Genomic DNA, 57,671 nt, shown 5'->3' with positions numbered 1-57,671 from the left:
GCTACCCGTGTCTAAAGAAATGAAGGAAATCGAAAACCAGTACTCGCCTGATTTTGATAAGTTGATGGAAAAAATGGCTCGTAAACACGGCGTTAATTACCTCAACTATTTTCACGATTCCGGCGAATACCTGACAGTAGATGGCAACCACTTGTACAAAGAGTCGGGCAAAGCTATTTCTCTAAAGCTAGCTTCGGATATTAAGCAGTTAAATAAATTTACTCAGGCTAAAAAACTTAAAAACCCTTCTAGCATTGCAGCTTCAAACTAATTGTAGAATACAATAAAACGCATGCAGTTTCTTTAGAATTGCCCTGTAGTAATTTTAACTAAAATGGGGTAGCGCTTTTTAAAAAGAATGCTACCCCATTTTAGTTTATCGCTTTGGTAAGTTTAAAAAATCAACCCGTCAGAATTTTAAATTTTTAAAATTTAGGGTTCTGTTGGAGGCGTGGTGGGCTAGTGGTTATTGGTGCTATGTTAACTTGTATGCTTTACTTTGTTTTTGTTCTTAAAAGAGAGGAATAGCCTGAATTTAAATTCCCGGAAATTTTCAGCGTTAAAATCAAAAACTGCTATCTGGTGCGGATTTTTTTGTAGATCCGGATGGCGAGCATCAGTATAACGGCAAATAAAATTAAGCCTACCAAGCCCCATAAAAAATCTACGCTGTTTTTTAAAACTACCAAAAACACAATACTTACCAGAAACAAAGTTGCTACCTCGTTCCAGATGCGGAGTTGGGTAGGGGTTTGTTTTACTTCGCCGCGTTGGTGTTGTTTAAAAATGCGGTGGCAACTCAGGTGGTACAAAAATAAGCCCGCTACAAAACTTAATTTAACCAGCAGCCAACCCGGTAAACTGCCGTACAAATAAGCCATCCAGGAACCAAAAACTAAGGTAAGTACCGCCGATGGCCAGGTTATGCCGTACCACAAGCGCTTTTCCATTATGGCTAGCTGGTTCTGTAAAATGGTTTTGTCGGGCTCCGGTTTTTCGCCGGCTTCGGTAAAGTAAATAAACAACCGGACGATGTAGAACAAACCGGCAAACCAGGTAACTACAAAAATAATGTGCAGCGATTTAACGTAGAAGTAAGTCACGATTGGGATGGGCGCTTAAAAACTAAAGTCTATTTACTTTCCGGCCGAAACCGCATTTACCCGCAAAATTAAAAAATAAGCCGGTTTGCCCCTACATAACTACATTTACTTTTAAGGTACTATTGTTTAAAACTGGATTTTTAAAAATCGGCCTTATTGCAACCATTTGCCTTGTTGCGGAATCTCTTACCAAAACAGAAACCTATATCCAAAACAATGAATCACCCATTTTTTAAATTAAGCGGGTTAACTTTAATCTTTGTACTTTTTCTGGCGGCTTGTACTTCCGATGACGACCCGTCGGTACCGCCCGGCAATGAAACAGCAAGCTTCTTTTTAGCTAAAGTAATTTTTGCTGGCCACGACACCACGATCTATGAATATGATAATCAAAAAAGAATAGCAAAAGCTTGGCTGCCGGCTAATGCCAACACAAATAGTAAGTATTACAAAGAGTTTGCTTACGACGCCCAAGGCAGACTGGTAAAAAGTACTTTTAAACTGTTAAACGGCACCACTATCGGCTATAATACCCTCGAATACACAAACAACAGGTTAACCTTAGTTTCTTCCTATAGTCGGCCGCAGGGCACCGGCGATTTTACCCACGATTTTGATAATATTTTGGAATACAATGGTGCGAATCAGGTTATAAAACTAATAACCCGGAAGCCGGGTAAACCAGCCACTGCGTACCGCTATACCAACTACCAGTATAATCCGGCCGGTAACGTCATTAAAATAATGGATTATGTAAATGAAGAATCCGGGCCGGTAAACGACTACATAGCCGAGTATACCTACGACGATAAGAATAATCCGTACTTTGGGGTTAACCTAAACGGCTTGGGGCCATCCGCTTTTTCGCCAAACAACATTTTAAATGAAAAAGAAACCTATCCTTTATCGGGCCAGGTAAAAAATACTACGCGCACTTACACGTATAACGAAGCAGGTTTTCCGGTAAAAGAAACCCGGACCAGCAATGCCCATACCTTCGAAATCCAGAATAGCTACACCGTGTTAAAATAAAAAGATCAAATTAAAATTAATTTCTGCTGAAGATAAACAAAGCCTTTCTGTTGCCGGGGAGGCTTTGTTTGTTTACTATTAGTCTGAAAAACAGAATTTTTAAAAAATTTTAAATTCTTTAGTTACAGCTAATCTTTTTAACGGAGTAACCTTAATTTTAGCTGATTATTTCAAAATTTATCCAGCTGGTTACCTTTATCAAAAAGACTCTTATATTTGCCGATTATAGTAGTGCATAGCTGCGCCAAAATTTAAAAATTATCAATATCTGTTTTCGTTAATCGCATTAAAGCCCGTATTCCTTTTACACCAAGGCATATAATTTTTAAGTATAAAAAAACAAAATGACACAAACAGCTAAAATTGTTTATACCATAACGGACGAAGCCCCGGCTTTAGCCACGTATTCCTTATTGCCCATTATTAAAACTTTTACGCAAGCTGCCGATATCGCCGTTGAAACCAGAGATATTTCGCTGGCCGGCCGGATTCTGGCTGCTTTTCCGGAGAACTTAACCGACGAGCAAAAGCAAAACGACGATTTAGCTTACCTCGGCGAATTAGCCAAAACCCCGGAAGCCAATATAATTAAATTGCCAAATATCAGTGCTTCTATTCCGCAGTTAACGGCGGCTATTAAAGAACTGCAAAGCCAGGGTTACAACATCCCGGATTATCCGGCCGAGGCGCAAAGCCCTGCCGACAACGAAATCAAAGCCCGGTATGCCAAAATTTTAGGTAGTGCCGTAAACCCAGTTCTCCGCGAAGGTAACTCCGACCGCCGCGTGGCCGATCCGGTGAAACAATATGCCAAAAAAAATCCGCATTCCATGGGTGCCTGGACCTCAAATTCTAAGTCGCACGTAGCCCACATGGAAAGCGGCGATTTTTACGGCAGCGAACAATCCGTAACCCTGGAGCAAGCCGGGGAAGTTAAAATTGAGTTTGTAGGAGCAAACGGCGCTACCAAAACTTTAAAAGAAAACTTAAAGCTGAAAGAAGGCGAAGTTATTGATGCTTCGGTAATGAGTAAAAAAGCGTTGCGCGCCTTTTATGAAAAAGAAACTGCCGCAGCCAAAGAACAGGATGTATTATTATCGTTGCACCTGAAAGCTACCATGATGAAGGTATCGGACCCAATTATGTTTGGCCACGCGGTAACCGTATTTTTTAAAGATTTATTCGAAAAACACGCCGCTACTTTTAAATCATTAAACGTAGACCCGAACAATGGCTTTGGCGATGTGTTAGCTAAAATTCAAAGTTTGCCCGAAAACCAGCGTGCCGAAATTGAAGCCGATATTAAGAAAGCTTACGAAAATAATCCCCGACTGGCCATGGTAGATTCTTCCAAAGGTATCACTAATTTAAATGTACCCAACGATGTCATTATCGATGCCTCCATGCCGGCTGCTTTCCGGACTTCTGGCCAGATGTGGGGCCCGGACGGTAAATTACACGATACCAAATTCATGATTCCGGACCGTAATTACGCCGGAATTTACCAGGCCGTTATTGATTTCTGCAAAAAGAACGGTGCTTTTGACCCGAGCACCATGGGCACCGTGCCTAACATTGGTTTAATGGCCCAGAAAGCCGAAGAGTACGGTTCGCATGATAAGACTTTCCAGATTGCCGAAGCCGGTACTGTGCGGGTAGTAGATGCCGCTGGTAATACCTTAATGGAGCACCAAGTAGAAGAAGGCGATATCTGGCGGATGTGCCAAACCAAAGATTTGCCGATTCAGGACTGGGTAAAGTTAGCCGTAACTAGGGCTCGCATTACCAACACGCCGGCAATTTTCTGGTTAGATAAAAACCGGCCGCACGATGCTAACTTAATTAAAAAAGTAGAACGTTACCTGCAAGACCACGAAACTACCGGTTTAGAAATAAAAATAATGGCACCGGTAGAAGCCATGCAATATACCTGCGAGCGGGCCAAAGCGGGCCAAGATACCATTTCGGTAACCGGTAACGTGTTGCGCGATTACTTAACCGACTTGTTCCCGATTCTGGAATTAGGTACCAGCGCCAAAATGCTTTCGATTGTGCCATTGCTGGATGGCGGCGGTTTATTTGAAACCGGTGCCGGCGGATCGGCCCCGAAACACGTGCAACAGTTTATTGAAGAGAATTATTTGCGTTGGGATTCTTTAGGTGAGTTTTTAGCTTTAGGCGTGTCGTTAGAAGATTTGGCTTATAAAACAAAAAACGATAAAGCCCAGGTGCTGGCTGAAGCTTTAAACCAGGCAAACGGTAAATTTTTAGAAAACGATAAATCGCCGGCACGTAAAGTAGGTGGCATTGATAACCGCGGCAGTCATTTTTACCTGGCACTGTACTGGGCGCAAGCCATGGCCGAGCAAACCAAAGACCCGGAGTTACAAGCCCGGTTTAAGCCATTGGCCCAGCAGCTTACCGAAAACGAAAGCAAAATTGTAGAAGAACAAATTGCCGCCCAAGGTAAACCCGTAGATATTGGCGGCTATTACCACCCGGATGCGCAAAAAGTAGAACAAGCCATGCGACCCAGCGCTACTTTAAACGCTGCTTTAGCTAATTTTTAAAATTTTAAATTTTTCTATAAAACAAAAAGGCTGTTTAGTATAAACAGCCTTTTTGTTTTATAGTAATTAACCTAACGTGAGTTCAAGGTAAACTTTTAACTATACAAACAGCAAAAAACAGTACTAATAACAACCTTAAAACTATATATATCTTACGCTTCTTACTATCTAATACAGTCATTCTGGAAGAATCTAATCAGTAAGTAACTGATTAGATTCTTCCAGAATGACGTAGATGGGGCAGAATAGCTTATCTCGAACTCACGTTAACCTAATCTAACCTGTAACGAAGCTTAGATAAAGTTCGGGCCTTTTTTACTTTTGGCATCCGCCAGAAAATCTTTTACGCGCTGCTCGTCTTCTTTGGGGCAAATCATCAGTACGTTATCGTATTCCGCAATAATAAAATCATGTAAGCCATCCACTACTACTAAACGGTCGTGGGGCGTTTTTACAATGCAGTTGGTTGTTTCGTAAAGCATTACCTCGCCATCTACTACATTGCCTTGCGCATCTTTATTCCCGATGGCATACAGCGAATTCCAGGTACCTAAATCAGACCAGCCTAAGTCACTTGGGAGCATGTACACGTTTTCGGCTTTTTCCATGATGCCGTAATCAATGGATATGTTGCGGCAATGCGAGTAAGCCCGGTTAATAAAAGCCGCTTCCTGATCGGTATGCAGCACCGGAATTCCTTCGTCAAAAATTTCGGCTATTTCGGGTAAAAATTCTTTAAACGCTTTTAAAATGCTTTGCACATTCCAGATAAAAATACCGGCATTCCATACAAAATCACCGCTTTCCAGAAAAACCTGGGCAATTTCCAGGTTAGGCTTTTCGGTAAAGGTTTTAACTTTTTTTAATTCCTGGTCCCCTTCCAGGTACTGAATATAACCGTAGTTGGTGTCGGGCCGGCTGGGCGTAATACCTAACGTAATTAAGATATCCGATTCGTTGGCGGCCGCCAACGCTTTTTTAATTTTTTCTTCAAAAGCCGCTTGTTTTAAAATTACGTGGTCGGCGGGGGCCACTACCATGTTTGCTTTGGGGTTAAGCTGATTTATTTTATAAGCAGCATACGCAATGGCCGGCGCGGTATTCCGGCCAATGGGTTCGCATAAAATCTGACTTTCTTTTAAAAATGGCAGTTGCTGTTTTACCAGATCGTAATAATCGGCGTTGGTAACAATAAAGATGTTTTCTTTCGCGCAAATATGCTCGAACCGGCTAACCGTGGTTTGCAGCATAGATTCCCCGACCCCTAATACATCGTGAAACTGTTTTGGATAATTAACTCGGCTGAAAGGCCAGAAGCGGGTTCCGATTCCGCCGGCCATTATTACGGCATAGGTTTGCTGCATCATAAATTAAACTAAACCTTCTTTTAAAAGATCGTGTAAGTGAATGAATCCGGTAAAAATACTGGATTTTGTGACAATTAACTGGGTTATATTTTTTTTCTGCATTAAAGCTAAAGCGGCCGTAGCGTATTCGTCTTCATCAATGGTTAACGGGTTCCGGGTCATAATGTCGGCGGCTGTAATGGTTTCCAACGATTCGTAGTTGGTAAGCATGCGCCGCAAATCGCCATCGGTAATAATACCGGTTAAAGTACCGCTCCCGGATTCCAATACGGCTGTAGCGCCTAACCGTTTAGAAGAAATCTGAATAATTATTTCTTTTAGGTTCGCCTTTTCGCTAACCATCGGTACCTCATGCTGTTTGTAAATATCGCTTACCTTTAAATACAGCTGCTTGCCCAAAGAGCCACCGGGGTGCAGTTCGGCAAAATCGCGGGTACTAAAGTTGCGGGCTTCTAACAAACAAATGGCTAAAGCATCGCCCAGAGCTAGGGCTGCCGTGGTACTGGAGGTGGGCGCCAGGTTGTGCGGGCAGGCTTCTTTTGCTACCGTGGCATTTAATACAAAATCGGCATTTTGGGCCAGATAGGAGTTTACATTACCCACTAAAGCCGCTAATTTTACTTCTTTGCGTTTGAGCAGGGGAGTTAAAACTTTAATTTCGGGAGTGTTGCCGCTCTTCGATAAGCAAATTACAAAATCATCGGCCTGAATCATGCCTAAATCCCCGTGAATGGCATCGGCGGCGTGCATAAACATGGCCGGCGTACCCGTTGAGTTAAGCGTTGCTACAATTTTGGAAGCAATTATGGCGCTTTTACCGATGCCCGTAACTACCACCCGGCCTTTTATTGCTAATATTGCATCAACACAAGCCTCAAAATCAGAATTTATAAACGATATAAGGTTTTGAATAGCAATAGCTTCGTCTTCTAAGACTTTTTTTGCAATAAATTTAATATTTTTAGCTATATTCAATTTAAATTTGTGTTAAACATTCAGAGGATTTAAATTTAGATAAGGTTCTAAATTATTTTATACGCTACACCATGTCACTTACGCAAGAGGTCAGTTTAAAAAGCAAATTAAAGGAAGTTTTTGGGTTTAGTCAATTTAGAGGAAACCAGGAGGCTATCATCAATAATATTATCCGGGGCAATAATACATTTGTGATTATGCCTACCGGTGCCGGAAAGTCTCTTTGTTATCAATTACCGGCTTTAGTTCTGGACGGTACCGCCATTGTTATCTCGCCTTTAATTGCCCTGATGAAAAACCAGGTTGATCAATTAAACGCTTTTGGTGTAAATGCCCAATTTTTAAATTCGACCTTATCCAAAGCCGAAATCAATAAAGTAAAAAAAGAAACTATCAGCGGCGAAGTAAAGCTGTTATACGTGGCGCCGGAATCGCTGACCAAGGAAGAAACCATTGAATTTCTGCAAAAAGCCAAAATATCGTTTGTAGCCATTGATGAGGCGCACTGTATTTCGGAGTGGGGGCACGATTTTAGACCGGAATACCGCAAAATCCGGGGCATTATTGATAACATTGGCGATTTGCCCATTATTGCTTTAACCGCCACGGCTACGCCTAAAGTGCAGCTGGATATTCAGAAAAACCTGCAGATGGACGATGCCTCGGTTTTTAAATCGTCGTTTAACCGCACCAATTTATATTACGAAGTACGCCCTAAGCACAATACCAAAAAGCAACTGATACAATACGTAAAAAAGCATAAAGGCAAAAGCGGCATTGTGTATTGTTTGAGCCGCAAAAAAGTAGAAGAAATTGCCGAGTTGCTGCGGGTGAACGATGTAAAAGCCTTGCCTTACCACGCCGGTTTAGATGCCAGCGTGCGCATGGCCAACCAGGACGCTTTCCTGAACGAAGATGCCGATGTAATTGTAGCGACCATTGCCTTCGGGATGGGGATTGATAAGCCGGATGTGCGGTTTGTAATCCACTACGACACGCCTAAATCCATTGAAGGTTATTACCAGGAAACCGGCCGGGGCGGCCGCGATGGCTTGGAAGGCAATTGCCTTATGTTTTACTCTTACGAGGATATTGTAAAACTTGAAAAATTTAACAAAGATAAACCGGTAACCGAACGCGATAACTCGAAATTACTGCTGCAGGAAATGGCCTCGTATGCCGATTCGGCGGTTTGCCGCCGCAAGCAACTGCTGCATTATTTTGGCGAAACCTACGATAAAGATTGCCAGTTCTGCGATAATTGTTTGCACCCGCGCGAGCGCTTTGAAGCGCAGGACGAAGTGCTGCTGGCTTTGCAGGCCGTTGTAAGTACCAATCAACGTTTTGGCATCGACCACATTGTAGATGTTTTGCGCGGTACCAATAACCAGTACGTAGAAAGCTACGGCCACGACCAACTGCCGCAATATGGCCAAGGAGCAGAGCGCGATGTGCAGTTCTGGAGTTCTTTGCTGCGCCAGGTATTGCTTTCGGGTTTCCTGGAAAAAGATATCGAAAACTTTGGCGTGGTAAAAATTACCCCCAAAGGGCTTAACTTCATCGAAAATCCGCACCCGATTAAATTAACCAAAGACCACGACTTTGAGCAGGAAGTGCAGCAGGAAGAAGAAAAAGAAGAAACCCAATCTTCGGCCGGCCACGATACGGTTCTTTTTGACTTGCTTAAAGCCCTGCGGAAAAAACTGGCCAAAGAATTAGATTTGCCGCCTTACGTGCTTTTCCAGGATCCTTCGCTGAAAGAAATGGCTACTACTTACCCTACCACCAAAGAAGACCTAGCGCATATTGCCGGCGTGGGTATGGGCAAAGTGCAGAAGTTTGGCAAGCAGTTCCTGGATTTAATCAGTAAGTACGTAGAAGATAATGATATTGTAACGGCCGCCGATGTGGTGGTAAAAACCACCGTTAACAAATCAAAAATTAAAATTTACATCATCCAGCAGATCGATAAAAAAATGGACCTGGAAGAGATTGCTTCTTCTAAAGACATTACCATGCAGGAATTAATCGAAGAAATAGAACACATCTGCTACTCGGGTACCAAGCTTAACTTAAATTATTACATCGACGAAGTACTGGATAAAGAACGCCAGGAAGAAGTGTACGATTATTTTATGCAGGCCAGCACCGATAATATTTCGGTAGCCTTAAAAGAACTAGGTACCGACGATTACACCGAAGAAGATATCAGGTTAATGCGCATTAAGTTCTTAAGCGAATACGCCAACTAAAAATCGCGGATTTAAACGCATTAAGCCGATTACACGGATTCATTATGGGAACACTAAAATCCTGCTGTAAATAATCCGTTTTTTTAAAATTTTTGATTTTACCAATAACAAGAAAGGCTAACTATACCAGTTAGCCTTTCTTGTTATTAATTTTACTAAAGTCTTAGCGCGATAAGAATAAAGCAACAGCTAATAATAGGTGAGCAAAATATGGAAATCACTAAAATCCGCGTAATCCGTTTAATTTGTTAAAATCTGTGATCTAAATATTCCAAAAATAAACAAGAAACCCTGATTGAATTTTGATAACTTCGCAGCCTAAGCCGGTTGGTTTTTGGCGGGAATAATAAGATATTTTAAAAATTTCCCGCGCCAGCATTATTAAAATTCTTGCACCATGAACATATTAATTATCGGATCGGGCGGCAGAGAGCACGCACTCGCCTGGAAATTGAAACAAAGCGAATACTGCGAACGCATTTTTGTGGCTCCGGGTAATGCGGGTACTGCCCAAATTGCCACCAACGTAGATATTTCTATTTCCAACTTTGAAGAGTTAGCTAAGTTTGCCGATGATTTTAATATTATGATGTTGGTAGTTGGCCAGGAAGCCGCTTTGGTAGATGGCATTCACGATTACTTTCAAAGTCAGGAATACTTAAAACATATATTGGTGATTGGGCCCTGCAAGGCGGGCGCGCAACTGGAAGGCAGTAAAGATTTTTCGAAAAAGTTTATGCAGCAGTACCAAATTCCTACGGCCAGCTACCAAACTTTTACCCTTGATTCTTTCGATCAGGCGCTTACGTATTTGCAAACGCATGCGTACCCGGCGGTTTTAAAAGCCGATGGTTTAGCGGCTGGCAAAGGGGTAGTAATTGCTAATTCTTACGACGAGGCCGCCGCGGAACTGGAAGCCATGTTGCGCCAGCAAAAGTTTGGTGCCGCCAGCAGTAAAGTAGTAATCGAAGAGTTTTTGCAAGGCATTGAAGTTTCTGTTTTTATTTTAACCGATGGTAAAGATTACGTGCTGTTGCCGGAGGCTAAAGATTACAAGCGCATTGGCGAAGGCGACACTGGCTTAAATACCGGGGGAATGGGTGCTGTTTCGCCGGTGCCGTTTGTAAACGAGGTTTTTATGCAAAAAGTAAAATCCCGGATTATAGAACCTACTTTGTTGGGTTTGCAAACCGAAGGCATTCCGTACAGCGGTTTTATTTTTATTGGGTTAATGAATGTAAACGGCGAGCCTTATGTAATAGAGTACAACGTGCGCCTGGGCGATCCGGAAACGGAAGCAATTCTGCCCCGCATTCAATCCGATTTATTTGAGTTGTTCCGGGCTTTACACGACCACGAACTGAAAAATTTTAACTTAAAAGTAGATCCGCGTACCGCTGCTACCATTATGTTGGTGGCCGAAGGTTATCCGGGCGATTACCGCAAAGGCGATGAAATAACTGGTTTAGAAGCCGAAACGGAGACTCTGGTTTTTCAGGCGGGCACTTTACTAACCGAAAATAAAAAAATTGTGACGAATGGCGGCCGCGTACTGGCCATTACCGGCTTGGGTGACAACATGCTGGATGCTTTAGAGCAAGCCCGCCAAACCGCTGAAAAAATTACCTGGTCCGGCAGAAACTACCGCCGCGACATTGGCTTTGATTTAATTCCGAATTACAGCAGCTAATAAAAATATTTCATGAGAGGTAAAAAAAGAAGGCTAACTGATTACAATTAGCCTTCTTTTTTAATTATAAGTACTGGCTTTAGTTAAAACGGAATAACGTAAAAGTAAAATTTTTTAAAATTATTTTAGCAGTAATCTTCAAAAGCACCTTTCAGGTTATCTACAATACGAATTAAATCGTTGCCTTCGATGTGGTAGCGCTCAATCATGTGCACTAATTCGCCATTTTTAAATAAGGCTATAGAGGGAGAAGAAGGAGGGTAAGGCAGCATGTGCTCCCGGGCTTTAGCTACGGCTTCGCCTTCCATACCGGCAAATACAGTTACTAATTTATCCGGACGCTTTTCGCTGGAAGAGACGGCCATTTTTAAAGCCGGACGAGCTTTAGATGCGGCACAACCACAAACCGAGTTTACGGCCACTAAAACAGTACCTTCATTTCCTGACAGTACCTGTTCTACTTCTTCCGGGGTCATTAATTGCTCAAAACCAGCCGAAGTTAAATCTTCGCGGATTGGAGCTACCATATATTCAGGATACATTCCCATAATAATATTTTTTAATCGGGTTAATAAACTAATTCAGATGTAAAATTACACAAACTTTCTAATAAGTAATAAACGTAAAAAGAAAGGCATTCTGTTCCTTTTAACAATTTACTTTAAGCTTAGTTTAAAAATAAGATTTGTTTTCAATTCTTTAAGTTACTTCTCCGGAAGTTATTTTACATAGATGCATTAAAATGCTTCCATAACGTATGCAGCTGTGTCCTTTCTGGTAATTAAAACCTACGTTGCCGTTTAAACTTCTAAATAATGGAAGAAGAAAAAATAATTCCAATGTGGTTTAAAATTTATGATGTTTAAATAATATACTTTGATATTTTATAAATGGCACCTTTATTTTAAAGGTAAACCCCTTAAATCTTTTGCTTTTTAAACATTTATGGTTGTTATTTAATCTGGCAACTTTAGTTTGTTTTATGACTGCAAAGCAACCGGAATTAAAAAAAGTACTGAGACCGGTACATTTATGGGCTTTAGGGGTAGGGCTGGTTATATCGGGAGAATATTTTGGCTGGAACTACGGTTGGGGTGTAGCCGGCACCCTGGGGTTTTTACTAGCAACCCTGCTGGTAACAGTTTTCTACGTAACTTTTATATTTAGCTTTACCGAATTAACTACTTCTATCCCGCATGCGGGTGGTCCGTTTGCTTACGCTTACCGTGCTTTGGGTCCCCTTGGCGCCTTAGTGGCTGGTTATGCCACCTTAATAGAGTTTATTTTTGCCGCGCCCGCTATTGCCTTTGCTCTGGGTAGTTATGTGCATTTTTTTTACCCTTCTGTACCGGTACTTATCACGGCTTTATGTAGTTATGTTGTTTTTACTCTCTTAAATGCCTTAGGAGTTAAAGAATCAGCTTTGTTTTCGGTGGTAGTAACTACGTTGGCAGTACTGGAATTAGTGGTTTACCTGGGAGTCGTAGCGCCATCGTTTGAAACGAGAAATTTTTTAAAAAATTCCTTGCCTTATGGCTGGATGGGAATTTTTGCAGCTTTACCCTTTGCCATTTGGCTATACGTGTGCATCGAAGGAGTGGCGATGGCAGCAGAAGAAGTTAAAGATAGTAAAAAAGCCATTGCGCAAGGGTATGTTTCCGCCATACTCACGCTCATGGTGCTGGCTTTGGCCGTTATGATTTTAACTGGGGGTATTACAGATTGGCAAACCTTGGCCGTTATAGATTATCCTTTACCGGCTGCAATAGGAGTGGTGTTGGGGAAAGAAAATTCCTTAACTAAAATCTTTGCGAGTATTGGCTTATTTGGTTTAGTAGCTTCTTTTCACGGTATTATTTTAACTTATTCGCGACAATTGTTTGCTTTGGCCCGCAGCCGCTATTTGCCTTATTACCTGGCTCATGTCCATCCGCGTTTTAGAACGCCGCATCGGGCATTATTGGTGGGGGCTGCCTTTGGTATGCTGGCCTTGTTTTACCTCGACACCAGCAAGCTGGTAATCTTATCTACTTTTGGGGCAGTAATCATGTACATCATCAGTATGGTGAGTTTATTTGTGTTACGGGCTAAAGAACCGGATTTAGCAAGACCATTTAAAGCCCCCATATATCCTTATTTTCCCGGAATAGCTTTAGGGTTGGGAATTGTAGCGGCCATTGCCTTTTTGTATTATTATTTTTGGCTTTGCTTTATATTTTTTAGCGGATTGATTCTGGTAATTTTACTTTTTTACCTCACCGGATCGCACAAGAAATTATCGGTTATTTCTTTTATTTCAGAAGATAATCCGGAGCAAAAATTACCCGTAGCCAACCCTGTAATTAAACCGTCGGAAATATGAGTTACCGGTATACCGTGCAAAATCACACGTATTCGTTTCCGGATCTGAAAACACTTCTGGCCAAAGCTTCTCCGTACCGGTCCGGCGATGTTCTGGCGGGTTTGGCCGCCTTAACTTATGAAGAAAGAGTAGCCGCCCAACTCTGCCTGGCTGATGTACCTTTGCAGGCTTTTTTAAACGAAGCAATCATCCCTTATGAACACGACGAAGTTACCCGCTTAATTATTGACACCCACCATTCGGAAAAATTTAAAATAATCAGTCATTTTACCACGGGCGAGTTGCGCGACTGGATTTTACAGGAAGAGGTAGATTCGCTGGTTTTACAAAATCTGGCTTTGGGGTTAACGCCCGAGATGGTGGCAGCTGTTAGTAAATTAATGCGGAATCAGGATTTAATTGCGGTTGCCAAAAAGTGCGAAGTTATAACCAGGTTTCGTAATACATTAGGTTTAAAAGGAAGATTGGCTACCCGTTTACAACCCAACCATCCTACCGATGATCCCAAGGGCATTGCTGCTAGCGTATTAGATGGATTAATGTACGGCAGCGGTGATGCGGTTATTGGCATTAATCCGGCCACGGACCGCCCGGCTGATGCGATTAAACTTTTAGAAATGTTGGATTATTTACGGGACCAATTTGCTATACCAACGCAAACCTGCGTATTGTGCCACGTTACTACCGCTTTAGCAATAATGGCGCAACAAGCACCCGTCGATTTGGTATTTCAATCTGTTGGCGGTACCGAAAAAACAAACCAAAGCTTTGGAATAAATTTAAGTATGTTACAGGAAGCGTATGAGGCGGCTCTAGCTTTAAACCGTGGCAGCTTGGGTACCAACGTAATGTATTTTGAAACCGGCCAGGGTAGCGCTTTATCGGCTAATGCCCACGGCGGCGTAGATCAGCAAACCTGCGAGGCCCGGGCGTACGCGGTGGCTCGTCATTTTAAACCTTTGCTCGTTAATTCGGTGGTTGGTTTTATCGGACCGGAATACTTGTATAACGGTAAACAAATTACTCGGGCGGCCCTGGAAGATCATTTTTGCGCGAAGCTGCTTGGTTTACCCATGGGGGTGGATGTATGTTATACTAACCACGCCGATGTTGACCAGGACGATATGGATAATTTACTTACACTTTTGGGTGTAGCCGGGTGCAATTTTATTATGGGAGTGCCCGGGGCTGATGATATTATGTTGCATTACCAGTCCACTTCTTTTCATGATGCTTTATACGCCCGGAAAGTTTTAAACTTACGTCCGGCACCGGAGTTTGAACAATGGATGCAAAACCAAGGACTCATGAACGATAAGGGCCAGCTTTTACGGGTAAATAAAGGGCATCCTTTGCTGCAGAATGCTTTTTAATTAAATTTTTAAATTTTTTATTTTCGAACCAGCGTGTACGTTCATAAGATGTTGGCTTATAATGTAATTTATTCATCCCAAACAATAATTCAAACTTTGCAATAATTGCCGGTATGGAAGAAGAACATATACAGCATTTCAGTGAACAGGCGGGTGATTCGTGGGCGGCGTTGCGTAAGTTTACGGCCGCACGCATTGCTTTGGGCCGGACCGGCATTTCCGAACCGCTTGCCCATTCTCTGCAATTTAAACTGGCTCATGCGTATGCCCGCGATGCGGTATTCTCAGAAATTAATATAGATGAACTTACTAGAGATATAAATAACCAATTCGACATACCGGTATACTCCTTGCAAAGCCAGGCCGGCAACCGGCAAGAATACTTGCAGCGACCAGATTTGGGACGCAAGCTTAGTTTACAATCAGTAGAAAATTTAAAAAAAAATGTAGGGAATGCACCGGATATCGCTATTATTCTGGCCGATGGTTTATCCGCTACAGCTATTAACCAACATGCCTTACCGGTATTACAATTATTAGTACCAAACCTGCGCCAGTTAAATTGTAGTTTAGCACCGATTACCCTCGTGGAGCAAGGCCGGGTTGCCATCAGCGACGAAATAGGATATTTATTTAAGACAAAACTTGCTTTGATTTTAATCGGAGAGCGGCCGGGTTTAAGCTCCCCCGATAGCTTGGGTGCTTATTTTACATATAATCCCCAACCCGGTTTAACAGATGAATCCCGCAATTGCCTTTCCAATATCCGGCCCGCTGGTTTAACGTACCAAGAGGCTGCAAATAAATTAACTTACCTGTTACAAGAAGCTTTGCGGCTAAAACTATCCGGAGTTTTATTGAAAGATACTACTAACTTGTTATCATAATTATAAAAGCGGTTTAAAGTCACTCAAATTTTTTTTGCCTAATAACTTAGATTTAACTTAATGCTTTTTAAATAAGGTTCCAGCATGGTAGTGCCTTCAAAATTGCCGATGTACTCGCACTTGTCGCAGCTATTCCGGAAGTACAGTTCTACATAAAAATTATGCACATAATACAGTTTAATAGTAAAAACCGAAGTGTGCCGGATAGCTAAATACGTGCCCCATTTTTTTAAATAAACCATTTTTTCTAAATGGGTTAAATGGTTAAAGTCTTTTAAATTAAGCATCGTTCCGTCTGTTAAAGGCGCCTTGAATTACTGCTTTAAAGACGGAACAAAGTACCAAAATAGTTGCCACCACCCCAAGATAAAAGCAGCTATTTTACCGGGCAATTTAGGTGCTTAAGGATGCTAATTTTTAAAACTAATTACTCCGCCAGGAGCGGAATCGGGGGAAATTGTTGTAAGCTGGAATCCGGGGCAGGACGCACAGCTACATCTAAAATACTGAAGGGGTAAATATCGCGGTAAGGGGCATAGTACTTTTTACCTTTATTTCGAACAACGTACCATTCATGGTTTATTTGGCCGTGCACAAAAATGGTATCGCCAACGCGGATATTTTTAAAAATTGGATTAAATATTTTGGGGTATTTACGTAAAACAACGCCTTTTCTGCCGGCTGTGTAGGTGGCATTTATCTCCTCATAACCGGTAGGGTGCTCGTAAGCAGTAGCTTTTAAAAGAGGGGTGCAGCCGGTAAAACAGGTTAAAGTAAAAAGCGCAAGTAAAGTTTGTTTCATTTGTTTGGATTTGATTTAGGTTTAGTGGAGGCACGTAATTAAGTTTAGGGTTTTTAAGAAACACCGGATAGTAAAAGGCTATAAAATAGCAGCACCAAGTTGCGCGGGTGCCGCAGGTATATAAATAACCTGGCTAAACACGGTATGTAGTTTAAAAATAGCTAACCCGGAAATTTTAAAATATACAACCAAAGGTGGGGTAATCGGATTCTGTTTTTTTGGCCGATAAGAAAACAGCGACCGGGCCGATAAAGGGATGGAGAAAAAAACAAATTACAAATGTCCATCCCAGGCCAATTTTGCGTTTACTGCCTAAAAAGGTTACTACCATAATAAGTGGAAACCATAAAAGTACAGAAGACATTAGCTGACAAGTATCGGATTTTGAAATTTTTATATATTACTACATAGCAAGAGCATTACCTTAAGTATTAAAATTAAAAAAGGAAAAAAGAGTTGTGTATCTGTAACCGCAGGTGTATAAATATAATAAAAGTTTTATATGATTTTAGGTTTTTAGCTTAATTATTTATTCTGATTGGTGATTTAACTTACTTAAAATCAGGATAGAATAAACCAGTAATTTTTTTTAAGATAAAGCAAATAGAATATAGCTGCCTTGCATGTTTTTGATTATTAGTTTTTTACATAATAATCTAAAAATATTTTTAAAATTAATGCATACATAATATTATTCTTATATATTTAAGTAGTACTAGACGTTACCAGAGAGGATTTGGATATTGTAAGAAACTATGGAAAGTTTAACAAAAGAACTTTTTGATACTTCGTTTTACGAGAGCTGGCAACGCCATTACCATAAATTTAAAGCTTACCTGCATCAGGATAATAATGAACCTTTCAACCCTATTATCCTCGACGAAGATTTAATCAAGTGGATAGGAATTCAAGCCCGGTTACAAAATAAACTTCCGCCGGAGTTAAGAATTAAATTAGCGGAGCTGCCTTTTAAATTTAACAGAAAAGGCGCTTTATGGGAGCTGATGTATCATCAGTTAGAAAATTTTTTTAAAATTAATGGTCACGCCCATGTACCTGCCATCCCCGAGTACGAAGCCCTGAGGGATTGGCTTTGGCGCCAGATTCAGGATAAAAAATATCTGTCGGAAGCCCGGTTTAATAAACTGAACCAGTTAGATGTTGACTGGGAAATGGCTTCTACCCGCGACCAAAGGTGGGAGCAGATGTATGCGCGGTTAAAAGAATTTTCCGCCGAATTTGGGCATAGCTTGGTGCCGCAAGACTGGAAAGCCGATCCGATGTTGGCTAACTGGGTGCGGGTGCAACGCCGCATGAAAGCCAAAGGCAAACTATTGCCCGAGCGGGAAAAAAAGTTAAACGAACTGGATTTTGTGTGGCACATTCAGGTATTATACAACTCGCAGTGGCAACAATACTACCAAGAACTGCGTCGTTTTTTCGAGAAACACGGCCACACGCGGGTACCAGGCCGGTTTAAACAACTAACCAGTTGGATTGAAAACCAAAGAACCGCGAAGAAGAATAATTTACTACCCGCCAACCGGGAACAAAAATTAAATGACCTAAACTTTATCTGGAATTTTAAAGAAGTTAAAAACAATGATTGGCAGGAAAAATACCAGCAACTTTGCGCTTTTAAAAAGCAACAAGGTCATAGTTTTGTTCCGGTAAATTATAAAGAAAACAAATCGCTGGGCACGTGGGTGGCCACCCAGCGCATGTTAGAAGCTAAAGGCAAGCTCGATCCTGTAAAAAAGAAGAAGTTAAACCAGATTGGTTTTGTTTGGAGTTCCAATACGCACCAACAACTTAAGTCGAATTACGATTCTAAATGGAACCTTAATTTTGAACGCTTAAAAATTTATCAGCAAGTATACGGTACCTGCCAGGTTTCTTTAAAAATAAACCCGGTACTGCAACGCTGGACCCGGTGGCAGCGCATTCTTTTTTGCCAGGGAAGATTATCCGAAGAGCGCATGGCGAAACTCAACGAAATCCGTTTTCCGTGGAATGTGCAGGAAGGTTACTGGATGAAGATGTACGAAGCGCTGAGCCAGTTTAAAGAACGTTATGGGCATACCCGGGTGCCTTACCATTGGGCGCCAAATCGCCAGTTGGCAGCCTGGGTTTACCGCCAAAAGCTAAATAAAGCGGAGTTATCGGCTCAAAAAATAGAACTCCTGAATATACTGGGCTTTGATTGGAGCTTAAGCCGCAAATTACTGGTTTCGTGGCACGATATGTACCAGCGCTTGCTCCAGTTTAAACAAGAGCACGGGCACACGCGCGTACCCGTAAAATGGGCTCAAGATCGTAAATTAGGTAAGTGGGTGAGCCGGATGCGGCACGAAAAAGATAAGTTACTGCCGGAGCGGGTAGGTTTGCTGGAAAAAGTAGATTTTAAATGGGGTAAACAGATAGCCAATAACAAAAACGAAGCGCAACCCGTTAAATTAAACAAACAGAAAAACCCGGAAGAATAATTAAACCTTATTAACTCCAAAAATTAAAATTTTTAAAAATTTGTTTGCAGGAAGGCTAACCCATTATAAAGGTTGGCCTTTTTGGTTTTAAAATATTACCTAAAATACCCACCGTACAGGTATTATTAATATAAGTGCCGAGAGACAAGCTAGTTTAAAGAGTTATTAGTACTTCATATACCAGCGATAGCTCACCCTAATGGCTATAAATCTAACTGTAGGAAAGGCCTTGCTGCTGATTTATGTCGTAGTACAAAGGAGTAAAATTTTCTTCTATTGCGTCGCACCCAACCTGCATCGATAGGCAACTAACGTTACCAAAAATGCTGGCAACCGCCGCATCGGCTGCATCGCGGCCGTTGGCAATTTTAACGAGGCCGTTGAGGGGGGCTAATTTGGTAGCGTCAAAAATAATCCAGTTGCCGCCAATGTACGCTTCAAAACACGCATGAAAATCTGGTGGGTTTAACTTAAAAGCATAAGCCGTAAAATAGCGGGCCGGTATAGAAAGTGCCCGGCATAAAGCAATACCCAGGTGGGCAAAATCGCGGCATACGCCTGCTCTTTCGGTAACGGTGTCATAAGCCGAAGTTTGCGAATTGGTACTGCCACTCAAATATTCTACATTCCCGTAAATCCAATCGGTTATAGCGCATACTTTTTCAAAGGCTTTGTCGTATTTCCCAAATTTACTATACGCCAGCCGCTGCAATTTATCAGACTGGGCATACCGGCTCGGGTAGAGGTAGGGAATTACATCGGCATCTAATTGCATAATCGGCGTTGTCCCAGATTCTTTTTCCAGACCGATAATTTGGTAAATGGTATCAACGATGGCTTTATAGGTTATTTTAAAAGTAAGGGGTTCCGTTACCTCTAAGCGGAGTAGCCGGTTCGCGTTTTGGCCAAAGCTAAATTCTTCTGCGCGGAGGTAAGGCTCTAACTCCAAGGTTTCTTCCAGCACGGTTTGCGTAGGGCTACGTAGCGCGTGGATGTTTAAAATTAAAGTACTGGGCTGCTGCACCTGGTATTCTAATGCACTATGCACTTGAAATTTCATGAGAGGCAAAAAGAAAAATTTTTAAAAAATTATGATTTAGCCGGTAACTGATTAAAGGCGGAGTCCATCCAATCTTCCGGAATACTATCCAGGGCAGTTTTCAGCTTCTCGGCCCACAATTCCGAAATGGCGCTTAGTTCTTTTTGCTCGTACCGGTACTCGGCCAACTGATAACTATCTTTTTTGTATAAAATCACATCAATCGGAAAATCAACATCGTTGTTGCTTACCCGCGTAGAATCGAAAGATAAAAAGCCGGCTTTTAATGATTGTTTCATGGTGCAATCGGCGTTTAAAACCCGGTTTAAAATGGCTTTGCCCTGGCCGGAATTACCAATTATCACGTAAGGCGAGCCTTCGTCTAGTTCTACCCAGTTGCCCTCGGGGTAAAGCAAAAAAAGTTTGTGTTCGGGATCATCGGCTAGCTGGCCTCCCACAATGGTATTTAAATTAAACTTAAAGCCGGCATTTTCTAAAGCAGCTTTGTCTTCGTCGGCTACTCTTTTAATTTGTTCGCCAAAAGCATTTACCGCTTTATACAATTTATTATACGTAGCTCCTTCGTCGAGCAGTTCCTGAAAATAATAAACCGCCTTATCTCTTACGGAGCGCAAGCCACTCGTCATAATAAACAAAGAGTTATTTCCTTTTTGGTAAACAAAGGTTTTTCTTTTAACGGTGGTATTCGTTCCGGCAGTAATGCGGGTATCGGCCAAGGCCACTAATCCTTCTTTTACCTTAATGCCTAAACAATATGTCATGATGTAATGCTTTTTTACTGGCGGTAAGTTACACTTTTAACGGTTTAAACTATTTAACTTTCTGCTACTTGGGCTCATTTAAATTTGATTTAATCTGATTTTTTAAAAATTTAAATTTTACAGGTTAAAATTTTAGCGGTTTGGGTAATTGCTTACTAAAATAAATCAGTTAAGTTAGCAACTAAATACTATTGTTAACGGCAACAAACAACCTGGTACTAACTGCCCTTAGATTTTTTAAAAATATAAAAGCTATTGTGCCTAAGGTAAGTTGAAATACCGCAGAATATATTTACTTTAAAGTTCGAAAATAGTAAGCGGCAGTTGCGGGTAGTTTAATCGAATAAGCCAGTTAATGCTGGGCTTTTCTTTTATGTATATTTTAATTTAAAGATACTTTGTTTCACTAATTTTTTAACCCACCATATGGCATTTCAAATAAAAAAGAAAGGCGTAGTATACGATGTAGTAATTGTAGGTTCGGGAGCGGGCGGCGGCATGGCGGCTAAAACGCTTACCGAGGCAGGTCTTAAAGTAGCTTTGCTGGAGGCCGGTCCGGATTACGACCCGGCTAATCCGGAGCAGCAAACGCAATTAAAGTGGCCGTACCAGTCGCCCCGGCGTGGAGCCGGTACTACCCGGGCTTTCGGCGATTTTGATGGTGCTTATGGGGGCTGGGAAATTGATGGGGAACCATATACCCGCGAAGGCAATACCGAGTTTGACTGGTTCCGGTCGCGGATGATCGGGGGTCGGACAAACCACTGGGGCCGGATATCTTTACGTTTCGGACCGCACGATTTTAAGCGGGGCAGCATTGATGGTTTAGGCGACGACTGGCCGATTAGCTACGATGATTTAAAACCGTACTACGACCGGGTAGATAAAATGGTAGGGGTATTTGGTACCAACGAAGGCTTACCGAACGATCCGGATGGTTTCTTTTTGCCGCCGCCCAAGCCGCGTTTGCACGAGTTAATGATTAAAAAAGCGGCGAATAGCGTTGGCATTCCGGTTATCCCATCGCGTTTATCAATGTTAACCCGGCCGGTTAATAAAGACCGGGGTTCTTGTTTCTTCTGTTCGCAGTGCGGCCGGGGTTGCTCCGTTCACGCCGACTTTGCGGCTTCTACGGTATTAGTAAAACCTGCCCGGAAAACCGGTAACGTAGATTTATACGTGAACGCCATGGCCCGCGAAGTTTTAACCGATAAAAACGGCCAGGCTACCGGGGTGTTATACACCGACAAAACCGATATGCAGGAGTACCAGGTAAACGGTAAAATAGTAATATTAGCGGCCAGTGCCTGCGAATCGGCTCGCCTTTTATTAAATTCTAAATCGGCCGCCCATCCGAACGGATTAGCTAACTCCAGCGGCGTAGTAGGTAAATACCTGCATGATTCCACCGGAGCTTCGCGCAGCGCCTTTATTCCTAAATTAATGGACCGCAAACGTTATAACGAAGATGGCGTTGGTGGAGCCCACTTATATATTCCATGGTGGCTCGAAGGCAATAAAAAAATCAACTTCTCGCGTGGTTACCACATTGAGCTGGGCGGTGGTTTAGGTATGCCATCTTACGGATTTGGTTTTGGTATGGAAAACATGAACGGCAAGTACCCCACCAAAGACGGAAAAATGAAAGCTGCCGGTGGATATGGCGCTTCTTTAAAAGACGATTATCGTCGTTTTTACGGTTCTAACGTTGGTTTTGCTGGCCGCGGCGAAAGTGTGCCCCGTGAATACAATAAGTGCGAAATCGACCCGAACGTGGTAGATAAGTATGGTATTCCGGTATTAAAGTTTACTTACAAATGGACCGACCAGGAAATTAACCAGGCCAAACACATGCAGGATACTTTCGAAGAAATTATTCATGCCATGGGCGGGGTAGCTAATGGTAAAAAACCAGGCGCCGATGAGCAATACGGTTTAGCGGCTCCGGGCCGGATTATTCACGAAGTAGGAACCACCCGTATGGGAAATAACCCGAGCAAATCGGTGCTTAACAAAAACTGCCAGGCCCACGAAGTGAAAAACCTGTTTGTGGTTGATGGCGGACCATTTGTATCACAAGCCGATAAAAACCCAACCTGGACGATCTTGGCTTTATCGATGCGGGCCTCTGAGTTTATTGTGGATCAACTTAAAAAGCAAAATATCTAACCTGGAAATAAATTTCTATAACTGTAAGCTAATATGGACAGAAGAGAATCCCTGAAATTTTTGGCGATTGGTTCGTTAGGAGCCAGTGCCTTAATAGTAGGTTGCGATAAAGATAAAAAAACCGATGAGGTAAGTACCGAAAACGTAAAAGACGAAGCGAAAAATGATCTATACGGCCGCACGCCGGAAGAAAAAGAACGCGACGCCAAGCTCATGAAAGAGCAATTCTTCACGAAAGAAGAAATGGCCACCATAACCATACTGAGCGATATTATCATTCCGGCCGACGACCGGTCGGGGAGCGCTTCGGATGCGAAAGTGCCGGAGTTTATCGAGTTTATGGCCAAAGACCAACCCAGCTACCAAACACCTTTGCGCGGCGGCTTGCGTTGGCTGGACATCAAATCAAATAAAATGTTCGAAAAGCCTTTCCGCGATGCCAGTAAAGAGCAGCAAATTCAATTAGTTGATTTAATTGCTTATCCGGATAAAGCAGCTAAAGAAAATGCGCAAGGTGTAGCCTTCTTTAATCAAATGCGTAACCTTACCGCTACCGGCTTTTTCTCCAGCAAAATCGGCATCGAAGATATTGAATACAAAGGCAATCAACCCAACGCTTGGGATGGCGTACCGGAAGACGTGCTGAAGCAATACGGTTTAGAGTACGATAAAAAGACTTTAGACGAGTGCTTGAAAAATGAAGACCGGGGTAAAATGATGACCTGGGACGCTTAATTTTTAAAATTGATGTGATTTTTATTTGTAACTTTTAAGAGGTTTGATCAGAATTTTAAAATAAAATACATCAGCAAAAGCAAAATGCCTCCGGTTATTCGGGAGGCATTTTGCTTTTATAAGACCAGGAGAAGTACTTCTTGAATCAATACCTTTTAAATTTAAATTTTTAAATTTCAATCTATGATATAGTATTTAAGTTGCATTAATACAATGTTTTATGTTTAGTGATATGAAGTAAATATACAAGTTGTGTTAAGCATTTTTACTGCTACTTATTTTAAAAACCAAGAATGAACCGGCGTAATTTTTTGCAATATGTAACTCTAGGCAGTAGCGTAGTTTTAACCAGTAGCGGATTAGTATTACCTGCTAAAACAAAGGCTAACCTTTTAGCTGCGCGGGAACTGAGGGCCGATGTAGTAATTGCTGGCGGCGGCTTAGGCGGTTGTGCAGCGGCCTTAGCTGCTTTACGCAATGGCTTAAGCGTAATTTTAACTGAAGAAACCGATTGGATTGGCGGGCAGCTAACCCAGCAAGGCGTACCTCCGGATGAGCACCCCTGGATTGAAACCCACGGGGCCACCCAACTTTACCGCGATTTCCGGACGGCTATCCGGGAGTATTACCAACAACATTACCCCTTAACCACCGAAGCTAAATCACAAAAATTCTTAAATCCCGGCGAAGGTTCCGTATCGCGGTTGGCGCATGAGCCCCGGGTAGCTTTAGCGGCTTTGTATCAGCTTTTTGCCCCATACCTAAGCAATCAAAAACTAACTCTGTTGTTAGAGCATAAAATCAGTAGGGCCGAAGTAAGCCAGCATAAAGTAAAAGCTTTGCAAGCGCAGAATTTACGGGAAAACCGCGAGCTAACGTTAATAGCGCCTTATTTTGTAGATGCTACCGAGTTGGGTGATCTGCTGCCTTTAACCAAAACAGAATTCGTTACGGGCACCGAATCACGGAGGGAAACCCGGGAACTGCACGCCCCGGAAAAAGCTAATCCGGAGAACCAGCAAGCTTTTACCATGTGCCTGGCCATGGATTATGTTCCCAATTCTAACAACCTGATAGATAAACCCGCCGAATACAACTTCTGGCGCAACTTCCAGCCCGAGATGCATTCGCCTTGGAGTGGCCGTTTGCTGGATTTAAATTATTCCGATCCGAAAACTTTAAAGCCCAAAGCTTTGGGCTTTCACCCGGAAGGAATTGCTACCGGCCAAATGCTTAATTTATGGAACTACCGGCGCATTATTTTTAAAAATAACTTTGTTCCGGGTACGTATGCCGGCGATAGCAGCATCTTAAACTGGCCCCAAAACGATTATTTTCTGGGTAACCTGATAGGTGGCACTTCCGCAGATTTTGATAAACAAGTGCAACGAGCCAAACAATTAAGTTTGTCGCTTTTTTACTGGCTGCAAACCGAAGCTCCCCGCCCGGACGGCGGGCAAGGCTGGCCGGGCTTACGGCTGCGCGGTGATTTATTGGGCACTTCGGATGGTTTAGCTAAGTACCCGTACATTCGGGAATCGCGGCGCATTAAAGCGCTGTTTACCGTGCTGGAAGAACACGTGGGTGCCGAAAACCGCGCTTTAGTCACCGGCCAAAAAGAAAATAAACTTGCCGCCAATTTTTACGACAGCGTTGGTATTGGCTATTACCACATTGATTTGCACCCCAGCAGCCAGGGCGATAACTACATCGATTTTGCTTCCTTGCCTTTTCAAATTCCCTTGGGCGCCTTGTTGCCCCAACGCATGGAAAACCTGTTGCCCGCCAACAAAAATATCGGTACCACGCATATTACCAATGGCTGTTACCGGCTGCACCCGGTAGAGTGGAGTATTGGCGAAGCCGTAGGCATGTTAACGGCTTTTGCTTTACAAAAAAAAGTGATTCCCCGCGCTGTTCGCGAAAAACTCAACTTACTGCAGGAGTTTCAAAAAACAATTCGCTCGCAAGGCATCGAAACACACTGGCCAAAATCGTAAAATTTTAAAAAATTTTGTTTTTAAATCTCTTTTGGAGAATCCGAAATAGCATTAAGAATAATAACAAAATCCATCGGAAGCTAAAGCAAGGGCTAATAGGGCTAGTTGAAAAAAATTTATATTAATCAATCCTTGCTCGTCTCTTTTCTCACAACCTGTATGCGCTTATTTACCATTTTACCTTTATCAACCCCAAGCAGCTAAACCAAAATTAGTTTAACCTCGATTGGATTTACTTTGCGAGTAAATAAGCAGGAAAGTCGGGGTGGGGGAGATTATGCTGGTTATTTGGAAACTGTTTTGCCTTTATTATCCGATTTAATTGGAGCTTTAGCCCGCCAGCTTAAGGTGGCAGCAAAGCAAGTCAGGTAAGTAAATTTGCACCATAATGTGCTAATTGGCTGGAATACGAAACAGCTTCTTAGTAAGCGCTGTCACCAAAATTTAAAATTTTAAAAAAAAAACGCCCTGTTTGCCGCTAAAAGCAAACAGGGCGTTTTGGTTGGATTAGATTATTTGTTCTGATTCAATTTCTGAAAATTGGAAGTTTTTGCTTCTGATTAACTCCGGATAAAACGGGCGGTATTATTCGCCATCTTCGTCTAAATCCAGGTCTAAGTTTAATTTGTTGAAAGTACCTCCAAAGTTGCCTTTTATGGTTTTACCATTTTCTAAATTAAGGTTGTACTCGGTGGTTATGGCTGGTAAAGCACCAGTTACTTTAATGGTGCCGCCGGTAATTTTAATATCGGCTTCTTCTTGCCAGTTATTATCACCATCGGTGTCTATCCGCACAATCGACTCGTAGAAGAAAGCTTTATTTTTGTATTTGGCTTCAATTTGCGCCGGGGTTAAATTTACGTCAGCGGCCAAGTCGTTGTATTCAAAAGTGCCGGGCTTAAAGCTATTTCCGTCCGGGGAGATAGTAGCTCCTAAAATAGCAATCTTCCCATCTTTCATACTGGTTATATCGCCATCATTCGAAAACTGCGGCGTACCATCAGTTATAAATAAAAAGTCGAGGTGGTGGGTATTGGCATTGCCGTACAATTTAATGCCGTCGCCTACGGCATAGTACCCGTTTTTAATGGTGTACTTTTGGCCATTGTACTCGGTGTTGCCGTTGGTATTAGGCGCTGCTCCGGGGTCATCATCTTCTTTGCAAGAAGTGGCGAACAAACCTATTGACAGAATAAAAGCAACTAATTTTAAATTAAATAAAGTTTTCATGGTTTTAGATTGGATTAATTGATGTGGGTGAAGGATGGAGTTGCAAAAGAAATTTTAAAAGTTTTATTTTGACTAATGGCTGATGTTTAAAGGATTAGAACTTGGCGGTAATTCCCAAACGTAAAGCCGATACGCCGTAACCTACTTCGGCAAAACCGCCTAATTTTTCGGAGAACATGTAGCGGCTACCCACGTGAATACCTAAAAATAAGCCACTGTTGTAAGGGCTATTAAAATCATTATCGTACTCGTCGTTATCGCTGTACCAAGCTGTTCTTACCCCTAACGAAGCGCCTACGTACGGGTCAAATTTGCTGTCGTTAATGTCTAAATCTTTCATTAATTCGCCTAAGTGGTAAGAGCCCCGGGCACCAAAATAAAGAAAGTTATAGTTCCAGCGGTAACCGGCCGCTTTGTAGCCGTAGCGGGCATAATCCACAAAGCCACCAATCGAGATGTTGTTTTTGTAATCTACTTCCAACGAAGCGCCAATGGGTACGCCACCTGCGGTATAAGCCGCCAAACCAATACCGGCGTTCAGGTATTTATTTTTAACGGGCGTTTGCGCCTGGGCTTGCGAGAAAGTAAATAATGCTACTAAACAGAACAGGAGTACGGAGATTTTTTTCATAATTGTTTAAATTTTGAGGTTAGGTGGTTGTTAAATTGGTTTAGGTTAGAATTTGATTGGTATTAATTTTAGCTTGTAATTTTTTATTAGTTGTTCTTGATATGACAAAGGTAATAGCACACCCCTCCGAAGTGAATAAGTGTTACTACTTAATTATTTAGGTAGTACTGCTCATATTTTAAAATTTTCTATTTTCAAGGCCCCAAACACAAAATTGCGGCTCTTTTAAAAGATATTAATTCTTTGAAAATCAAATTTTTAACTTTCTGCCGGATAAATAAAAGTAAAAAGATCCGGTTCAACTTTCCGGCAGGTTGCACATTAATTCGGTAGTTATTATTTAAATTTTTAAAATACCGGATGAGTAAAGGCCGGCTTTAGCAGCATGGTTGGTAGCTGCAGTTATCTAGATTTTACTTATATACATGAAAGCTTTATCTCGCTTTTTTAAAATTTTGTATATGCCGCGATTTACCAGAGTGGGCTTGGTTTTGGGGCTGAGTTGGGTTTTATACTTAGTAAGCTTACCTGCCTGCGTTGCCGCCGATCCAATTATTACTTTGCAGAACAAACCAAATACTTATGATATTGGCAGCGCCGTGTACTTGTTCGAAGATGCTTCGGGCAGTTTAACCTTTGACCAAATTCGGCAGCAAAATCAAAAATTTAAAAAAAGCCAGCAGGAAGCACCCGTGTATGGCCCATCTTCTTCGGCGGTGTGGTGTTGGTTTCGGGTACGTAATGCCAGTCAGGAAACTAAATGGTACTTAGAAATTGGCAGCTCGTTCTTACACGAAGTAGACTTGTACCACCAAAAAGCCAATGGTGAATTTGAATTAATTCAGACGGGAGCAGGACGCTCTTTTCAGGACCGGACCATTAAAACCAACCGGCTGATTTTGCCTTTACATTTGCCGACCAATGCCGAGCGTACTTTTTACGTGCGGTTTCGGAGCCGGAGCATTTTGCGGTTTCCATTGCGAATTGCCACCATGCCGGCACTCTACGAAGCTAACCACCGTGTAGATTTGGTAAACGGCATTTACTTTGGTTTGCTATTCGCGCTGATGATGTACAACTTATTCGTTTACTTTTCGCTGCGCGATAAAGCTTATTTATTTTATGTGTTGTTTATCTTTTCGGTAGCCGCCGATTTAGCCTGCATCCGGGGGTATTTTCTGGAGTTTTTGCCGGAACCCTTGTTGTGGTTGGTAAACACCCGTTTCTTTTTAGGCTTAGCTATTTTACTTTCTCTGTTATTTACCAACGCCATATTACAGGTCAAGCATTATTTGCCTCAGCTTTACCGGTTGCGCTGGATTATTGTAGCCTCGTTGGTGATAGTTTTACTGCTGAACCTAACCGGGTTTTATGTTTGGAGCTTTACTTGGGTGTTGCTCACTTTTATTCCTACTTATTTATACGTTTACTCGGCGGGCATCCTAATTTACCGGAAAGGCTTTAAGCCGGCTTTATATTATACCTTGGGTTTGGCGGCCCTGGGCATCGGCATTGTGATTTACATTGCTAAAGACAATAACCTACTCCCCGAAACAACTTTTACCGAAAGCAGTTTGCAGTTAGGCTCCTTTATCGAAGCCGTGGTTTTATCTTACGCGCTTACCAGTAAGTTTAACATTTACCGGCAAGAAAAAGAAGAAGTGCAGGCCAAGGCCATGCAGCAAGCCATTATTTTTTCGCAGGAGCTTATTCAATCGCAGGAACACGAACGCAAACGCATTGCCGCTGAACTACACGACAGCGTGGGACAAAGTTTAATTTTAATAAAAAACCGTTTGTTGCTGCTGCAAAAGCAAGTACATCATCCGGAAAAAGTAAAGAGCTATTCCGAGGATTTAACGGAAACCGTAGCGCACACCATCAGCGAAATCCGGGGAATTTCCTACGGTCTTCGCCCATTTCAGTTAGATATGCTGGGCCTCACGCAATCTATTAAAGGCTTAGCCGAAGAAGTGGCCGAAGCCAGCGGCATTGATGTGCGGGTAAACGCCGATTTAATTGATGGGGTATTTATGAAGGAGCAGGAAATAAATGTGTACCGCATTGTGCAGGAATGTTTAAATAACATTGTAAAACACTCCGGGGCCAGCCAAGCTCAAATTACCCTTACGCGGGCAGAACAGCTGGTAAACATTATCATTCAAGATAACGGCATAGGCATGAAATCTACCCCGACGAACTCTACTTTAAAACACGGCTTTGGCTTGCGCGGCATCCAGGAACGACTGAATATTTTAGCGGGCAATTGGACCATCTCTTCTGCCACCCCGCACGGTACCATTTTCCAGATAAACCTGCCGGTAAAGGCCGCTTCTGTATTAGTTTAAATTTTAAAAATTTAAAAAATTTTATGAAGTACGATGGAGTTATTTGTTAAAAAAACTAAAACCATATTCCGCTGGTGTCTTACTAGCTGGTTCCGCCATTCCAAAAGAATCAAATCAATTACCTGTTGGTGAGTTTTCTCCGGAATGACAGAGATAAGCCAGATAACTTATACCGCATGCAATGTTCTTAACTTCATCAGCAGCTACAGAATTTTAAAATTTTAAAATCCAGGTATGTAAAGAACGGGTTGTTACTGGTAACAACCCGTTCTTTTTGTATCAAGATAAAATTTCGGTGGTAGCAAAAGAAGGTTGTTCCACTCCCCGGATTAACCGTTGGTCGCCGGCAAGCCAGACAATATCGCCTAACTGAAAAATAGTAGTTGGGGCCGGGTTCAGGATTCGTTCGCCGTTGCGCTCGATGCCCACAATTAAACCATGGGTTTTTTCGCGGATGTGCGAATCCCGGATAGTTAATCCCAAGTACGGAAACTTTTTATCTACTATTAACTGGCGTAACCCCACTGCAGCCTGGGTAGCCGTAGGGTCTTCGGGTGGCATGCTTACTTCAATAAAGGGTTTAAACTGGCTAAGTTGCTCATCCGTGCCTATAACCGTAATTTTATCCGCCGGAAACAAACGTTCCCTGCCTTCCGGAATGGGAATAGTCAGCCGGCCTCGTTCAATTTGGGCAATGCTTACCCCAAATTTCTCCCGGATACCCAGTTCAATCAAAGTTTTACCCACAAAATCCGATTCAGGGCTTACTACAAAATGCGCGAGGTGCGCATCCCAGGGCAAAAGTTTATTTGTGGGTTCTTCGGCTTCGCGCGCATTTAAGTTAGAAATAAAACGTTGTTCAATGCGTTCGTAAGTTTTGCGTAACCGTTGCCGGAATAAAGGAAAAATAACCCCAATTAAAATAATGGCCATGAGCAAGGCTACCCGGATGGAGTACAACTGGTCCAGCATAAAACCTACCAGCAGCAAAGCCAGCACAATACGGGCTATTTCCAGGGCAACCAACGGCCCCCGGGAGTATATTTTATCTTGCCACAACCGGGAGTAAGCCCGGTTTCTTATTCTTTTAATAGCTAAGGCGTAAATAAACGGCCCCATTACCGACAACGAGATAATAGCGGCCGCCAAACGTCCCCAAGGTTCTACCGGAATAGCATTGGTGATAAAAGGCACCAGAAAATTGGTGGTGAGCAAAATAATACTGATCAGTACCACCGAGTTGGTAATAATGGGCTGCGCGAAAGAACGCAAAACTACTTGCCAGTCGCTTACGCTGCTGATGGTCTGCGCATCGGAACTGTAATTAATCAGGAATTTTTTCCAGCTTTCGGGTAATTTTTTTTCTAACCAATTGTAAAACGGCTCGGAAAAACGAATCAGGAAAGGCGTGGTAAAGGTAGTAATAGCCGAAACCGCCACGGCAATGGGGTACAAAAAGTCGCTGGTTACTTTTAAGGTTAAACCTAAAGTAGCTATGATAAAAGAAAACTCCCCGATTTGCGCCAGACTCAATCCGGTTTGAATAGATTGTTTTAAAGGTTGTCCGGAGGCTAGCGCACCTAACCCGCTGGTAATAGCTTTGCCAAAAATAGTGATGAAAGTTATAATGACTACCGGACCCGCGTATTCCAGCAGCATTTTAGGGTCGATCAGCATGCCCACTGATACAAAGAAAACTGCGCCAAAAAGCTCTTTTACCGATTTGGTCAGGTGTTCAATCTTTTCGGCATAAATGGTTTCGGCCAGAATAGAGCCCATAATAAATGCGCCTAAAGCCGGTGAAAAGCCCGCATTGGTAGCCAGTATAACCATTAATAAACAAAGGGCCACCGAAATAACCAACAGGGTTTCTTCGTTCATTAATTTCTTGGCTTTTCTTAAAAAAGTAGGAACCAGGTAAATGCCCCCTAAAAACCACACAGAAAGGAAAAAAGCCAGCTTTACTACCGAATTTAACATGGCAGTTCCGCCAAACTGTTGGCTCACTGCTACCGTAGAAAGTAACACCAGCAACAATATAGCTACTAAATCTTCTACTACCAGAATACCAAATACAATACTCGCAAACTTCTGGCTTTTAACTCCCAGCTCATCAAAAGCCCGGATAATTATGGTAGTGGAGGAGATAGATAAAATGCCCCCCAGAAAAACACTGTCCATAAACGACCAACCTAGTAATTGACCGGTAATGTAGCCGAGTAAGAGCATGCCCACTACTTCGGTAACGGCCGTAATAGAAGCCGTGCCACCTACTTTGGCTAATTTTTTAAAACTGAACTCCAGGCCGAGGCTAAAGAGAAGAAAAATAACGCCGATCTCGGCCCAAATCTGAATAGATTCTACTTCGGCAATAGAAGGAAGATACGGAAAGTTGGGGCCGACCAGTAAACCCGCAATAATGTAACCTAATACTAAGGGTTGTTTTAACCATTTAAACAGGAGCGTAGTTGCTCCCGCCACTCCCAAAATAAAAGCTAAGTCTATAATAAGTTGAGGTACGTGTATCATATAAAGTAAATATTTAAAAATAGCCTTTACAGTAAAAAGCTATAGACTACCGGGGTAAAAGCTACAACAGAAAAAATAAAAAAATAAGTAGCTACGCCAGCGTAAGTACAACGGAGATTAATATGCCGGCAAGATGTGCCGGGGTTAAATAAAGGCGAAAAGCTAAGGAGCGTTCGGCTGAACAAAATCGGAAAAAATGCGGGTAATTACATTTTCAGCGGGAGCGCCAACCAGGAGCAATGCTTTGGAAAGTAGCCGGTAAAACTGCTGAAAAATAAAAAAATGGCCCGGCGCCGCCAGCTTAAACGTGGCCAAGGGCAACTTAACACAAAAATGAGGAAAAGGTAAGATCGCATCCAGGGCGTTTCGTCTTTTCGCTATTTTGGCAGCAACTACGAGGGTTGCATTTTTGGGGGATAAGCTAAAATTTGCTTGGTGCAGCGTTTTAGAAGCCGCCGGAATAACCGGGAAGGCAGCCGGAGCCTGATTAAAAACCAACGCAAAAGCCCACAGCAAAACTACAACAATCGTAAATTGTCGAAATACAGGATAATTATATTTCGGGGTAGTTTTATACATGCCGTAGGCAAAGTTAAAATTTTCTTTTTCGCTATCAAATGGATAAGCCCTTGAAGCAGGTTTAAACAAGGCACTTAATACTTGCTGCGCCAGCACAACCTTATTGCCCGAAGATCAATTGTTAGTCTAAAAGGAAGATCATACATTATATTATTATTAAATAATTGTAGTAAAACTAGGTAAACCGCTACTTTTGCAACGCAATGAGCAACCCTGTTTATCCAAGTCCAGTAACCCCACCCTGAGTTTCTATATTCTCTTTTTAAACTTTTGCTATTTATCTGGCTAAGCATAGCCTCGTATTTTTTTAAAAATATCTAATTTAGGATGAAGCCTTTTTTCCGGTTGTTTGACTTTTCTCAAAAAATTAATTACAAAAACGAAATTCTGGCAGGTTTAACGGTGGCCATGACCATGATGCCCGAGTCGTTGTCTTTTGCTATCCTGGCCGGGTTCCCGCCCTTAGTTGGATTACATGCCGCATTTATTATGGGTTTAATAACCGCTGTTTTTGGCGGAAGGCCGGGCTTAATATCGGGAGGGGCCGGAGCTACGGCGGTGGTATTAATTGCGCTCATGCAATCGCATGGCATCGAATACGTTTTTGCCGCGGTGGCATTGGCCGGGGTAATTCAAATCTTGGTGGGAATATTTAAGCTGGGTAAATTTATTCGTCTGGTACCGCAACCCGTTATGTTCGGGTTTGTTAATGGTTTGGCCGTTATTATTTTTATGGCCCAGCTACAGCAATTTAAAACGGTTGTTAACGGCCATTTAACCTGGATGAGTGGTCAACCGTTGCTCATAATGGCCGGTTTAGTTGCTTTAACCATTGCTATCGTTATCTTTTTCCCGCGAATCACCAAAGCCGTTCCGTCGTCTTTAGCCGCTATTATCGTGGTGTTTTTGTTGGTATTGGGTTTCGATATTGATACCCGAACGGTAAAAGATATCGCCTCGGTAAGCGGTGGGTTTCCCCCTTTTCATATACCCCAGGTGCCTTTGTCGTTGGATACCCTGAACGTAATTTTTCCTTACGCCCTCATAATGGCCGGGGTAGGTTTAACCGAAGGCTTGCTGACTTTAAACCTGGTTGACGAAATTACTACCAGCCGCGGCAACAGTAACCGGGAATGTTTGGCCCAGGGAGGTGCCAATATTTTAAATGGATTTTTTTACGGAATGGGTGGCTGCCCCATGATTGCGCAAACCTTAGTAAACCTATCGGCCGGAGCCAGAGCGCGGCTGTCGGGGATTATAGCGGCTCTTACCATCTTGGTAATTATTCTTATTGGCGCCCCTGTAATAGAAAGAGTTCCAATGGCGGCCTTAACCGGGGTAATGATTATGGTGGCCATAGGTACCTTCGAATGGATGAGCCTGCGTATTATTAATAAAATGCCCCAACAGGATGTATTTGTAGGAATATTGGTGGCTGCCATTACAATTTGGCTGCATAATTTAGCCCTCGCGGTTTTGATAGGTGTCATTATTTCGGCGCTGGTGTTTGCCTGGGATAGCGCCAAGCGAATCCGGGCCAGAAAATTTGTAGATGGTAATGGGGTGAAGCACTACGAAATTTACGGGCCACTTTTCTTTGGTTCGGTTACCGCTTTTAACGAAAAGTTTGAGATTGCTACTGACCCGAAAGAAGTAATTGTTGACTTTAAGGATTGTCGGGTAGCCGATATGTCGGGCATTGAAGCCCTGAACAAACTGACAGAGCGTTACCACCAGGTAGGTAAAAAACTACATCTCCGGCATTTAAGCGAAGATTGTCGTTTGTTATTAAAAAATGCGGAATCGGTAATAGACGTAAATATTTTAGAAGATCCCATCTACCACGTTGCCGCCGATAAATAAATCCTCGAAAGTACCATTAAAATCAACAGCAGGTATATTGGATTTTAGTAAATGGTAGAAAAGTAAGTCTCTGGATTAAACAACTATAAATCAAATAAGTAGAGCTTAAAAGTTGTAGAAACCTGGATATTTTAATTGACCGTGTAATTGCTCGTTGAACATAACTCCGGGGCAGCCAGTTCACCACGTTTTTACTGCGGGATAGCAGCGCTAACAATAAAGGCATTTACATATTCTGCTATTTAAAGTATTTACCTTTTATAAAAAGTTAAAAAATACAATTTTTAAAAAAATTAGCCGATACGGTTTTGCATACGTGTACTTAGCAAGACCATGAGCTAGTAGCGCTACTTTGGTTAGGATTCTCCAATCGAGCAACTATGGCAAGCTTGTTTTAACTGTTCACCTTTATAATGTTTTTCAAAAAACTCATCGCACCAGAGGCAAATGTTCTTTAGTTCGGCGGTACGTGCTTTGGCATGCGCCTCGGTGATGCCGATACTTTCTCCCATAGCTAAAGGGTTTCCCTCATTTATCTTTTGCCAGATTTCAGATTTAGAGACTCGCTGCAAAACATCTGATACTTTTTCGGTACGGGCGTCTCCCAGGGGAACTTTGGTGCCGGGGCAACAAGGATTGATTTTCCAAAGCTGAATGGATATTTCCTGCGGGATATCCGGGGCGCCGGTTAAAAAGCCTTTCCCACCCGAAAGAATCGCACAAAAATTATGATCTGGATCTTGTTTCCAAAGACCTTTTTGAAAAGCCCGGCCGCGCGCCCAGTTTCCGCCTAACCACATATCAATGGTGGCACCCCAATAACCCCAACTAGCTTTATGGTGAGTAAGGTAGGTTTCTTTGCTAACGAGTGGGTCATGGTCATCGCCATTTACGCCACGGCTGGCAAATATATCGGCCAACTCTATCAGGCGGCTACCAGCGTGTTTGTGATACCGGTCAATACTGGCTATGTCGAAGCGGGTAACCCCTTTTTCGAGTAAAGTATCCAGGATTTGTTCATTCAGTAAGTCGCCGTTGGTTTGCAGCATAATTTGCACGCGCCCCTGGTAACGCTCCTGTAAACGATCTAGGATTTGGTAAAGCAGTTTTTTATCGGCCAAAGGCTCGCCGCCGGAAAGAATCAGCCGGTCCATGTGGTCCGGCAGATTTTGAATAATGGCCATGCATTCTTCTTCCGAAATGCGCTCGCCCCGGGGTCCGGAGTTGTTGTAGCAATGGTCACATTCGTCGTTGCACAATTGAGTAAAAACCCAGTACACCGATTCGATATGGTTAAAGTCTTGCGTCATGATTACTATATAATGTTTTGTTCCTGAGCCTGCCAAAAGGCAAGTTCTTCCCGGACACCCGTTACCGGATCAGCCATAAAAGCAGCTTTGGAAGCATAAATTTGAAACTTGCCGGCCACCATATAGGCATACTGATCTCCAACCAGCAAGGCTTCTTTTACATCATGCGTTACAAACAAAGCCGTAATTTTAAAATTTTTAGCTAACCGTAAAAAAAAGGTTTGCATGGTCGCGCGCGTCTGTGCATCCAGGTTACCAAAGGGTTCATCCAATAATAATACTCGTGGTAAAAAGATAATGGCCCGGCCAAAAGAAACCCGTTGGCGCTGACCACCGGAAAGCTGATGCGGCATTCTCCGGGCGTGTTCCTGTAGTTCTAATTCCTCCAACATACGCGATACCTTTTGCTGCACAGCAATTTCGGTTTCTTTACGAACACGCAAACCATAGGCAAGGTTCTCAAAAACCGTTAAGTGCGGAAACAACAACGGTTCCTGGAACAGGTAAACCATTTCCCGGTTACGGGCGGGTACGGCGTCCATGTTTTGTCCGGCCCAACTAACGATACCCGTTTCGGCCGGGAGCAAACCCGCAATAACTTTAAGCAAAGTGGTTTTACCGCAACCAGATCGACCCAGCACCGCTAGAACCTGCCCCAGCGGTAACTCCAGCGAAACCTGGTCCAGCACCGGGTGGTGCGCATACGTTTTAGTTAAGTTGTTTACTTGCAGCATTAAATTCCTCTAAAGATAAATTTTTTGTTGAACCACAATAATAAGGCGGGTGGCAGCATGATGAGCAAGGAAGCCAAAGCAGCATAGAAGATATTGGCTTCGTTCACGTATTTAAACACCAATATGGTAAGGGTTTTAACTTTTCCCAAACCGATAAATTGCGTTAAGCCATATTCAAACCAGGAAATTAAAAATGTTTGAAAAAAACACATAAGCAGGAGGGGTTTGGCCAATGGCAGCAGGATGTGCCGTAAAGTATAGCCCGCCGGAGCGCCCAAGGTTAAAGATTGCTGTTCGAGTTGTAGTACCTGATTATTCCAGAAGCTTTGAAATAAAATAACCGCGTACGGAAAAGCCAGAATGAGCTGCCCCAATAATACCCCGATTACTTCGCCGCTCATGTTGGTTAACAGAAAAAAACGTTGTACCAGTATGGCTAGCACCACGGGAGCCAACACGAAGGGCCAGTAAGCCAGCAGCAACCATCGGTTTTTATGTTTGGCCCACGAAATTTCCTTACTAACCACAAACCCCATCAGGGTAGATAAAAAAGCAACTCCCAAACCTAAAATCAGCGAAAGAAACAACCCTATCTGGAGTTCCCCTTGTTTTACGAATAGTTGCTGCCAGTTGTCCAGGGTAAAATGTTGCGGCAAGATATCCGGGTAAAACCACCTTTGGCCCAGCGATAGCATTCCGAAAAACAGGTACGGCAGCAAAATGGCGGCCATGGGGGTTGACAGCAGTATTTTCCTAAACATGGCGGCGTACATTTTTAAAAAAAAGTAAAAGTAAGAGCAGCACCAAGCCGGTAAAAGCTACACTAATGGCATAACCCTGTGGAATATCGAGCAGGTTAAAGCGCTGAAATTTTTGTACCGCCAATACGGCTACCATTTGGTGTTGCTGGCTACCAATGAGCAGCGGGATTTCGTAAGAACCCAAAATAAAAATAAAATAAAGCAGCAAGTTAGGAGCTGCCGTTTTTAAAAGAATGGGCAAGGCTACGTGTTGCAGAAAATAAGATTTACCGGCTCCCAGGTTTTCGGAAACTGCTTTTAGTTTATGAAGATCCTGCTCCTGGTAAATAACGTGAAATAACAAAGTTAAAAAAGGTACGGCCATGCCTACATGCGCCAGAATAATCCCAAAGCCTAAGGAGTCATGAACCAGGTTTGGGAAATCTTGTAAGTCTACTATCCAACCGGCTTGATACGCTATCCGGGAAAGTAATCCGGATTTAGTAAGCAGTTCGAATACCAGGAAACCCATAATCATGGCCGGAATGGTTAACGGCAGGAATAATAAGTAGCTAAGCGCACCCTGGTCCAGACTTTTTTTAAAATATAAAGATAAAAACAAGGCCAAAGCAGTAGCGATACTAATGGCCACCAAAGCAATGTATATACTGTAAGCCAACGAATGCAGCAAAGCACCGCTCCCTAATATCTGGCGCCAATGTTCAAGGGTAAAACCAGTGGCCAGCACCCCGGTTAAGCCGAAGCTGTTGGCTAAGCCATACATTAGTCCTCCAGCCACGGGTAACGCTGCCAGCAACAAGAACAAGAAGCGCCAGTAAAAACCAGTTGTTTTCTTAGTTATGCTCAATTACTTCTGTTCTGAAATCATCATACAAGCGGATCATGTATTCGGGAGCCAGTTCTTCGAAAGCCCGGTCTTGTATTTTAGTGCGATCAGGGGCTTGCCGGCGGGCGGGAATATTTTTAAATTTTTGTCTCCATTCTCCGGGTAGTTTCGATACGTTTAGGATGGTACCGTCGCCCCAAACTTCCGGACTGGCTTTTTGGTACTGTGCCTCCGGCGACTGCAGAAAATTGATGACTACTAAGGCGCCGGGCAAATTGCCGGCTTGTTTCATAATGCCCAAGTAATGCGTGTTTTGAATAGTACCCGGCTCGGGAACGTAGGCCCGGGACTCCGGCGGAAACACGCCTTGCAAAATTTTGTTGTCTACCTCGGCATCGTTGTTACTGAAAGTAAAATTTACTTCTCCGTTGGCGTAAAGCTGGTGCAGTTGCGCGAGCGAAGCCGGGAAAGTCTGGCCTTGTTTCCAGAAGTAGGGTTTAAGGCGGTTCAGCTTTTGCCATAGTTGTTGGCTGTACTTTGTATATTTGGCGGCATCAAACTTTCCGGCTAGTTCTTCTTTTCCGGCCAAGGCAATCAGCCAAGATTTTAATAAAGTCATGCCGGTAAACTCATTGGGTATGGTAAAGGTGCCGGGATTATTTTGGATGTACGTTTCTAAAGCGCTGAAGGAAGCAGGTGGTTGCGGTACTTTAGCAGTATGGTAAATAAAAGCTAATTGTACATTTCCCCAAGGCGCTTCCATGCCTTTAACGGGCTGTTGAAAGTCGCGGGCAATAAACGGGCTTTGCCAGTTCACGAATTGATTGCTGGGTAGCCGCTCAGTAAATGGGCCGTTAAGCGCATCGAGCTGCCGTAGTTGGTAAAAGGTTTCGCCGTTTATCCAGATCACGTCGATTTCACTCGTTTTTTTTCCGGTCTCTTTTTCAGCCAGGGCAAGCCCCACAATGTCTTTCCCCTGACCGGATGAAATATCGAGCGTAATGTTGTATTGTTCCTGTAGCTTTGGTTTAACATAATCCTCCATGTACTTATTAATGAGCGGATCGCCTTGCCACATCATCATTTGTACGGTAGTGCCCTTAGCCGCTTGTTCTATGTTGAACCAGTTTGCCTCTGCTAGGTCTAATTGTTCCAGCTGACCATTATTGTTTCCGCAACTGCTGAAAAGTAAGGATAGAATCAGGGCAGAAGTAGTGAGGTATTTAAATTTCATGCGCTTTAGGTAAGTTATTCGTTGCCTTTTCCTACGAAAGTGAAAGGCAACAGAATTTTTAAAAAATGTACCGGAGACCAAATTGAACCTGGCGGGGAGGGGCGGCATTGCGGCGAACTAATAGGCCACTGCTCGCGGGCCCAACCTGAATCTGGTTGCTTTGCGTAGCATTATTGCTGTAGCCGCTCAGGTTTTCGGCATTGAACAAATTAAATACATCCGCCCGTATTTCCAATCCTTTTTTGCTCGTGGTTCTAAAAGGTACAAAATACTGCACGCTGGCATCAAAAGTATTGGACCACGGCAGCCGGTCAGAATTACGTTTTTCGTCCGGGTACCGGTCGGAGTTACCCACGTAAGCATCCCCAAAAGCGGATCCATCCCCGTTTAAATCATTCGTAAAAATGTAGTTTCCGCCCGCATTCAGCAGAATATTGCCGCGGCTATCTATTACTTTATATTGGGAAGCATCCGGAATCCGGTTGATGGGCTGGCCGCTTTGCAGTAAAGCCGCCAATGTTAACGTTAAGTTGGAAACCGGATAGTAATTGTAAATGCCATTGATCACATGGCGCCGGTCGTTGATACTCGGTCCCCATTCGGCCTGGAAGTTGTTAGCATCCATGGCCCGGAAATTAATATCTTCGGTATTGTTCTCCAGGTAAGATAAAGTGTAAATCAAACGGTAAGAAAACTTATCATCTGCTTTATCTTTCTGCAAATTAAAACTGGCGGCGTAGTAGTTACTTTTACCTTCGGACTCCGTCATGACCAAACTGCGCGCGACCCCATCCAACCGGTTCCCGTTAATTACCGCATAGTTCCCGTAGATGGGTAGGGTCCGGGTAGAATCGGCCCAGGCACTGCTGCGGGCAATACCGCTTTGCTGGCTGCGGTTGTAGTCCCAGGCGGCCGGCGCGTTTAGATTAACGGTGCGGAACAAATTACGGCCTTGATTATATACTAAATCCACGTAGAAGAGCTTGCTAGGTGCTACCTGCAACTGGTAACCCAAAGAAAATTGCCGGGTAAAAGGATTATCATAACCATTCGGGTTTAAGATTCGTCGTTCGTTGCTAAACAGATTCCGTTGATCGGAAAAATTTTCGGCCGGCGGACCTTGCAGGTAAGCAAAAGGTAAACCAGCATTATTGCTTTGCCCAACCGATAGATTGCCGTTAAAAGTAACCCGGTCTACGTCGGTATCGGTCGGTAAAATTCCTTGTGCCACGTAGTAGGCAATTTGTTGTTTGAAATCGGGGGAATTGTTGTTCTGCTGCAAGGCATCACTGTAAACGGTGTACAAAATTTTGTCGTAGAACAAGCCAAAGCCGCCCCGGATAGTGCTGTTGGGTGTAAGCTGGTAATTAAAACTTACGCGGGGAGCCAGGTTATTAAAGTCTCCTTTGGCATTGCCGCCCCGAGAAAGATTATCGTAGTCGTATCGAAGGCCCAAGTTCAAATTCAACCGCTCGGTTGCCTGCACCTGGTCTTCCAGGTAAGCGCTAAAAATATTCTGGCGTTTGCCAAAATACGTGGGGCGTAACTCAACGGAGTAGTTTGTTACCAAAGCATCCGTAGGTATATCGGTCACGCTTAAGGCAGATCCCCGGTTGGCTGCTCGTAGGTTATCTAATTGCGCTTGGGTGAGCTGTACCCGGTAGCTACCGTTGGGGTTACCCCCGCCAAAAAGCGCATGATCCGTACTCAATATTTCGGCTCCGGCTTTAAAGCTATGGCTCCCCACCGACCAGGAAGCTTTTTGCTGGGCTTGTATCGTGTGTTGAATACTCTCAAAAGCATAACCTGGGTGTCCCAGCACGGCCACGGTTTCGCCGGTTGGTCCGGCTACGGTTACATCCGGGCTGCTGGGATTATCCGGGGCAGCGTAATCCCAGCGAAAACGCGCGTACTGTACATTGGTCGTTAAGGTAAGATTTCCGGAAGTATACACATTGGTACTAGCCAGATTCAGGGAATTACGCACCTGGTCGCTGGCGGAGGAAGGGAAATTTAAACCGCCGGTTAAACCACCGGCCTGGCGACCAATGCCCACAATGCCCGTGTTGGCACGGAGGGTGGAGTGAAATCGGTCACTCCAATAATGATCTAACTTGCCCGAAAGATAATTGAAGTAGTTCTTACCCCGGATGGTTTCATTCACGCCCAGAGCCGGGCTGCTCAAAATATTATCTTTTAAATCAGTGGTGTGCTCGTAATTGAGGTAATAAAAAGTTTTTCCTTTAACGATGGCGCCCCCCACACCAAAGCCCCCTTGGTACCGCTGAAAACCATCTTTTACTTGATTTCCCGAAAGGTCCCGCTGTGCGTAAGGCGAAGAAGCATCCAGAAAACCGGGCCGGGTCAGGAAAAAGGCTTCGCCTTGCAGTTCGTTGCTGCCGGATTTAGACGTTACGTTGATGATGCCGTTACCGGTATTCCCGAACTCTGCCGAGTAGTTGTTAGTAAGTACCGATACGTTTTGCACAAAGCCAATCGGAACACTAAAGCGGGCGCCTCCCAAAAATTGTTCGTTGTTATCGAGGCCATCAATTAAATAATTATTGAATAAAGGATTGGCCCCGTTAATACTCACATTCGGCGCTTCCGGGAAAAAGCCCGTGGCTTGCGTAACATTGGGCAGACGGAACAGCATCCGCGAAAGATCCCGGCCTTCTACGGGCAACTCCCGAATTTCGGAAATGCGCATTTCTGAAGATACCTCGGCATTGTACCGGTTAATCCGGGTGGTATTGTTAGGGTACACCGTAACACCTTCTAAAACCCGTTCTTGCTTCAGGGGGAGTACCAGGGTAACAGTGCGGTTAAAGTTAGAACGCGGACTTACCGGTTCCGATGAAACAGCACTGTAAGTTTCGTTTTCGGCAAAAAGAATAATATAAGTGCCAGCAGTGCTGAGGCCCGAAAAGGTAACAGAACCTTTGCTGTTGGTGCTCCGGGTGGCACTAAAGCTAATAGCTTCACTGGTTATGGTTAAGGGTACGCCCGAAACGGGTTCAAGTTTAGGGTTAAGTACGGTAACTTCAATCGCGCCCTGCGCCCAAGCAGCGGCCATGGGTATAAAATACCCGAACAAGAGTAATAGTTTTCTCACGTTGATAGAATAAATCAGTTGAACAAAGGAATAAAGCCGAAAGCTATATTCCCCTGGGGGGCGCCCGTAAGCCCTGGCAGGTTAGCCGGGCGGCAACAAACAACGGAGTAAAACTTGGCACAAACGCTCTTACTAATTGAAGTAAGGAACGCAAAATTTTAAAAAAACGAACCGTGGTAAAGGTGTTACTTATACCTTGGAGTGCTGCCTGGTCGTCCGCATCGGCCAGGATTGGAGCCAGTAGGGTTACCCGGCATAAGTTGGTTTGCCGGCACAACTCCTGAAAAACCTGAGCGGTATGCCAGGGTATGGTAGCAAAATTAAGTTTAGATAAGGTTGGCTGACGCAGACCAATGAGGTAAACTCCGCCATCCGCTGCTCTGCCAAAAACAAAATCCTGGTGCTGCAATTTAGCGGCTGCTAAGCGTATAAGTCCGGGAGTTAACCCGGGCGAATCGTTGCCTAAACAAATAACTTGTTCGTAACCGGCATTAACTACTTGCTGAACAGCGTGCTGCAGGCGTTCGCCAAAGGTTTCTCCTTTTTGTTTGGCAGAATCTATAACGATTAAGGGCAGCCCGGCCTGCTGAACGAGAAGCTTGGTTCGATTAATAAGCTGCCGGATGATGGCTTTGTTTCGGCGGGTACCCGGGGTAAATTTTTTTGCCCGAGCTTCTTCGGTAGAAGTGCGGGTAAAAAGCAAAACAGCCGTATGCGCCCTGGCAGCTTTCAATTAGAGTTTTTTAAATTTTTATTATATACCCCAAGTTTAACGTTTTGTTTGCAATTAATAATAAACAGAGCAGTTTAGTTAAACTGCAAAAATCATTAAAGATTTATTTAGAAGCTGTTTCGTATTTATAGAAATAGAGTTAACCTTCGCCTTTAGGGGTGTCTCCACCGCCAAAACGGGATAGCTCCACAAAATACTACTCCTAAAAGCTTCTAATTGGTACTTTTAATTGAAGCTGTTTTTGAATTATTAAAATAAAGATCTAAGTTACCCCGGGCACGTTTTTTCACCGGTAAACCAACCGACAAAGAAGGCATGGCAGGTTGGTGAAGACACCAACTTGGGCGATGGCTCAGTTAGCTTTTAAAATGCTAAACAGCTTCTTAAATAGATTTAAAAGATTTCATCTCAGAAAACAATAAAAAAGATATAGTAAAAAACCGGGTAGGGGTAGCATGAGGTCTTTCTTGCTATAATGGTATCTTTTAAACGCAGCTCAAAAAAGAATAGCTTTTAAAGTGAGCTTCCTCCAGGATAATAATTTTTTAAATTTTCCCGATTCTGCTTATTAGTTTAAGTACCTGATTTTAGATTAGATATAAACTTTATTGCTCTCCTGTTTTAGCTCCAAGTAACTTCACAATTGTAATTATTTAATCGCCTAAGAAGATACTAAATGAATGGGTAAACCAAAATACCTGTAAAGTTTTGTTTAACTTGCCTTCAAAACAAAGGAGGCAAATACCAAAAGCCCAATAACTAATTTATCAGTACCTGTTATTTGGGGTTATATTAAAATATGGAAAAATTAATTACTGACATTAATAATATTGTTTGGAGTAACGCTTTAATTCTACTTTGCCTGGGTACCGGCATTTACTTTTCTGTTATCACCCGGTTTTTGCAGGTGCGTTATTTACGCGACATGATTCGTTTGCTTTTTAATAATCAATCCTCGCAGACGGGCGTTAGTTCTTTTCAAGCGTTTTCTATTGCTATTGCCGGCCGGGTGGGCACGGGTAATATCGCCGGCGTGGCCACTGCCATAGCCATGGGCGGACCCGGAGCTATTTTTTGGATGTGGGTAATTGCTTTTTTAGGCAGCGCCTCCGCTTTCATTGAAGCTACCCTGGGCCAGATTTATAAAGAGGTAAAGGATGGACAGTACCGGGGTGGGCCGGCCTTTTATATCGAAAAAGGTTTGGGCATGAAGTGGTACGCGGTGGTATTTGCTTTGGCCACCATCGTCAGCATGGTTTTCTTGTTACCTGGGGTGCAAAGCAACAGCATTGCCCTGGGCATAAGAAATGCTTTTGCGGTTCCTCCGGCTATTACAGGCGGGGCAATAACGCTGGTTCTGGCCCTGATTATTTTTGGCGGCATAAAAAGAATTGGCAAAGTAGCCGAATGGATTGTTCCGTTTATGGCGGGCGCTTACATCTTAATGGCTATTATTATCATCGGGATGAACATCACCCAGATACCTGCTGTTTTAAGTTTGATTATACGCTCGGCTTTTGATCTGGAACCGGCTTTTGCCGGAGTATTTGGCATGGCCATCTCGTGGGGAGTAAAAAGAGGAATTTATTCAAATGAAGCCGGCCAGGGAACAGCTCCGCACGCAGCAGCAGCAGCCGAAGTAAGTCACCCGGTGGAACAAGGGCTGGTGCAGGCTTTTTCGGTGTACGTCGATACGTTGTTTGTTTGTACGGCTACGGCTTTTATGATCTTGTTTACGGGGCAATATAACGTACTTAACCCGGCCGGCGGATTCCTGGTGGAGCAAGTGCCTGGCATTCCTATCGGGTCGGAATATACCCAGCAAGCCGTAAATACCCACTTTCCGGCTTTGGGGGGCGGGTTTGTGGCTATTGCGTTGTTATTGTTTGCTTTTACTACCATTATGGCCTATTACTATATTGCCGAAACTAACTTAAGTTACCTAATGGCGAAAGGTACTCCTAAAGTACTATTGGCCTTATTGCGGGCATTTATTTTGGGCGCTACCTTTTATGGTTCAATCAAAACCGCTGAATCGGCTTGGGCCTTAGGCGATATTGGCGTAGGCATTATGGCCTGGCTAAATATTATTGCCATTCTTCTGTTGCAAAAACCAGCCTTACGGGCTCTCAAAGATTACCAAACCCAGAAAAATGCGGGTTTAAATCCGGAGTTTGATTCTAGGCAATTAAAAATTAAAAATGCCGAAGCATGGAAAAAGCCAGAGCAAGAGCCTGTTGTACGGTAGCTGTTATGATTGAATTATAATTTATAAATCCTATTCTGAGTAAAGTTTAGCTCTTCTCAACTTAGGACTATTTTGGGGAAGCTTAAAGTATTTGGCAGTTAACTTGGTCTAGTTGATTTTATATTTAACGTTCCAAGCTTGATAAAGTAAAGGCCCGACTATTTTGTAGCCGGGCCTTTACTTTATCAAGCTTAAAAGATTAGGCGGCCTTAAGTACCGATTCATTGATAAAAACTTCTAAAGGTAAGCCTAAATGCTTGTGGAGTCGGTAGATTTGCGGGATGGTAAAGTATCTCTTCCGGTTTAATATCTCTGATACCCGTGATTTAGGCCCAATAAATGGCTCCAGATCTTTGTTACTCCAGCCTTTTTCTTCTATAATTTGCTTGATGGCATCAATAGGGTCCGGAAGTTCAATGGGGTAATGTACTTTCTCATAAGCATGCACTAAGGTGGTGAGAACTTCTAGCTCATCATCCAACTCGGTACCTGGTTCGGGGTTCATGTCTAGTAGCTTATCCAAGTGCTTTATGGCCTCTTGGTAATCATGCTCAGTTCGTATGGGGGAAATTGCTATCTGATTCATCTTTTTGGTGGCTTTGTGATTTTATAATTAACTTTTTAGACGGTGAGCGCATCTATTTTATCATATTCAGCATGGGTACCAATCCAGCGAATGTACACGGTTTGGTTGCGCACCAACACTACTGTAATAAGGCGGTAACGATTGCCCTTAATGTCAAAGATCACCCGGTTGTTACCGATTATATCTACAGAATTGGCAAACTGCTTCAAGTCATGTAGGCTATCAATCTTAAGCTCTGTAATTCTAGCTATCCATACTTGCAACGGTAATTTAGCGTCCGCATGTTTAAGGTAGAAGTTCTTTATCCGGGAAACGGTAACAATATTCATGTACTTCTAATTTAAATTGAAGTTACATAAGATGTAACGAACTTGCAAGTAAATCGTTACATTTTATGTAACTTTTAGTCAAAGCAATAATTTGTTCTTACTTAACAATAGGGAGGGAAATGCTTGTAAGGAGGTAACAATTTAGCTATCTTTAATATTAGATATGTGGATTCAAAATACACAATTATACTTTACTGGAGTTAGGAAGATAAGCAATAATTGCCGAAGTGCCGTAATTGCCCGGCTGTATGGCAAATGGTAAAGATTAGGCGGAAGCCTTGCACAATGCCTATTTCGTAATTCCCGAATGAATCCAACTGCTCAAGGGCTTAGCCGGCCAATTCTATTACTCACAGGAAAGTTAATGTATGCTTAACCTTCGCGTCTTGAAACTTAAAGTAATTATTGAGAAAAATGAAAATGAGCTTTGGGCTCGTATTGAGGGTATAGGAGATTTTAGTCCTGTTACGGTGGGCAATACCACGGAAGAGGTGCTGGCTAATTTAAAATTATTAATTAACGATTACATTCAGCATGAAGGAGCCGTTGATCCGGCCTGGAACCTGGTAAACGTAAAAGATTTAAAATTTGAATTTAGGTACGATGTGCAGGCCTTTTTTCAGGAATTTAGTTTTTTAAAACAATCTAAAATTGCCGAATTGGCCGGCCTAAATCCTAGTTTAGTGCGGCAATACGCCTCCGGAGTGAAACACCCTTCCGCTAACCAAGCACGGAAGTTAGAAGATGCCATTCATAAATTAGCTCAAACATTGCAATTTGTATCTATTTATGCCGATGGTCCTACTGATTAGTAATTTGCTTTAACATCATTTCATGGAGAATAAAATTAAGATCTATACTCAAATCACACCCGAAGTTCCAATGCTATATCATTATACTTCTCAAATCGGAATTCTGGGTTTAATTAATAATAAGAAGTTATGGTTTACAAATATTTATTACATGAATGATTCGACTGAATATTCATATTCTTTAAAGGTTATTAAAGAAACCTTGCACAGATTATATGGTATTGGCAAAGATCTTTCAATGTTTTTCCCTAATAGATATGCTATAGAGCCTATATTTTCATTTTCACTTTCTGAGAAGGGAGATTCTCTAAGCCAATGGCGAGGATATTGTCCAAATGGCGGATATTCAATTTCATTTTTTGACTTTGATAATCAGGATCAAGTGAATCTGATGATGAAAACTCATAATATGTATATAGGAAAATGTGTGTATAATCCTGGAATAATCGACGAGTTTGTAAAAGAGGTAATTGTTGAATTAAGCCCAGAAAATTTCGTCATAGAAAGGGAAGCTGCTTTACGGCAGGGAAGTTTAGGGAAATGGCTTGGTCAGTGTTATACAAAAATCTTAAGTAACACAATGAAGTATGCCCCTTTAATAAAACATCCATCATTTGAAGAGGAGCAGGAATGGCGAATGGTAGCTAATTATTATGTTAATTCATTGATAATTCCGACCAGAGCAAATATAAGTGAAAATTATACGTTTAAACCCTATCATATTCATATTCCAGCTGAAGATTTAGATTTAAAGTTTAGACCTGGTAAAAATTTCTTAATACCCTATTTGGAGTTTCAAATCTCTAATGATGAAACTCCAATTTTTATATCTGAAATGATTGTTGGACCTACTCCAAATAGTGCTTTAGCTGTATTGGCTTGTAAAGCATTAATTAAAGATAAAAAAGAAAGGGTACTTTCATCAAGTATACCTTATAGGAATTGGTAATCCTAATATATTTCTCCAATTGATTTACCAAAATAACAAATTCTGCACCCACATCTGCCACCCCAAAAAGCAAAAAAGCCCTTAGAAGTGAATCTAAGGGCTTTTTGCGGTCCGGACGGGACTCGAACCCGCGACCTCCGCCGTGACAGGGCGGCATTCTAACCAACTGAACTACCGGACCGTTTTCTTTATCTGAAGCTTTGTTCTTCCGTTAAAGTGATGCAAATGTATAGGGTTAATTTTTATTGTGCAAGAGGTAAGCACAATAAATTTGTAAGTTTTTTAAAAAAAATTCGGTTTGCAAGCTAAATTGCTGGCTTTAAAGGCTTTTACAGATAAATAAAATCAGACTTATTTAAATTCGCGGATTCCTTTAACTTTGTGTAGTAGAACTAATCCCGAATGTATGCTATTAGATTTTGAACAGCCCATTGCAGCACTCGAAGGCAAATTGCAAGAAATGAAAAAACTGGCCGCTGAAAGTCAGGTTGATGTATCAGAGGCTGTAAAGGCGCTGGAGGATAAAATTAAGTCGCTCAAAAAAGAAACGTACGCTAATTTAACCCGTTGGCAACGTGTGCAACTTTCCCGCCACCCCGAACGCCCATACACTTTAGATTACATAGAGGGGATCACCAACCATTTTATTGAACTGCACGGCGACCGGAATGTGTCGGATGATAAGGCCATGGTGGGTGGTTTTGGCGAAGTAGACGGGCACACCATTATGTTTATCGGGCAGCAAAAAGGGCGTAATACCAAACAACGCCAATTACGCAACTTTGGCATGGCCAACCCCGAAGGCTACCGCAAAGCTTTGCGGTTAATGAAAATGGCCGAAAAATTTAATAAACCCATTGTTACCTTTATCGATACCCCGGGCGCTTATCCGGGCCTGGAAGCAGAAGAACGGGGGCAAGGCGAAGCCATTGCCCGCAACCTGAAAGAAATGTTTATGCTGAAGGTGCCGGTAATCTGCATTATTATTGGCGAAGGTGCCTCGGGTGGAGCTTTGGGTATTGCCATCGGCGACCGGGTGCACATGCTCGAAAATACCTGGTATTCCGTAATCTCGCCTGAGTCGTGTTCTTCTATTTTATGGCGTAGCTGGAATTACAAAGAACAAGCTGCCGAAGCATTAAAACTTACCGCCACCGATATGCAAAAAAACGGATTAATCGACGGCATTATAAAAGAGCCTCTGGGTGGGGCGCATACCGAAACCGAAAAAATGATCCGGACCGTGAAGAAGCATATTTTAAAAACCTTAGCCGAACTAAATAACATTCCAACTGAAGAACGCATCATGCAACGGATCGAGAAATTCTCGAGCATGGGAGTTATCCAGCAAGGTTAAATAACCAAGAATAAAAGTAAGTTTTTGGTTTAAGCCCAAGTAATTAAAACAATTTGTTATACGCACGTATCATAAATTAATTTAGGCCGTTTGCAACTTCACGTAATTAACACTGGTTTTTTTAAATTAGACGGTGGCGCCATGTTTGGCGTAGTGCCCAAAAGTATCTGGCAACGCACCAATCCCGCCGACGAAAATAATTTGTGTACCTGGGCCATGCGGTGTTTGTTAATTGAAGATGGCAATCAGCTTATTTTAATTGATACCGGCATCGGAACAAAACAAGATGCCAAATTTTTGTCGCATTATTATTTGCACGGCGAGGCCAGTTTAGAAACATCCCTGCACCAGGCAGGATTTCAGTTTACCGATATAACCGATGTTTTTTTAACGCACCTGCATTTTGATCATTGCGGGGGAGCGGTGCAATACAACCAAAACCGCACGGCCCTGGAACTAACTTTCCCGAAGGCCAGGTATTGGTCCAACCAAGACCATTGGCAGTGGGCCACCCAACCCAATGCCCGGGAAAAAGCAAGTTTTTTAAAAGAAAACATTTTTCCGCTGCAGGAAAGTGGGCATTTGCAACTCATTAACCCGCAGCAAGCCTCGCCTTTTACCCAGTTTGATATTTTATACGTGGATGGGCACACCGATAAAATGATGTTGCCGGTAATTCCATACAAAGGAAAAAAATTGGTTTATGTGGCGGATTTATTACCATCCGTGGGCCACTTGCCTTTACCTTATGTGATGGGTTACGACACCCGGCCATTGATTACTTTACAGGAAAAAGAACAATTTTTAAATGTAGTTGCTGCTGAACCGGAACAATACGTGTTGTTTTTTGAGCATGATTCGGTTCAGGAGTGCTGCACCGTGAAGCAGACAGAAAAAGGAGTGCGCCTGCACGAAGCTTTTTCCTTGGCAGATTTATAAACGATGAAAATAGGCCTTACCTTGTCGGGAGGAGCGGTGCACGGCGTGGCACATTTAGGCGCACTAAAAGCCCTGGAGGAGTTAGCTGTTCCAATTCATGCTATTTCGGGGGTAAGTTCCGGGGCTATTGCGGGCGCTTTTTACGCGGCTGGTTACGCACCCGAAGAAATTTTTTCTATTGTGGCGCAAGTAAAAATCTGGCGCTTGGCTAGGTTGGCGTTCAGTAAACGGGGTTTATTTATTTTGGATAAATTGGCCCAAGAGTTTCAGAAGTATTTAGGTAATCACACGTTTGAAACACTCCGAGTTCCGTTAATTATTGGTACCACCGATTTACGGCAAGGAACCAGTATATACTTTTCGTCGGGTGATTTAATCAGGCCCTTATTAGCTAGTAACACCGTGCCGCTGCTTTGTCCGCCTTACGAGTACCAGGATTATTTACTCGTGGATGGCGGATTAACCAATAACTTACCCATTGAGTGTTTACAGGATATTACGGATTTTACCATTGCGGTGCACGTTAATCCCATGAACCCGCAGGCACCTTTGCGTACTTTTAGGAGTATACTGGAGCGCACTACCCATTTGGCTATTAATAATAACGTGGAACCGCGTTTAAAGCTGTGCGATTTACTCATTGAGCCACCCCGCTTAAAGTATTACAGTTTAACCGATCTTAAAAATGCGCGCCTGATGTTTGACGCCGGTTATGAGCAAACCTTAAAATTTGCCGATAAATTGCTGCAATTAAAAGAATAAAGAAATCTAAGCATCTAGGCATTTACTATTTTTATCAACTACCCGGAGTAAGGCCAAAGGAGGTGCCGATTTTTAAATTTTAAAATTTTACTACAACTTATTTTTACAAAATTATCCTGAAGGGTTCATGCAACAGAGGTTAAATAAAGAGCCTTTGGTTATTTATTAAATTTATTTTTACATGCTGGCTAAATTTATATCACGTATTATTTTTAAAATTTATGGTTGGAAAGTAGTGGGGCGCATACCTAAAGATGTACCTAAGTGCATTATGATTGCGGCACCCCACACCAGCAACTGGGACTTTTTATTTGCGCGCTGCGCTTTTTATATTATGGGGGTAGATGTGCGGTTTACCATAAAAAAAGAAGCGTTAAGCTGGCCTTTATTGGGCGCCTGGATTAAATACATGGGCGCGTTACCCGTAGACCGCAGTAAGAACAACAGCTTGGTGCAGGCCATGGTGGATATTTTTAACCAAAACGAGAAAATGGTGATTATGATTACCCCGGAAGGTACCCGCAAATACCAGCCGCGCTGGCGCCGGGGGTTTTACCACGCTGCGCTGGGAGCAAACGTTCCTATTTGTTTAGGTTACCTGGATTATGCTAAAAAAGAAGCCGGCGTAGGACCTATGTTTTACCCTACCGGCAATATTGAAAAAGACCTGGAAGAAATCCTCGCTTTTTACCGCACCAAAACTGCTAAATTCCCCGAAAACGGCGTTCGTTAGTTTCGTTAGTGGTAATTGCTTAGCTGTTGTTCAGGAGCAAAAAGTAAAAAGGGTAGAATTTTTAAATTTTAAAAATTCTACCCTTTTTACTTTAGATACCTTTACTGCCAAGGCTACATAACGAAATTAAGCCAGTTGTCTTAAATCAACCGGAATAACCCGGGAAACACCCGGTTCCAACATGGTTACGCCGTAAATAATATCCGTAGAAACCATTGTGCGTTTGTTATGAGTTACTACAATAAACTGCGACTCACCCGAAAACTTCTTCACGATGTTGTTAAATTTATCAATGTTGGCATCATCCAAGGGCGCATCTACTTCGTCGAAAATACAGAAAGGCGCCGGCTTTAACAGGTAAATGGCAAACAGTAAAGAAATGGCCGTTAAGGTTTTTTCGCCACCCGATAACTGATTGATGGTTAATGGACGCTTGCCTTTGGGCCGGGCCATAATTTCTATTTTAGACTCCAGCGGATTTGCCGGATCTGCAATTACCAAATCGCAGGTATCGTCTTCCGAAAACAAAGATTGAAACACCCGGACAAAGTTATTCTTAATCATCTCAAACGAATCCAGGTATTTTTGCTTAGCTACGGTATCTATTTCGTTGATGGTTTGCAGCAGCGCTTCTTTCGCCTGAAACAAGTCGGCGCGTTGTTCTTTTATAAAGTTATGCCGCTCGTTAATTTCATCGTAAGCCTGGGCCGCCATGGGGTTTACCGGTCCCAGGTTATCCAGTTTAATTTTAATCTCCGCAATTTGCTTGTTTAACTCGTCGGTGGGCAGCTCAATAGCTTCGTCGGGAGTCTGCATAATTTCTTCTTCCGAAATATTGAACTCGGCTAGCAACCGCTCCCTTACGGCAACCAACTTAATTTTTGTTTCGTTGGCTGCTTGCTGCACGCTCGCTACAATCTCGTCGGCGTTCAAACGTTTGCGCTGCAACTCCCGGATGTTTTTTTCTTTGGCTTCAATTTCGCCGCGTACCGTAAAAAACTCTTTTTCTACTTGGTCTAAACGTTGGGCAATTTGTTGTTTTTGCTCGTTTAGTTCCTCAAGCAAGCCGGTATTTACCTGCACAAATTCTTCCAGGCTGTAAATTTCTTCTTCCGATTGGGCTAGCTCTTCTTCCTGGGCATTGCGGCGGGCCAGGTTGGTATCGTAGGATTTTTGTTTGTAGTTAATTTCCTGCTGAATACTGCCCAGGCGGTTTTTCAGTTGATGAAATTTAATGTTTTCCTGGTTATAGCCGGTCGTAATATTCTGAATTACCTCGTTTTGGCGGGCTAACGAATCGTTAAAAGCCTCCAGCTCGTTCTCGAGCCGTTTTAATTCGGCTTGTTCTTCTTCAACTTGCGGCGCTAATTCGTGGCTTTTATACCGCAGTTCTTCTAGTTGCTGGGTTAGTTCTGCAATTTTGTTTTGGCTGTTATGTTTTAAAAGTTCGTGCTGCTCATGTCTAACCCTTACTGCCACTAACTCTTGCTGCAACGCCGTTATGCTTTTCTCTACTTGCTTAATAACCGCTTGCTGGGTGGCATTCCGGTGGTTTAGTAAAACTTGTTGTTGGGTATTAATTTTAACTTTTAATAACTCAGCCTGTTGGGTAAGTTCTTGCAACTCCGCCGCCAAATTTTCTAAATTTTGCTTCCGGCCAATGCGGTTCCCATCAAATAAACCCACCGATCCACCCGAAATACTTAAGGGTTTTTTAATAATGGATCCATCTTTTAAAATCAAGGTGCGATTATCCTGGCCGTAAAAATCTGGCGCAGGGCCGGTAACAATGTAAACTTCCTGTAAAATATACCGGACCAGGTTGTGGTATTTTTCGGCCACCGAAACTACCTCGTAAGCTGCTTTAAATTTGGTGGTAGAAACGGTAGGCTCGGCTTCTAAATCTTCAATCTCAGATAAAATAATAAAGTTTGCCCGGCCTTTGTTTTGATTATTTAGTAGATGAATGGCTTCCAGGGCATCTTCTACCGTTTCTACCACGAAGAAATTCATGTAGGGTTCCAGGTAGCTTTCAATTACCGCTTTGTATTCCTGCTCGCACACAATCAGGTCGGAGAGGAGTGGGGCTGGCTTTTGCCAGTTTTTAGATTTATATAAAAACTTAATGGCTTCCGGAAAACCTTCTAAGTTTTCGACTAACGACTTGGTAAGCGAGTACTGGTTTTTTTTAGCGTCTATTTGCCGGTTTACGTCCTGAAGTTGCGTGCGCATTTCCTGCATATCTGCTTCGGTTTGCGCAATGGTGGCAGTTAATTCATTTTCCTGCTCTATTAGCAACTCCAGTTCCTGGTTTTTCCGGGCTAAACTTTCTTCTAAATCACTTAATTCGGTCCGGTATCTATCTCCGCTTACCTGGTTATTTTGCTGGGCCTGGCTAATTTGCTCGATTTCGCGATTTAAATTCACGATCTGCATCTGGGTAATTTCAATATCCTTGCGAACTTGAAAAACCAGGTTTTGCTTGGCCCGGTGCTGATTTGTGGTATTTTGCGCGGTATTTTGAATAACCGTTTTATGCTGGTTAGCTTGTTCCAGTTCTTTCCGGAAATAGGTTACCTGCTGTTCTGATTCGCTGTATTCGATTTGCAGGTTTTCGGCTTCCGCGTGTAATTGCGAAATGCTTTCCTGGGTTTGTTCCAGTGTAACAGTATCCAGATTAATTTGCTGGCGCAAGGTGCGCAATCTTTCTTTCAGGTAATTAATCCGTTCTAGTTTTAAGCGCAAGTCATTTTCCAGTTGCCGTATTTGGGCAGTTTGGTTACTTAAATTGCGTTGTTCGCCGGCTAATTGTTCCTGCACTAAATTCAGGATAGTTTTTTGTTCAAACAAAGCCACTTCCAGCTCTTCGGCTTCGCGGGCAATGTTTTGCTTTTGATCCGCTTCTTTTACTAATTCTTTATCTAGCCGGTCCAGCGATTGCAGGTATTGCGAAATGTTCCGGCGGGCGTATTCTAAGCTAAAGCTTTTGTATTCTTCTTTTAACCGGGCATAACGTTCATACAATTTAGCCTGGCGTTCCAGCGATTTTAAATTTTTTCCAATTTCGAAAAGTACATCTTCCACCCGTTCCAGGTCCGCGTCCGTTTCTTCCAGCTTTTTTAAAGTTTGTTTCTTCCGGACTTTAAATTTAGAAATGCCGGCTGCTTCCTCAAACAAAGTTCGGCGGGAGTTATCCTTGTCATTTAGAATCTCGTCCACCATTTTTAATTCTATAATGGCGTAGGAGTCGGAGCCAATACCGGTATCCAGAAATAAGTCGGTAATGTCTTTCAGGCGACAAGTAACATTGTTGAGCAAATACTCGCTATCGCCGTTCCGGAAATACCGGCGGGTAACCGTTACCTGGGAATACTCGGTGGGTAAGATATTTTTGTTATTGTCGAAGGTAAGGGAAACTTCGGCTAGTTGTTGGGGTTTGCGGTTTTTAGAGCCGTTAAAAATAACGTTCTCCATTTTGTCGGAGCGCAGGTTCCGGGTTTTTTGTTCCCCCAAAACCCACCGGATTGCATCTACAATATTAGATTTACCGCAGCCATTCGGGCCAACAATGCCGGTAATTCCTTCGTTAAAATTTATGGATACTTTATCGCCGAAACTCTTAAAACCTTTAATTTCTAATTTAGATACCTGCATTCAATCGTTCGTGGATTCTTCTTCGCTTAACAAAAATACGATTTATTCCTTTTTATTAAAAGAATTGATGAAGGAGCATTTACCGGCCAGGGGAATTTAATTGCGGTTTATTCGAGATCAGATGAAAGGAATAATAAACGGTAAATGGTCCTTGAAAAATGAATAAATTTAAAAATTCAACTAAAATTAATAACTTAAAGCATGGAAGAGTTACAATGGTTGTTCTTTATTTTGCTGGCCGTGATTGTTTTGGTGGTGCGCATGTGGTTGAAGGCTTTTTCTTCGCCTACATCCACTAGCAGCAATCGACCACAAAAACCAAATGCTTACCCGGTACCCGCTCCGCCGGCTACCTCTTACCAGGATATTTTAAAAGAAATGCAAGCGGCCGAGAAACGAGCCAAAAATTTAGAACAGCCGGTAAACCGGGAAAGTAAAAGCCAGGAGGCCCGCAGTCTGGAGAAAACAAATATTCCGGCCCGCTCCCTGGAAAGTTTAGCGGTAGCGCCCAAACAAAAAGTAAATACTTCTTTGGCTAAAGAAATGGCGCGGCCAACTAAAAAAAGCGAGAATACCATAGTGCCGCCAACGGTTAATTACAACAAATTACTGCGCAACCCCCAGAATGTGCGCACCGCTTTTATCTTATCGGAGATTTTAAACCGGCGGGTAGATTTTTAAAATTTTAAAATTGCGTGAGGGCGTACGAAAGTAAATTGGCTCCCATTTGCAGGGCTAGTTGCCGCATTTCTTCGGGGTCGTTGTACACTTCCTGGTCTTCCCAGCCATTGCCTAAATCGCATTCATAGGAATAAAAGCAAACTAAACGGCCCTGGTAAATCAAGCCAAAACCTTGCGGCGCTTTGTTGTCGTGTTCGTGTACTTTGGGTAAACCTTTGGCAAACTCAAATTTCTGGTGATACACCGGGTGGTTAAAAGGTAACTCCACAAATTCCAGTTCCGGAAAAACTTTTTTCATCTCGGTCCGGATAAACTTATCGAGTCCGTAGTTATCATCGATGTGCAGAAAACCGCCACCGGTCAGGTACTTGCGTAAATTCTCGGCTTCGGCCTCCGTAAAAACCACGTTGCCGTGGCCTGTCATGTGCACAAAGGGGTAAGAAAATAACTCCGGGCTGCCCACTTCTACCACCGCTTCTTCCGGCGAAATATTCATCCGTAAATTTTGGTTACAAAACTTAATTAAGTTGCCCAACGAAGTTTTGTTGGCGTACCAATCGCCGCCACCGTTGTATTTTAATTTAGCCACTTTAAAGCTGGCTTGCTGGGCCTGGATGCTCCCGGCTATCACGAATAACATTAAAAGGGAGCAGAAAAATGTTTTCATATAATAATTACGCTTGTGATGCGGCATGTATTTCTTGTAATAAATGAACGGTATGGCAGGCAACCAGGGCGGCAGTTTCGGTACGCAACCGCGAAGTACCTAAAGTAACGGGTTTTACGCCTTGCTGATACGCCATTTCAATTTCCCTGGCCGAAAAATCTCCTTCCGGCCCAATTAATATACACATATTTTCGCTTACAGTTACCTGGGAAAGCGCAATTTGTTGATGCTCTTCCAGGTGGGCAATGTACGTGTTGCCGGGTTTTGTTTGTTTTATAAACGCCGGAAAGGGTTGCAACGCATTTAGTTGCGGTAAATACGCTTTAACCGATTGTTTCATGGCACTTACGGCTATTTTTTGCAGCCGATCCATATTTACCTGCTTCCGTTCGGAATGCTCGCATAATAAAAATGAGATTTCATCTACGCCAATTTCC

Annotated in this window: 46 protein-coding genes and 1 tRNA gene (2 of these 47 only partly in view); 22 read left to right on the top strand and 25 right to left on the bottom strand. The window is 42.8% G+C overall.

Annotated elements, in window-relative coordinates:
* A protein-coding gene (locus tag HUW51_RS22175; RefSeq protein WP_185271784.1) for a hypothetical protein crosses the window boundary here: on the top strand, window positions 1–271 show its 3' portion. The gene continues 710 nt to the left of window position 1, outside the view; only the last 271 of its 981 coding nucleotides appear in the window; its start codon lies off the left edge, out of view; its stop codon occupies window positions 269–271.
* A 304-nt stretch (window positions 272–575) separates the two neighbouring features.
* On the opposite strand, the gene HUW51_RS22170 is transcribed toward HUW51_RS22175, so the two are convergent.
* Window positions 576–1,103 (bottom strand): CopD family protein, encoded by a 528-nt coding sequence (locus HUW51_RS22170; protein WP_185271783.1) that lies wholly within the window; start codon window positions 1,101–1,103, stop codon window positions 576–578.
* A 216-nt stretch (window positions 1,104–1,319) separates the two neighbouring features.
* On the opposite strand from HUW51_RS22170, the gene HUW51_RS22165 reads away from it, so the two are divergent.
* Both HUW51_RS22165 and HUW51_RS22160 read left to right on the top strand, forming a co-directional pair.
* A complete protein-coding gene (locus HUW51_RS22165; RefSeq protein ID WP_185271782.1) occupies window positions 1,320–2,135 on the top strand; it encodes a hypothetical protein in 816 nt (271 codons plus the stop codon).
* A gap of 344 nt (window positions 2,136–2,479) precedes the next feature.
* Window positions 2,480–4,705 (top strand): NADP-dependent isocitrate dehydrogenase, encoded by a 2,226-nt coding sequence (locus HUW51_RS22160; protein ID WP_185271781.1) that lies wholly within the window; start codon window positions 2,480–2,482, stop codon window positions 4,703–4,705.
* Between the two features lie 293 nt (window positions 4,706–4,998).
* On the opposite strand, the gene HUW51_RS22155 is transcribed toward HUW51_RS22160, so the two are convergent.
* Both HUW51_RS22155 and HUW51_RS22150 read right to left on the bottom strand, forming a co-directional pair.
* Entirely contained in the window at window positions 4,999–6,069 is a 1,071-nt protein-coding gene (locus HUW51_RS22155) for a mannose-1-phosphate guanylyltransferase (protein ID WP_185274632.1), read from the bottom strand.
* A 6-nt stretch (window positions 6,070–6,075) separates the two neighbouring features.
* Entirely contained in the window at window positions 6,076–7,047 is a 972-nt protein-coding gene (locus tag HUW51_RS22150; RefSeq protein ID WP_185271780.1) for a KpsF/GutQ family sugar-phosphate isomerase, read from the bottom strand.
* Between the two features lie 71 nt (window positions 7,048–7,118).
* On the opposite strand from HUW51_RS22150, the gene recQ reads away from it, so the two are divergent.
* Together recQ and purD are read left to right on the top strand one after the other, a co-directional pair.
* A complete protein-coding gene (recQ, locus tag HUW51_RS22145; protein WP_185271779.1) occupies window positions 7,119–9,299 on the top strand; it encodes a DNA helicase RecQ in 2,181 nt (726 codons plus the stop codon).
* Between the two features lie 397 nt (window positions 9,300–9,696).
* The gene (gene purD / locus HUW51_RS22140) at window positions 9,697–10,989 is read left to right on the top strand and encodes a phosphoribosylamine--glycine ligase (RefSeq protein WP_185271778.1); all 1,293 of its coding nucleotides are present in this window, start codon (window positions 9,697–9,699) and stop codon (window positions 10,987–10,989) included.
* Between the two features lie 125 nt (window positions 10,990–11,114).
* Here purD and HUW51_RS22135 read toward each other — a convergent pair whose 3' ends face one another.
* The gene (locus HUW51_RS22135; RefSeq protein ID WP_317175629.1) at window positions 11,115–11,531 is read right to left on the bottom strand and encodes a BrxA/BrxB family bacilliredoxin; all 417 of its coding nucleotides are present in this window, start codon (window positions 11,529–11,531) and stop codon (window positions 11,115–11,117) included.
* 440 nt (window positions 11,532–11,971) lie between these two features.
* Between HUW51_RS22135 and eat the strand changes: the two genes are divergently transcribed.
* The 3 genes from eat to eutC all read left to right on the top strand — a co-directional run bounded on the left by eat (window position 11,972) and on the right by eutC (window position 15,611).
* The gene (gene eat, locus HUW51_RS22130) at window positions 11,972–13,351 is read left to right on the top strand and encodes an ethanolamine permease (RefSeq protein WP_185271776.1); all 1,380 of its coding nucleotides are present in this window, start codon (window positions 11,972–11,974) and stop codon (window positions 13,349–13,351) included.
* Window positions 13,348–14,724, top strand: coding sequence for an ethanolamine ammonia-lyase subunit EutB (locus tag HUW51_RS22125; RefSeq protein ID WP_185271775.1), 1,377 nt, complete (start codon window positions 13,348–13,350; stop codon window positions 14,722–14,724). Before eat ends, HUW51_RS22125 begins: the two co-directional genes overlap by 4 nt.
* Window positions 14,725–14,837: 113 nt before the next feature.
* Entirely contained in the window at window positions 14,838–15,611 is a 774-nt protein-coding gene (eutC, locus tag HUW51_RS22120; protein ID WP_185271774.1) for an ethanolamine ammonia-lyase subunit EutC, read from the top strand.
* Window positions 15,612–15,649: 38 nt separating this feature from the next.
* Here eutC and HUW51_RS22115 read toward each other — a convergent pair whose 3' ends face one another.
* Together HUW51_RS22115 and HUW51_RS22110 are read right to left on the bottom strand one after the other, a co-directional pair.
* Entirely contained in the window at window positions 15,650–15,898 is a 249-nt protein-coding gene (locus HUW51_RS22115; RefSeq protein ID WP_185271773.1) for a hypothetical protein, read from the bottom strand.
* Window positions 15,899–16,038: 140 nt separating this feature from the next.
* Complete coding sequence (locus tag HUW51_RS22110) at window positions 16,039–16,413, bottom strand: SH3 domain-containing protein (RefSeq protein ID WP_185271772.1); 375 nt, start codon at window positions 16,411–16,413, stop codon at window positions 16,039–16,041.
* Between the two features lie 755 nt (window positions 16,414–17,168).
* Between HUW51_RS22110 and HUW51_RS22105 the strand changes: the two genes are divergently transcribed.
* Window positions 17,169–18,899 carry a helicase associated domain-containing protein gene (locus tag HUW51_RS22105; RefSeq protein ID WP_185271771.1) on the top strand — a complete coding sequence of 577 codons (1,731 nt, stop codon included), beginning with the start codon at window positions 17,169–17,171 and terminating at the stop codon, window positions 18,897–18,899.
* Between the two features lie 211 nt (window positions 18,900–19,110).
* Here HUW51_RS22105 and HUW51_RS22100 read toward each other — a convergent pair whose 3' ends face one another.
* Entirely contained in the window at window positions 19,111–19,959 is an 849-nt protein-coding gene (locus tag HUW51_RS22100; protein ID WP_185271770.1) for a transglutaminase-like domain-containing protein, read from the bottom strand.
* A gap of 29 nt (window positions 19,960–19,988) precedes the next feature.
* Window positions 19,989–20,720 (bottom strand): peptidase, encoded by a 732-nt coding sequence (locus HUW51_RS22095; protein WP_185271769.1) that lies wholly within the window; start codon window positions 20,718–20,720, stop codon window positions 19,989–19,991.
* Between the two features lie 426 nt (window positions 20,721–21,146).
* Between HUW51_RS22095 and HUW51_RS22090 the strand changes: the two genes are divergently transcribed.
* The 3 genes from HUW51_RS22090 to HUW51_RS22080 all read left to right on the top strand — a co-directional run bounded on the left by HUW51_RS22090 (window position 21,147) and on the right by HUW51_RS22080 (window position 25,624).
* Window positions 21,147–22,889: a GMC family oxidoreductase gene (locus tag HUW51_RS22090; protein ID WP_185271768.1), complete on the top strand. Its 1,743-nt coding sequence runs from the start codon at window positions 21,147–21,149 to the stop codon at window positions 22,887–22,889.
* A 33-nt stretch (window positions 22,890–22,922) separates the two neighbouring features.
* On the top strand, window positions 22,923–23,624 hold the full coding sequence (locus tag HUW51_RS22085; protein ID WP_185271767.1) for a gluconate 2-dehydrogenase subunit 3 family protein: 702 nt from the start codon (window positions 22,923–22,925) through the stop codon (window positions 23,622–23,624).
* 293 nt (window positions 23,625–23,917) lie between these two features.
* On the top strand, window positions 23,918–25,624 hold the full coding sequence (locus tag HUW51_RS22080; protein WP_185271766.1) for an FAD-dependent oxidoreductase: 1,707 nt from the start codon (window positions 23,918–23,920) through the stop codon (window positions 25,622–25,624).
* A 585-nt stretch (window positions 25,625–26,209) separates the two neighbouring features.
* Here the strand turns inward: HUW51_RS22080 and HUW51_RS22075 are convergent.
* Both HUW51_RS22075 and HUW51_RS22070 read right to left on the bottom strand, forming a co-directional pair.
* Window positions 26,210–26,854 carry a hypothetical protein gene (locus HUW51_RS22075; protein WP_185271765.1) on the bottom strand — a complete coding sequence of 215 codons (645 nt, stop codon included), beginning with the start codon at window positions 26,852–26,854 and terminating at the stop codon, window positions 26,210–26,212.
* 94 nt (window positions 26,855–26,948) lie between these two features.
* Window positions 26,949–27,485 carry a porin family protein gene (locus tag HUW51_RS22070; RefSeq protein ID WP_185271764.1) on the bottom strand — a complete coding sequence of 179 codons (537 nt, stop codon included), beginning with the start codon at window positions 27,483–27,485 and terminating at the stop codon, window positions 26,949–26,951.
* Between the two features lie 461 nt (window positions 27,486–27,946).
* Between HUW51_RS22070 and HUW51_RS22065 the strand changes: the two genes are divergently transcribed.
* Complete coding sequence (locus HUW51_RS22065; RefSeq protein ID WP_185271763.1) at window positions 27,947–29,833, top strand: sensor histidine kinase; 1,887 nt, start codon at window positions 27,947–27,949, stop codon at window positions 29,831–29,833.
* A gap of 279 nt (window positions 29,834–30,112) precedes the next feature.
* On the opposite strand, the gene HUW51_RS22060 is transcribed toward HUW51_RS22065, so the two are convergent.
* Together HUW51_RS22060 and HUW51_RS22055 are read right to left on the bottom strand one after the other, a co-directional pair.
* Entirely contained in the window at window positions 30,113–32,362 is a 2,250-nt protein-coding gene (locus HUW51_RS22060; RefSeq protein ID WP_185271762.1) for a cation:proton antiporter domain-containing protein, read from the bottom strand.
* A gap of 162 nt (window positions 32,363–32,524) precedes the next feature.
* Window positions 32,525–33,037, bottom strand: coding sequence for a hypothetical protein (locus tag HUW51_RS22055; RefSeq protein WP_185271761.1), 513 nt, complete (start codon window positions 33,035–33,037; stop codon window positions 32,525–32,527).
* Window positions 33,038–33,268: 231 nt separating this feature from the next.
* On the opposite strand from HUW51_RS22055, the gene HUW51_RS22050 reads away from it, so the two are divergent.
* Window positions 33,269–34,804 (top strand): SulP family inorganic anion transporter, encoded by a 1,536-nt coding sequence (locus HUW51_RS22050; RefSeq protein ID WP_185271760.1) that lies wholly within the window; start codon window positions 33,269–33,271, stop codon window positions 34,802–34,804.
* A gap of 356 nt (window positions 34,805–35,160) precedes the next feature.
* Here the strand turns inward: HUW51_RS22050 and HUW51_RS22045 are convergent, their stop codons facing one another.
* The 7 genes from HUW51_RS22045 to HUW51_RS22015 are packed head-to-tail and all read right to left on the bottom strand — an operon-like array spanning window position 35,161 to window position 43,517.
* Window positions 35,161–36,114, bottom strand: coding sequence for a radical SAM protein (locus HUW51_RS22045; protein ID WP_185271759.1), 954 nt, complete (start codon window positions 36,112–36,114; stop codon window positions 35,161–35,163).
* A 5-nt stretch (window positions 36,115–36,119) separates the two neighbouring features.
* On the bottom strand, window positions 36,120–36,848 hold the full coding sequence (locus HUW51_RS22040) for an ABC transporter ATP-binding protein (RefSeq protein WP_185271758.1): 729 nt from the start codon (window positions 36,846–36,848) through the stop codon (window positions 36,120–36,122).
* Window positions 36,848–37,609, bottom strand: a complete 762-nt coding sequence (locus tag HUW51_RS22035; protein WP_185271757.1) for an ABC transporter permease — start codon at window positions 37,607–37,609, stop codon at window positions 36,848–36,850. The genes HUW51_RS22040 and HUW51_RS22035 overlap by 1 nt, the downstream gene beginning before the upstream one ends.
* Window positions 37,602–38,456 (bottom strand): ABC transporter permease subunit, encoded by an 855-nt coding sequence (locus HUW51_RS22030; protein ID WP_185271756.1) that lies wholly within the window; start codon window positions 38,454–38,456, stop codon window positions 37,602–37,604. Before HUW51_RS22030 ends, HUW51_RS22035 begins: the two co-directional genes overlap by 8 nt.
* A complete protein-coding gene (locus tag HUW51_RS22025; RefSeq protein WP_185271755.1) occupies window positions 38,443–39,669 on the bottom strand; it encodes an ABC transporter substrate-binding protein in 1,227 nt (408 codons plus the stop codon). The genes HUW51_RS22030 and HUW51_RS22025 overlap by 14 nt, the downstream gene beginning before the upstream one ends.
* Before the next feature lie 58 nt (window positions 39,670–39,727).
* Window positions 39,728–42,784, bottom strand: coding sequence for a TonB-dependent receptor (locus HUW51_RS22020; RefSeq protein ID WP_228466827.1), 3,057 nt, complete (start codon window positions 42,782–42,784; stop codon window positions 39,728–39,730).
* Window positions 42,785–42,827: 43 nt separating this feature from the next.
* Complete coding sequence (locus tag HUW51_RS22015) at window positions 42,828–43,517, bottom strand: TIGR04282 family arsenosugar biosynthesis glycosyltransferase (protein ID WP_185271754.1); 690 nt, start codon at window positions 43,515–43,517, stop codon at window positions 42,828–42,830.
* 799 nt (window positions 43,518–44,316) lie between these two features.
* On the opposite strand from HUW51_RS22015, the gene HUW51_RS22010 reads away from it, so the two are divergent.
* Complete coding sequence (locus HUW51_RS22010) at window positions 44,317–45,765, top strand: alanine/glycine:cation symporter family protein (protein WP_185271753.1); 1,449 nt, start codon at window positions 44,317–44,319, stop codon at window positions 45,763–45,765.
* A 199-nt stretch (window positions 45,766–45,964) separates the two neighbouring features.
* Here the strand turns inward: HUW51_RS22010 and HUW51_RS22005 are convergent, their stop codons facing one another.
* Entirely contained in the window at window positions 45,965–46,351 is a 387-nt protein-coding gene (locus HUW51_RS22005) for a helix-turn-helix domain-containing protein (protein WP_185271752.1), read from the bottom strand.
* 35 nt (window positions 46,352–46,386) lie between these two features.
* Window positions 46,387–46,680: a type II toxin-antitoxin system HigB family toxin gene (locus HUW51_RS22000; protein WP_185271751.1), complete on the bottom strand. Its 294-nt coding sequence runs from the start codon at window positions 46,678–46,680 to the stop codon at window positions 46,387–46,389.
* 386 nt (window positions 46,681–47,066) lie between these two features.
* Here HUW51_RS22000 and HUW51_RS21995 point away from each other — a divergent pair, with 386 nt between their 5' ends.
* Both HUW51_RS21995 and HUW51_RS21990 read left to right on the top strand, forming a co-directional pair.
* Window positions 47,067–47,492, top strand: a complete 426-nt coding sequence (locus HUW51_RS21995; RefSeq protein ID WP_185271750.1) for a helix-turn-helix domain-containing protein — start codon at window positions 47,067–47,069, stop codon at window positions 47,490–47,492.
* A gap of 22 nt (window positions 47,493–47,514) precedes the next feature.
* Window positions 47,515–48,441, top strand: a complete 927-nt coding sequence (locus HUW51_RS21990) for a DUF2971 domain-containing protein (RefSeq protein ID WP_185271749.1) — start codon at window positions 47,515–47,517, stop codon at window positions 48,439–48,441.
* A gap of 107 nt (window positions 48,442–48,548) precedes the next feature.
* On the opposite strand, the gene HUW51_RS21985 is transcribed toward HUW51_RS21990, so the two are convergent.
* Window positions 48,549–48,622 (bottom strand) — tRNA-Asp (locus HUW51_RS21985).
* Window positions 48,623–48,847: 225 nt separating this feature from the next.
* On the opposite strand from HUW51_RS21985, the gene HUW51_RS21980 reads away from it, so the two are divergent.
* The 4 genes from HUW51_RS21980 (at window position 48,848) to HUW51_RS21965 (ending at window position 52,232) form a co-directional block, all read left to right on the top strand.
* Entirely contained in the window at window positions 48,848–49,798 is a 951-nt protein-coding gene (locus HUW51_RS21980) for an acetyl-CoA carboxylase carboxyltransferase subunit alpha (protein WP_185271748.1), read from the top strand.
* Between the two features lie 90 nt (window positions 49,799–49,888).
* Window positions 49,889–50,737 (top strand): MBL fold metallo-hydrolase, encoded by an 849-nt coding sequence (locus HUW51_RS21975; protein ID WP_185271747.1) that lies wholly within the window; start codon window positions 49,889–49,891, stop codon window positions 50,735–50,737.
* A gap of 3 nt (window positions 50,738–50,740) precedes the next feature.
* Window positions 50,741–51,499, top strand: a complete 759-nt coding sequence (locus tag HUW51_RS21970; protein WP_185271746.1) for a patatin-like phospholipase family protein — start codon at window positions 50,741–50,743, stop codon at window positions 51,497–51,499.
* A gap of 181 nt (window positions 51,500–51,680) precedes the next feature.
* Window positions 51,681–52,232 carry a lysophospholipid acyltransferase family protein gene (locus HUW51_RS21965; RefSeq protein ID WP_185271745.1) on the top strand — a complete coding sequence of 184 codons (552 nt, stop codon included), beginning with the start codon at window positions 51,681–51,683 and terminating at the stop codon, window positions 52,230–52,232.
* Between the two features lie 126 nt (window positions 52,233–52,358).
* Here HUW51_RS21965 and smc read toward each other — a convergent pair whose 3' ends face one another.
* On the bottom strand, window positions 52,359–55,886 hold the full coding sequence (smc, locus tag HUW51_RS21960; RefSeq protein ID WP_185271744.1) for a chromosome segregation protein SMC: 3,528 nt from the start codon (window positions 55,884–55,886) through the stop codon (window positions 52,359–52,361).
* Between the two features lie 201 nt (window positions 55,887–56,087).
* Here smc and HUW51_RS21955 point away from each other — a divergent pair, with 201 nt between their 5' ends.
* A complete protein-coding gene (locus HUW51_RS21955) occupies window positions 56,088–56,567 on the top strand; it encodes a hypothetical protein (RefSeq protein ID WP_185271743.1) in 480 nt (159 codons plus the stop codon).
* Window positions 56,568–56,571: 4 nt separating this feature from the next.
* Here the strand turns inward: HUW51_RS21955 and HUW51_RS21950 are convergent, their stop codons facing one another.
* Window positions 56,572–57,234, bottom strand: a complete 663-nt coding sequence (locus tag HUW51_RS21950) for a DUF4159 domain-containing protein (protein WP_185271742.1) — start codon at window positions 57,232–57,234, stop codon at window positions 56,572–56,574.
* Between the two features lie 7 nt (window positions 57,235–57,241).
* Window positions 57,242–57,671: the 3' portion of a 16S rRNA (uracil(1498)-N(3))-methyltransferase gene (locus tag HUW51_RS21945; RefSeq protein WP_185271741.1), read on the bottom strand. It continues 290 nt past the right edge of the window; only the last 430 of its 720 coding nucleotides appear in the window; the start codon falls outside the window, past its right edge; the stop codon is at window positions 57,242–57,244.

The organism is Adhaeribacter swui, assembly GCF_014217805.1.
In the GTDB taxonomy this organism is placed as follows: Bacteria; Bacteroidota; Bacteroidia; order Cytophagales; family Hymenobacteraceae; genus Adhaeribacter; species Adhaeribacter swui.
This window is presented reverse-complemented; position numbering and strand designations above follow the sequence as displayed.

What these genes read in the sequence shown, in the direction of transcription:
- HUW51_RS22065 (WP_185271763.1), top strand. Translation starts at nt 27,947, where the DNA reads ATGCCGCGATTTACCAGAGTGGGCTTGGTTTTGGGGCTGAGTTGGGTT.
- HUW51_RS22090 (WP_185271768.1), top strand. Translation starts at nt 21,147, where the DNA reads ATGGCATTTCAAATAAAAAAGAAAGGCGTAGTATACGATGTAGTAATT.
- HUW51_RS22045 (WP_185271759.1), bottom strand. Translation starts at nt 36,114, where the DNA reads ATGACGCAAGACTTTAACCATATCGAATCGGTGTACTGGGTTTTTACT.
- HUW51_RS22115 (WP_185271773.1), bottom strand. Translation starts at nt 15,898, where the DNA reads ATGCTTAATTTAAAAGACTTTAACCATTTAACCCATTTAGAAAAAATG.
- HUW51_RS22010 (WP_185271753.1), top strand. Translation starts at nt 44,317, where the DNA reads ATGGAAAAATTAATTACTGACATTAATAATATTGTTTGGAGTAACGCT.
- purD (WP_185271778.1), top strand. Translation starts at nt 9,697, where the DNA reads ATGAACATATTAATTATCGGATCGGGCGGCAGAGAGCACGCACTCGCC.
- HUW51_RS21950 (WP_185271742.1), bottom strand. Translation starts at nt 57,234, where the DNA reads ATGAAAACATTTTTCTGCTCCCTTTTAATGTTATTCGTGATAGCCGGG.
- HUW51_RS22035 (WP_185271757.1), bottom strand. Translation starts at nt 37,609, where the DNA reads ATGTTTAGGAAAATACTGCTGTCAACCCCCATGGCCGCCATTTTGCTG.
- HUW51_RS22075 (WP_185271765.1), bottom strand. Translation starts at nt 26,854, where the DNA reads ATGAAAACTTTATTTAATTTAAAATTAGTTGCTTTTATTCTGTCAATA.
- HUW51_RS21970 (WP_185271746.1), top strand. Translation starts at nt 50,741, where the DNA reads ATGAAAATAGGCCTTACCTTGTCGGGAGGAGCGGTGCACGGCGTGGCA.
- HUW51_RS21965 (WP_185271745.1), top strand. Translation starts at nt 51,681, where the DNA reads ATGCTGGCTAAATTTATATCACGTATTATTTTTAAAATTTATGGTTGG.
- smc (WP_185271744.1), bottom strand. Translation starts at nt 55,886, where the DNA reads ATGCAGGTATCTAAATTAGAAATTAAAGGTTTTAAGAGTTTCGGCGAT.
- HUW51_RS22085 (WP_185271767.1), top strand. Translation starts at nt 22,923, where the DNA reads ATGGACAGAAGAGAATCCCTGAAATTTTTGGCGATTGGTTCGTTAGGA.
- HUW51_RS22070 (WP_185271764.1), bottom strand. Translation starts at nt 27,485, where the DNA reads ATGAAAAAAATCTCCGTACTCCTGTTCTGTTTAGTAGCATTATTTACT.
- HUW51_RS22050 (WP_185271760.1), top strand. Translation starts at nt 33,269, where the DNA reads ATGAAGCCTTTTTTCCGGTTGTTTGACTTTTCTCAAAAAATTAATTAC.
- eutC (WP_185271774.1), top strand. Translation starts at nt 14,838, where the DNA reads ATGGAAGAAGAACATATACAGCATTTCAGTGAACAGGCGGGTGATTCG.
- HUW51_RS21990 (WP_185271749.1), top strand. Translation starts at nt 47,515, where the DNA reads ATGGAGAATAAAATTAAGATCTATACTCAAATCACACCCGAAGTTCCA.
- eat (WP_185271776.1), top strand. Translation starts at nt 11,972, where the DNA reads ATGACTGCAAAGCAACCGGAATTAAAAAAAGTACTGAGACCGGTACAT.
- HUW51_RS22125 (WP_185271775.1), top strand. Translation starts at nt 13,348, where the DNA reads ATGAGTTACCGGTATACCGTGCAAAATCACACGTATTCGTTTCCGGAT.
- HUW51_RS22005 (WP_185271752.1), bottom strand. Translation starts at nt 46,351, where the DNA reads ATGAATCAGATAGCAATTTCCCCCATACGAACTGAGCATGATTACCAA.
- HUW51_RS21980 (WP_185271748.1), top strand. Translation starts at nt 48,848, where the DNA reads ATGCTATTAGATTTTGAACAGCCCATTGCAGCACTCGAAGGCAAATTG.
- HUW51_RS22000 (WP_185271751.1), bottom strand. Translation starts at nt 46,680, where the DNA reads ATGAATATTGTTACCGTTTCCCGGATAAAGAACTTCTACCTTAAACAT.
- HUW51_RS22080 (WP_185271766.1), top strand. Translation starts at nt 23,918, where the DNA reads ATGAACCGGCGTAATTTTTTGCAATATGTAACTCTAGGCAGTAGCGTA.
- HUW51_RS22100 (WP_185271770.1), bottom strand. Translation starts at nt 19,959, where the DNA reads ATGAAATTTCAAGTGCATAGTGCATTAGAATACCAGGTGCAGCAGCCC.
- HUW51_RS22095 (WP_185271769.1), bottom strand. Translation starts at nt 20,720, where the DNA reads ATGACATATTGTTTAGGCATTAAGGTAAAAGAAGGATTAGTGGCCTTG.
- HUW51_RS22135 (WP_317175629.1), bottom strand. Translation starts at nt 11,531, where the DNA reads ATGTATCCTGAATATATGGTAGCTCCAATCCGCGAAGATTTAACTTCG.
- HUW51_RS22040 (WP_185271758.1), bottom strand. Translation starts at nt 36,848, where the DNA reads ATGCTGCAAGTAAACAACTTAACTAAAACGTATGCGCACCACCCGGTG.
- HUW51_RS22025 (WP_185271755.1), bottom strand. Translation starts at nt 39,669, where the DNA reads ATGAAATTTAAATACCTCACTACTTCTGCCCTGATTCTATCCTTACTT.
- recQ (WP_185271779.1), top strand. Translation starts at nt 7,119, where the DNA reads ATGTCACTTACGCAAGAGGTCAGTTTAAAAAGCAAATTAAAGGAAGTT.
- HUW51_RS22060 (WP_185271762.1), bottom strand. Translation starts at nt 32,362, where the DNA reads ATGATACACGTACCTCAACTTATTATAGACTTAGCTTTTATTTTGGGA.
- HUW51_RS21955 (WP_185271743.1), top strand. Translation starts at nt 56,088, where the DNA reads ATGGAAGAGTTACAATGGTTGTTCTTTATTTTGCTGGCCGTGATTGTT.
- HUW51_RS22110 (WP_185271772.1), bottom strand. Translation starts at nt 16,413, where the DNA reads ATGAAACAAACTTTACTTGCGCTTTTTACTTTAACCTGTTTTACCGGC.
- HUW51_RS22105 (WP_185271771.1), top strand. Translation starts at nt 17,169, where the DNA reads ATGGAAAGTTTAACAAAAGAACTTTTTGATACTTCGTTTTACGAGAGC.
- HUW51_RS22160 (WP_185271781.1), top strand. Translation starts at nt 2,480, where the DNA reads ATGACACAAACAGCTAAAATTGTTTATACCATAACGGACGAAGCCCCG.
- HUW51_RS22165 (WP_185271782.1), top strand. Translation starts at nt 1,320, where the DNA reads ATGAATCACCCATTTTTTAAATTAAGCGGGTTAACTTTAATCTTTGTA.
- HUW51_RS22155 (WP_185274632.1), bottom strand. Translation starts at nt 6,069, where the DNA reads ATGCAGCAAACCTATGCCGTAATAATGGCCGGCGGAATCGGAACCCGC.